Raw genomic sequence first — 57,671 nt, 5'->3', positions numbered from 1 at the left:
CTCATAAGGCGCAGCGAGCAGGGCGGGGATGAGGTCGGCCAGATCGGCCACCACCGGCATGTCGGGCACGATGGTCGGCTTGCGCAGTTCGACCGGATCGATGTCGACCCAGATCTTGTACGCCCCCCGCGCGAAGGTTTTCCAATTATAGCTCACCTGACGGATGTTGAGGCGACTGCCCAGCACCAGCAGCAGATCGGCGCTTTGCGTTACCATGTTGCCGCCGCGATCGCCCACGGTGCCGGGCCGCCCGGCATAAAGCGGGTGGGCATTCCACAGCACATCGTGCGCGTTCCAGCCGGTCACGACGGGTACGCCGAGCCTTTCGATCAGCGCGAGGAATGCAGCATAGGCACCGCTCAACCGCACGCCACCGCCCGCGAAGACCACCGGCCGCTCGGCCGCCTGGAGTTTTTCCAGGATCGTTGCGGCGGTGGCGGCGAGATCGGCGTGCTTCCACGGCTCGTCCAGCTCGGCCGGATCGAAGCCCGGCAGCGTGTCCGGGTCGATCGGTGCCGCTTGTACGTCGAGCGGAATGTCGAGCCAGACCGGGCCGGGCCGCCCGCTGGTGGCAAGGTAGAGCGCCTTTTCGAGATGGTAGCGGATCGTGCCCGGATCGGTGACCATCACGGCATATTTGGTGATCGGGCGGACGAGTTCCTCGATATCGAGTTCCTGGTCGCCGAACTGCCGGAGCGGCAGGCCCGTCGAGCGCACGGTCGTCTCGTTCTTCACTTGCCCCGACAGGACGAGCATGCCGATCGAATCGACCCACGCGCCGTAAACGCCGGTGATCGCGTTGGTGCCACCCGGGCCCGAGGTGACGTTGACCACGGCCAGCCGGTTGGTGAGGCGGTAATAGGCCTCCGCCGCCATTGCGAGCGCCTGTTCGTGATGGGTGAAGACCGTCTCGAGCGCTGGATGTGTACCGAGCGCATGGTTGAGGTGCATCGCGCCGCCGCCGGTCAGCATGAAGACGTGGCGCAGGCCCTGCATGGCGAGGCGCTCGGCCACCCAGGTGGAGAGTTTCATCGTAGTCATGGTTTCCATCCATTCCAGAGCGCGGTGCGCCGGATCGCCTCGTCGAGGCCAATTGTCGGCGCGACGCCGAGCTGTTCGCGTATTCGTTCGGTCGACGGGACGTAGCGGCCCGGGTTCCAGCCGGGGTCGGGGCGGCCGAGGATTTCGACCCCCGGCGAACCGAGGATCGCCGCGGTGCGCTGCGCCAACGCTGCGATCGAGACCGCTTCTTCGGACCCGACATTGCAGACCATGCCGGGCTTGCCCGCCAGCAGCAGTGTCCACAGCCATACCGTCAGGTCCGCGGCATAGAGGTAGGAGCGCACCGCCTCGCCCGAGCCTTCGACGCGGATCGTGCGCCCTGCCATTGCATCGCGGACGAAGTTGCCGGCGGCGAAATGGATGTCGAGCGAGAGGAGCGGGCCCAGCAATGCGAAGATCCGAGCGCCGACCACGTCGAGCCCGAATTGCTTGCCATAGATCGCGCAGAGCATTTCGGCGGCGCGCTTGCCCTCGCCATAGGCCGATCGCGGATCGAGCGGATCGGGCGCGCCATGCCAGGTTTCACTAACATGCGCGATATCCCCAGGCTGGGCACCATAGACCGCCCCCGAACTGAGGAAGAGCACGCGCTGCGCGCCGCAAGCGACCGCAAGATCGAGCGCGTTGCGCGTGCCCTGGACGATCGTGTCGAACATTCGCCTCGGGTCCTGAGCGTTCAGCGCGGCGCTGGCGTCGGTGGCGGCGTGGATGATGTGCGTGAAGGCACCTGTGGGTGGCGCGAAATCGAGCACGTCGCCGCTTATGCAGTGGAAGCGCGCGGCGAGGTGCGGCGCGCGCGCGGCAAATTCGGCGGGATTGCGGCTGAGCAAGGTCACGTTTACGTCGACCGGCGCGCGCGCGAGGGCCTCCAGCATCCAGCGGCCGATAAAGCCGGTGCCGCCGGTGATGAACAGATGCGCGCCTTCCAGCCGCGGCCAGAGCGGTGCGAGCGCGGTATCGACCGCAGCGAGATCGGCTTCGAGGATCATGCCGGCTGCAGGCCCAGGCTGGGTCGCTGCGTCAGGTGGGCGCGAACAACCAGCGCGATGCTGTCGATCGCGAGTGCCCAGACGATCAGGATGATCAGTCCGGGCCGGACGAAATGACCGAGCGCAATGCCGAAGCTTGCCGTAACGGATTGTCCGCTCAGCCAGCTTGTCCCCGGCACCTCGAGAATGGTGGTGAGGGTACGGTCGGCAACGATGCATAGCAGATAGGCGCAGATCAGCGCGACGATCGGACCGCCGCGCCGCCAGGGCTCGAGGAAGACGAGGAACAGCAGGAAAGTCTGGGTATAACCGCCCGGAGACTGGGCGATGAGATACGCCCCGAGCAATAGCGTGGCGATGCGGTGTGCGGACACGGCGCGCGGCTGAAGCCATACACCGGCGAGCGCAAGCAGGGCCACCAACTGGCTGGTGCGGATCGCGATCGGCACGATCGTCTCGATCGTCTCGATGGTGCGCGAAGGTATGTACGTGAGGATCGGCATCTGCGACGCGCGGATCAGCAGCAGCGGGGCGTAGCTCGTCGAATAATGGACTTCGTTCCACACTTGCCCGCTCTGGAACACGAGCCAATTCGCGGTGTTGGCGGCCAATTCCCCAGGCGTGCCGCTGCCGACAACGGCAAGCGTGGCAAGATACAGCAGCACCGTGGCGATACCTGCCAGCTCCAGCGCGCGCCATTTGCGCTTTACCGCCAGCGCGGCGACCGGCAGCAGCAGATAGGGTTTGAAGTTGATGGTCGCCGCGGTCGCCGCATAGCGCCAGCGCGCGCCGATCCTGAGTGGGCCATGCGCCAGCATGAAGCAGGCAAAGGCCACCAGGATCAGATTGCCGCGTTCCAGCGTGAACAGCAGCGGTAACCCAAGGCCGATGGCGATGGTCCGCATCGGTGCGGTCCGCGGATCGGCGCTGCGGAAGCTGAGCCAGGCAAGCGCCACGTCGAGCAAATAGAAACCGACGATGACCCCGCGCCCCAGCCAATCACAATCGCGCGCGTAGAAAGGCGAATTGAGATAGCAGCCGGGCAGGCTGAACGCGTCGAGAAACACGAAGGATAGCGGCGGATAGATGCTGCGCCACACATCATAAGTACCGGGGTTGTTCGCCCAATAGGCGGTGTTGAACCAATCCATGAAGGTGTCGTTGGTATCGAACACGAAGGGTTGCGGCAGGTAACCGAGGACGCCGAACTGCCATGCCGTGCAGGCGACGCTCGCCAGTACGGTGAGCGCGAGCAGCGCTTCCGGGATCAAGGCAAGGTGGCGACGCATCAACTCGCGTGGACGGTCGGAGCGGTTGCGCGGGTTGCCGGGAAGTTGATCCGTTCGCTTTCCAGCACCAGCGGAGCACCGCGCGTCCGTTCGGCGATGACGCGGACTTGCTCGCCGATCAGGCCGATGAACAGCATCAGCACGGCGAACATCGCCAGCGCCAGCGCGGCTGCCAGGACTGACCAGACGGGGCCGCCGACGAAGGCCGCAGCAATCGAGCCGAGCGTGAGCAGGATGGCAAGTGCACCGGTGCCGAGCGCAATGAGGATGGGAGCGCGCAACAGTGTCTTCGCGGATCCGGCCAGCCCGGACAGGGCAAAGGAGGCGAGCGCGGCGACATCGTTCTTCGACGTACCCGCAGCGCGTGCCGGGCGATCGACGGGCACCAGCGCCAGACGGTAGCCGCTTTCGACCACCATCCCCCGGAAAAAGGGTTCCGGCTCGTTCCAGGTGGCGAGCGTATCGACCACCACCCGGTCGAACAGGCCGAAACCCGTAACGCCGGGGATCAGCGGATAGTCGCTGATCCGACCCAGTACCGCATAACCAAGCTGCCGGACCGGCCCGAGCAGGCCCGCGCCTTCCTCCGAGCGGCGTTGGCCGAGCACGATCTGCGCCCCTGCGCGCCACAGCCGCAGAAATTCTCCGATCATTTCGGGCGGATCCTGAAAATCCGCGCACATGCCGATCACCGCCGCGCCGCTCGCCTGGTAAATGCCGTAGGTTGGCGAGCGCATTTGCCCATAGTTGCGGGTGTTGAAGATGGCGCGAACCCGCGGTTCCGCAGCGCACAGGTCGCGGATGATATCGCGCGTGCCGTCGGTCGAACCATTGTCGATCAGGATGATCTCGTATGAGTGCGCATGGCGGGCGGCCTCGGCACCCACCGCCCTGCAAATCGCAACGACATTCTCTGCTTCGTTGAAGCAGGGAATCACGATCGACAGTTCGGGGGTGCCTCGGCCGCTCATCGGTCTGCATTCCGGGGGGCAAGACGCAGACCGGTGGCGGGTGCATAAATTTCGGTGAATGCGGCGCAAAGCAACACGAGCAGCAGCACCGCCACCGCCGGGATGTTGTACTTGCGATCGGGGTCGAGCCGCGGCGCTTCGATCATCTGGACGTCCGATGCGGTCTCGGCGGCGAGTGCATCGACCGCGACCTCTTCGGAGGAACGCGCGTAGACTTCATACAATGCCTGCGCGAAGCGATAGTCGCGGTAGAGATCGAGATATTCGCCCGACATGGCGGAAAGACCGGCAACGTTGGGACCGGCGGCTCCGGCGGCGGGGGCGGTGGTGCCGGCAATCTGCGCGCGTAACGCGGAAACTTCCGACTGCACCGACTGGAGTTGCGGGTTTTCAGCACCCTGGAAGCGTTGCAGCGTTTCCAGTTCGACCTGTTTCGCCTGGAGTTGGGCCTGGAGCCCGGCGCGCAGCGTGAGTTCCGCACCCAATTGCGCTTCGGGCTCGGCCAGCTTGTTGCGGCGGCGGAAATCGCTGAGCGCCGCTTCGGCCTTGGCCGCGCGGACGACGGCTTCCTTGAACCGCCGCTCGACCACCGCGCGCTTGCGCCGCACCCGATCACGACCGAGCGCGTTGATGCGCTCGCCAATGGCCTGGACATAGGCGCGCGTCAGCCGCTCGGCCAATTGCGGGTCATGCGTGCGCGCGGTGATTTCGAGGATGCCGCCGGTGAGCGAATGCACGTCCATGTCGCGGTCGAGCGCCCTTTCGGCCTTGGCGTGGTTGGCGTAGCCGCCTGGACCAACCAGCCCGAGGCGGGCGATCACCGAGTCGCTGACTTCGCCGCCGCGACCGATCGCCAGATACAGGTCGATTGGGGTCTTCGCGCTGCCGAGCAATGCCGCAAAGCCTTGGAGCTGGCTGCCCGCTGCGCCCATCGACGAACTGAGCCCGATCGAGCTGCCATCCTGCGGCACGATCTTGGCGCGGGCTACGTAAGGCTGCGGAAAAACACAGAGAATGGCGAGCAACACAGCGAGCACGGCATACGCGATCCGCCGATTGCGGGCATCGTGCCGCAGCGACACGAGGCCGCTCCCGATCGTCATCGCGCGGCTCAATTCAGCAGCGCGGCGATGGTGGCCGCCCCGGTCAGTCCGCCGAACAGGCTGCTGGTGATGTCGCGCATCCGCGCCCAGAATTCGCCGCGATTGGAATCGATCGGCACGTAAATCAGGTCGCCGGGCAACGCTGCCTCGCGGAAGATCCGCTTGCGGTTGGAAAGCACGGTGCCATTGGCGCGGACCACGAACACCCCGGTCTTGTCGCCAAGCTTCTGCACACCGCCTGCCGAGTGAACGAAGTCGCCGATCGTCATGCCGCGGCGATAGGCGAAGGACGCCGGGCTCGGCACAGCGCCGAACACACCGACCGTCACCGGCTGCGGCGGGATGTAGATGCTGTCGTTATTCTCCAGAATAAGATCGGCGGGCAGGGTGGTCGCCGTTACCGGCAGGTCGAAGACCAGGCGACCATTCGGCTCGCGCTTGCGCAATTGCTCGACGATCGACTGGATGAGCGCGACATTGCCCACCTGGGCCGAGCGGGCGTGGTCGACCGAGACCAACGGCTGGGTCGAAAGCTGGAGCTCCATATCCTTGACCGCGCGGTCAAAACTCGCGCGTTGTTGCTGACGGACGCTGTCGCGGGTGATCACGCTCGCATAAGGGAATGCCCCCGCGGTGAGGCCACCCGCTTCGGCGAGCGCCGCGCCCAAATGCGCACCGGGTTGCAGATAATAGCGCCCGGGCTTCGCCACTTCGCCGGTTACGGTGACGAGCACCGATTGCCGTTCGAGCGGGCGGGCGAGCCCTAGGTTGGTAAGCACGCGGACGATGTCGCCGCGCTGTGCAGGGCGCGCGCGCGCTTCGGCGGGCGTCAATTGCTGCCAGCCGGCATCGCGCTGCCCCAGCGAATCGAGCACGAGTAAGCGGCTGTTGTCGGCAACGGTGCTGACGCCACCGGCATAGAGGATCGCGTCCTGCAAGCTTTCGCCCGCGCCGACTTCGAAGATCGCCTGGCGGTTGATCGCGCCGACCACCGCCACTTGCGGGCCTGCGGGGGCAATATAGATGACGTCGCCATTCTGGAGGGGCGCGTCGCCGCTTTTGTCGCCTTTCAGCAGCAAGTCGTACAAGTCGAAATCAGAGATGAGCTTGCCCGCGCGCCGCAACTGAATCGAGCGCAGGCTGCCACCGGCGGCGGGTCCGCCCGCTGCCAGCACGGCGTTGACCAGGGTCGCGAGACTGCTGACCGAATAGGAACCTGGCTGGTTGGCGAAGCCGGTAACATACACGGTGATGCCGCGCAGCCGCACCACGGTCGTTTGCAAATCGAAGCCGCGATACTGGCGTGCGATCTGGCGGGCGATGACGTCGTGCAACTCGGCGTAGCGCACACCTGCCACCGTGATCCCGCCCACCCGGGGTACGAAGATGCGGCCTTCGGTGTCGACGGTGAGCCGCAAATTGGATGCCTGAACCGATCCGCTCAAGCTGATCTGGATCTGATCGCCGGGATTGAGCCGGTAATCGTCTGGCACTGCAACCGTCGGTGGGGCCGAAAAATCGCGGGCACCGGGGGTCAGCAATTCTGCGCCGAAGCGCCGGACCGGCATACCCGCTGCTTCGGACACGTAACTCTCGAATGGACTGGGCGGCGCGGCATGGGCGCGTGGGCCCGTCTCGGGCTTGGTCGCGCCGGACGGCTCGTTCGCCTCGGGCGGCGGACTATCGATAACCGCTGGCTGAAATCCCGCCGTGTTGGTTTGCGGGGGGATCGCGGTCTGGGCCGCCGCAGCGCTTCGCGGTTGTGCGGTGGCATCCTGCGATTGCGCCGCCACGGGCGACAGCAACTGCGCCATGCCCGAACCGGGTGCCAGAATCAGCGCCAGGGCGATTGCGGTAGAAGAGGCGAACAGCGGGCGGGCGGTCGTCATGCGGCAATGCCTTCCGCGTCGGCCAAGGCGCTCCCGACGCCCAGCAAGAGCGCCGATGCGCTGTCCCACAAAGCCGGGGTGGCAGCGGCGAGAACGCCCGCACTGTTCGATCCGACGCGATAGGGGCGGTGATCCCAATGCCGGATTTCGCCGCCGGCTTCGGTCAGAAACACCGCACCTGCGGCGTGGTCCCAGGGGAGGATGCGCTGGAACAGCGTGATATCATTCTGTCCGAACGCGACGCGCGGATAGCTTTCGGCCGCACACCGCGGGATCGGTGTCAGGTCAAAGCGCCGACTGGCGCTTGCCTGCACGCGTGCGCGCTGCACCGGTGCCAGGAACTGCGTGCCGAGCGCCGCGATCGGACGCGCGCGTCCGGACGGGGTGGTGCGCACGCGGGCACCGTCGCACGTCGCGCCCCTGCCGCGCTCGGCATGGCAAAGCCGGTCGCGCAACGGATCGAGCATCCAGCCAGCCAGCGGTACGCCGTTTTCGACCAGCGCGATCATGAGGCCGAACGGTGCCTCGCCCCGCGCGAAATTGGCGGTGCCGTCGAGGGGATCGATCAGCCAGACAAGCCCGGTACCGATATTGTCGAGCAGTTCGGGTGCATCCTCGACCGCTTCCTCGCCAACAATTCGCGCACCCAGACCCAGCGCTTCCAGGCCATCGCGCAGGCGAAGCTCCGCCTCGCGATCAGCACGCGTAACGATTTCGCCCGGGCGCTTTTCCTCAATGTCGTGCGGTGCCAGCGCGCGGAAGCATGGCATCACCACCGCTTGTGCCACCTCGCGGAGCAGCGCGGAAACCTGTTCGCGAAGCGCCATTGCAGATCAGGCCGCCACGCTGGTCTTTTGATCGAACGACGCGCGGGCGCTGCGCTCCCGCATCATCCGCAAGCGGGCGAGGTCTTCGTCCGCAATCGTCGCATAATAGTCGCGCTTGTTCTCCAGCCAGGCGAGCTCGAACGCCACGGCATTGGCAATCGCGGCTTCGAAGCGCGGATGCTCGGCGGTGGCACCATCGAACACGACCTTGCGCGTTTCGAACCGGTCGAGCCGAACCTTGCGGATTTCGCGCAGCGCAGGCCCGGCCTCGACTGCTACCGACCCGCCGACGACCAGTTCCAGATCCGCTGCAGCGCAGGCGCGCGCGACCGACAGCACCGCATCGGTGATCTGACGATCGTTGATCGCGCCGCGCGGCAGGCCTCGCGACAAGGTGAAATCCACCCGGCCGAACACCACGCCATCCAGATCGGCACCCGCCAGCGGCAGCATCGCCTCCAGGTTGCGAAGCGTCGTATCGGTCTCGAGATTGAACAGGAACTTGGCGCTCGCGGGCTCAAGGCCATAGGTCTTGCGCTTGGCCTCGATATATTTGGTGAGCGCATAGGGGGTCTCGATCATCGGCGCGATGATGTGGTCGACGCCGTACAGGCGCGATGCCAGCAAATCGGAGATCGCCTCGCAGCCGCCGATTTTGAGCGCGACTTTCAAGCCCGCGGCGCGGGTGAGGTGCAGCAGGCGAAGAAACTCGTCGGGACGCGTGCCTTCGGCTTCGAATTCGGCCTTGACCGCGACCACGCCAAATTCGTCCCGGCCCCTTTTCAGCATGTCGAGCATGCCGCGTTCGGTGATGTTCAAGGTGGCTTCCCTCTCGATCCGCAGGTGGTTGTCGGGACAGAGACGGAGCCTCGCGGGGGAACCCGTAAAGCGTTTTTCGCCCGGTCGCGGATCGGCCAGCAATTACGGGTTCTGCACGGGCGCTCCGTCTTCGCGCTATGCCGCTCGCCTTGACGCTTTGCCCGTGCCTGTTGCTGATCGTCGCGCCGATGCCGACAGCGGAAGCCGGTGGCGGCCTTCCCGCCGGCAATGACGCGGCCTTTCGTGACCGCATGATGGATTGGTCGGCAGCACAGGCCCCGCCGATCCTGAATGCTCCATTGGCGACCCTCGGTTTGCCCCGCCTGTCGTCGCGTTTCGGCGTTCGCGAAGACCCGTTTCACGCGGGACACGCGCTGCATAAGGGGATCGACATACCGGGTGCCTTGGGGTCGGCGGTGCGCGCTGCCGATGCAGGCACCGTGCGGTTTGCCGGTGTCGCGGGCGGCTATGGCAATCTGGTGGAGATCGTCCATGCCGGCAATCTCGAAAGCCGTTATGGACATTTGTCGCGCCTGCTTGTCCACGACGGGGAGAGAGTCGAACGCGGGGAAGTGATCGCGCTGATGGGATCGAGCGGGCGATCGACCGGCAGTCATCTGCACTTCGAGGTGCGATTGAACGGGCAGGCCGTCGATCCGCTTGGCATGTTCGGGGCGGTTGCGCAGAGCGAAGGAACGGCCTCCCCCGCCGCTGCGCCGTCGCATATCTCCGCCTTTGCGCGGGCGCGCGATCGGGCGGCGGCGGTGCGGTAAGTTCATCGCTGGCCGATGCAGCACCGGACGTGCCCATTGCCGCCCGTTCCATGCAGGGACTTGGCAACGCATGGCCATGCACTCTAGAGCCGATGCCACTCGACGTCGTACGGTGCCGGTGCCGCCAACCCATCGCGGCGGCGGACGTATGCGCAGCATGGCGATGGAACTTGGCTCTCGAAATGGATGCAGAACGGCACAATAGCGGGCTGCAACTCCTGATCGTCAACGAGCGTGCGCGTCTGTTGCGCTTTCTGGCGGTGCGCGGCGCGGGCGACGAAGCCGAGGATGTGCTGCAGGATTTGTGGCAACGCGTCGCGCTGTCGACCAGCCAGCCTGTCGTCGATCCGATCTCCTATCTCTTTCGCGCGGCCGAGAACCTGATGCGCGACCGGCACCGCTCGAATGTCAGCCGCGAGCGGCGACAGCAGGATTGGCACAGCACCGGCGATACCCCGCAGGATGTGCCTGGCGGCGAACGCGTGCTGATCGCGCGGCAGCGGTTGCGCGAAGCCGACGCCGTCCTCGCCGCCTTGGGGCCGCGGGTCGATCGGGTGTTTCGGAGCTATCGCCTGGAAGGGGAAAGCCAGGCATCGATTGCAAAGACGTTGGGGGTGAGTTTGAGCTCGGTCGAGAAGGATTTGCAAAAGGCGTATCGGGCCTTGGCGGCGCTAAAGGTAAAGTTGGATGCGGAATGAGCGCTACCACTCCGTCATTAGGGGGATATGGTCATGAACGCGCCTGAATCTGCAACGGTCGAGGAAACCGCGCGCCGCTGGGTGATCCGGGTTCACGACGCGTCCTTTGCGGATTGGGACGGCCTCACCGAATGGCTCGAACAGGATCCCGCGCATCTTGCGGCCTATGATGCTGCGGTCGACGACGACCATTGGGCGGAGGAGGTGCTGCGCAGTGCGCCACCGCCGGTCGCTCTTGGAGGGCGTCCGCGCACGCATCGGCGCTGGGCGCTGGTCGGCGGCGGTGCCGCTGCCGCTGCCGCGTTGGCGGTCGTTGGTGCCTGGGTCACGCTCTTCCCTGCCGACCACAAGCAGGAGATTGCGACCGGGCCGGGCCAGCACCGCACCTTCGCGCTCGCCGATGGCTCAACCGTGATCCTGAACGCCAGTACACGTCTCACCTTTGATGCAAGCAAACCGCGCGCGGTGACGCTGGTTGCGGGCGAAGCGCTGTTCACCATCCGCCACAATGCGCGCGATCCGTTTGTGGTGACGGCGGGGGGGACGCGGCTGGTCGATGCGGGCACGGTGTTCGACGTCGTCCATGATCACGACGCGCTTGAGGTTGCAGTGGCGCAAGGGGCGGTGGTGTACGCGCCCGGCAAGGACAACATCCGCCTTGATGCCGGCGCGAACCTGACGCGCCCAACGGCTACCGCAAAACCTCGACTCGGCAAAGTCAGCCCCGACGGCATTGGGGGCTGGCGGACTGGCCATTTGCAGTATGACGATGTGTCGCTCGATCGGGTTGCGCGTGATCTGAGCCGCAATATCGGCGAGCCGATTCGTATCCCCGACATTGCCGGGCGCATGCGATTCAGCGGAACCTTGATGCTGGCAGATTCACCCGAGCGCACGCTCGACCGCGCCGGACCGCTGCTGGGTGTTCGCTTTACGCGCGGGAAGGACGGATGGGCGATGGCCGCGGCCGATGCGGATCGGTAACAGGGTCTGGCCGCTTGCGGCGATCGGCATGGCGACACCGGCCTTGGCGCAGGAGCGCGCCGCAGCGGTCGATGTCCGCTCTGCACCCCTGGCGCAGGCGGTGCGCGCGCTGAGCCTGCAGACCGGTGCCAGCATCGGTTTTCGGGAGCCTCGCCTCGGAACGATCGGCGTGCGCCGGGTGCAGGGGCGGTTGACGGCAGAACAAGCGCTCGCTCGCATGCTCAAAAAAACCGGCCTGCAGGCCCGGCGGGTCGCATCGGCGACCTATCTGGTCGAGGCGGCTCCCGCCGCAGTTCCTCGCGCGCCACGGGCCATGCCCGCAGCGGCCCGCCCGCCGGCAACCCGCCCTGCTACGGAGCCGGAGCCCGAACCCCAGGATATCGTGGTGACGGGGTCGAAGCGCGACATCCCGCTCAGCGCCTATCCCGGTGGCGTGCAGATCCTCGATGGCCGCAGCCTGAGCGCGGCGGCGGCGGCGCGCGGCAACGATCTGCTGGAAATGCGTGTCGCCAGCGTCGCATCGACGCACCTCGGCCCTGGGCGCAACAAACTGTTCATCCGCGGTATCGCCGATTCGAGCTTCGTCGGGCCGACCCAGGCGACGGTTGGCCAATATTGGGGCAATAGCCGCATCACCTACAGCGCGCCCGACCCGAGTTTGCGGCTGTACGACGTCGAGCGGGTCGAGGTGCTGGAGGGGCCACAGGGCACGCTGTACGGTGCCGGATCGCTCGGCGGCGTCGTGCGCGTCGTGCCGCGCGCGCCCGATCTCACCGCGTTCGGCGGGCAGGCGTGGGGCGGCGTGCAGGCGGTGCAGCATGGCGGCTTGGGAGGTGACGGCGGTGCCATCTTGAACCTGCCCGTGGCACCCGACCGCGCGGCGCTGCGCGCGCTGTTCTTTGCCTCCACCGATGCCGGATATATCGATGACGTGAAACGCGGGTTGAAGGACGTCAATCGCGTGCGGACGCTTGGGGGGCGGCTTGGCGTTCGGATCGAACCCGGCGATGGATGGACCGTCGATATCGACGGGGTCGGCCAGAGCATTCATGGAGACGATGCGCAATATGCCGATCGCGGGGGCAACGGCCTGACGCGCGCCAGTTCGATCGCGCAACCTTATGACAACACCTACGGCCTGGCCGAACTGGTTGCGCGCAAGCAATGGGGCACGCTCGATTTCACCGCGTCGCTTGGCTATACTCGGCAGAAGGTTGCCGAGATCTTCGAAGGGCAGGAACTGTCCGATCCCGCGCGACCGGCGCTCGCTCCGTCGATAAACAGCGCTATTGCCGCTTTCGGGCAGACCAATCAGATCGAGATGGTGTCAGCTGAGGGTCGGCTGGGACAACGCGGTCGCGACGGCACCGGGTGGGTTGTCGGGCTAAGCCTGCTCGGGAACACCGCGACCGTAAATCGCCGGATGTATGTCGACACCGGCCCGGCCGCCTCCGGCGTGCCGCTGACCGGCGTCCGGAACATGGTTCAGGAAGCGACGGTCTATGGCGAGGGTACCGTCAAACTGCTGCCCCGACTGACGGTCACGCTCGGCGGGCGCGCCACCACCTCGCGGCTCTCGGGCAAATCGCTGGACGTCGTGCAGCCGGTGGCGCTGCGGGTGGAGCCGGGGGCTGAGGCATCGCGCAGCGAATCGCGCTTTCTGCCGTCGGCGGCGCTGGCCTATCGCATTGGCGATGCCTGGACGCTGTTCACGCGGTATCAACAAGGCTTCCGCCCAGGCGGGATCGCGGTGCGGCAGGACTTCATCCAGCATTTTAACGCCGACCGCCTCGGTACGCTGGAAGGAGGATTGCGTTGGCGCGCCCACCGGCTGGACGCCAACATCGGAATCGCCTGGACACGGTGGACCAATATTCAGGCCGATTTGATCGACGGCTTTGGGTTTCCGACCACGTCGAACATCGGCGACGGACGGATCCTGTCGATCGGGATGGCCTCGAAATGGCGACCAGTCGACGGACTGGAACTGGAGGCTTCGCTCTATCTCAATAGCAGTCGGGTCATCCGTTCCTCGCCGTTCCTGATCAGTCTCGAAGGTGCCAATCTCGATTCGAGCCGTTTGCCCAACGTGGCCGATGCGAGCGGTCGCGTCGGTGCCACCTACGAGCGCCGCGTCGCTGGCACCCCCGTCCAAGCGACGGGCTTCGCTCGCTATATTGGCCATTCGACGCTCGGCGTCGGCACGGTGTTGGGAAAGATCCAGGGCGCGTATTGGGACACCGGGACCGAGCTTCGCATCGGTCCGCCGCGTTTCGGGATCAGCCTGGCGGTCACCAATCTGCTCGATATGCGCGGCAACCGCTTCGCTTACGGATCGCCGTTCCTGCTGCGCGACCACGACGAAATCACCCCACTGCAGCCGCGCAGCGTCCGCCTGGGATTCGATCTGGCTTTCTGAGCGCCGCTGCGGTGGCGAGGCGGGTTCTTGCCATGGACCGATTACGGGCTCGTCCCGGTGCCTCCGTCTTCAAGCCAAAGACCCAGTAGCGGAGTTGAGATGCGAACCGTGATTTTGGCCGGGGGGCTGGGCAGTCGGCTCGGTGAGGAAACTGCCGTGCGGCCCAAGCCGATGGTGGAGATCGGCGGTATGCCGATCCTGTGGCACATCATGAAGATCTATTCTGCTGCAGGGCTGAATGATTTCGTGATCTGTCTTGGTTACAAAGGATATTTGATCAAGGAATATTTCGCCAACTACTTTCTCCACACCTCCGACGTTACCATCGATTTGCGCAACGGAAACGGGATGGAAATCCATTATGCGCGCAGCGAGCCGTGGCGGGTGACCCTGGTTGAGACAGGGGCATCGACGATGACGGGCGGACGGTTGGCGGCAATCCGGCCGTATCTCGATCCCGACGAACCGTTCTGTTTCACTTATGGAGACGGTGTTGCCGATATCGACGTTGCGGCGCTGGTGCGCTTTCACAAGGCGCACGGCCTACGCGCCACGATCACCGCAGTCTCGCCACCGGGACGCTTTGGTGCGCTCGAGTTCGATAATGGGCGCGTGACCGATTTTCGGGAAAAACCGGCTGGCGATGGGGGGCAGATCAACGGCGGCTTCTTTGTCGCCGATCCGTCGGTGCTCGATTTGATCGATGGACCCGATACGGTGTGGGAAGCCGAGCCGCTCGAGCGCCTGGCCCGCGGTGGCGAGCTGATGGGCTATCGTCATGAGGGCTTTTGGCAGCCGATGGATACCTTGCGCGACAAGCTCTACCTCGAGGATCTGTGGAAAGCGGGCAACGCACCGTGGAAGCGCTGGTGAACGACATCTGGAAGGGCCGCCGCGTTCTCGTCACGGGCCATACCGGCTTCAAGGGGAGTTGGCTCAGCCTCTGGCTGGAGGCGCTCGGGGCGAACGTGACGGGGCTGGCCTTGGCTCCTCCCACCGATCCGAGCTTGTTCGCGGCGGCGCGCGTGGCGTCGCGTGTGACGCACGTCGAGGGCGATGTGCGGGACCCTGCCGTGGTGCGGGCGGTGGTTGAGGCAGCCCGTCCGGAGATCATTTTCCATCTCGCCGCGCAGCCGCTGGTCCGGCATTCCTATGATGACCCGGTCGGAACCTATGCGACGAACGTGATGGGTACGGTGCATGTGCTCGAAGCCGCCCGGCTGGTATCCGGGGTTGGCGCGATCGTGTGCGTGACCAGCGACAAATGCTACGAGAACCGCGAATGGATCTGGCCGTATCGCGAGACCGACGCGATGGGCGGTCACGACCCCTATAGCAGCAGCAAGGGGGCGGCAGAGTTGGTCATTGCGGCCTATCGTCGGTCCTTCTTCACCGGGCATGGCCCTGCGCTAGCATCGGTGCGGGCTGGCAATGTTATCGGCGGCGGGGACTGGGCGGCGGACCGGCTGGTACCCGATCTGGTCCGGGCGTTTGCAACCGGGACCCCGCCGCTGATCCGCTCTCCAGACGCGGTGCGACCGTGGCAGCATGTGCTGGAAGCGCTGGGGGGCTATCTGGCGATCGGCGAACGCTTACTGGAGGGCGACATGGGCTTTGCCGACGGCTGGAATTTCGGGCCCGCCGATGACGACGCCCGCCCGGTGTCATGGATCGTCGAGCGGATGCGTGCGGCTTGGGGCGAGGCGGCAGACCAGCCTGTGGTCGATCGGCGTCCACTCCCGCATGAGGCGGGATTGTTGCGGCTGGACTGTTCGAAAGTCCGCGCCGCGCTCGGCTGGAGACCGTCGCTGACGCTCCATCAGGCACTGGAATGGGTCGTCGCCTGGCACCGGGCGGTGGCGGCGGGGCAAGATGCGCAGGCCGTGACACGCGCACAGATTGCCCGCTATGTAGAGGTCTCTGCGGTCCGGGAGCTGGCTTGACGGGGAAGGTGTTGCGCTTGCGCCCCCGCCGGGCAATTCTTGCGCGGCGGTTTCGTTTGGGACATGCGGGCAACCGCGTCGTCGATGCGCGCCTGGCCGGCTTGACGGCGAGCGTGTCGCGCCAAGCGACTTCGGGAGAGGGTTCGAGTGTCACAATACCCCGGAGCGAGCGCAGGAGCCCATGAGGCAACCGCCCCAACGGTCATCGTCGTCGACGATGATTCGATGGTGCGCGCGGCGATGGACTCCCTGTTTCGTTCGATCGGGCTGCAAACCCTGCTTTTCGACTCCGCCCAGGCGCTCTTCGAACATCCACGTCCCGCCGGTCCCACCTGCCTCGTCGTGGATATTCGCCTGCCGCGCATGAACGGCATGGAAATTCAGGCGAAGCTGGCGGAGCGCGGCGATCACGCGCCGATCATCTTTATCACCGGCTATGGCGACATCGCGATGAGTGTTCGCGCGATGAAGGCTGGGGCGGTGGACTTCCTCGCCAAGCCATTTCGCGATCAGGACATTCTCGACGCGGTCGAAGCTGCGCTGGAGCGGGATCGTAAACGGCTGGCCGCCGAAAATGCGCTTCATGCGGCAGGCCAGCGTTACGCCACGCTAACCCACCGCGAAACGGAGGTAATGGGACTCGTGGTTGCCGGGTTGATGAACAAGCAGATTGCCGGCCAGCTGGGCCTCAGCGAAATCACGGTAAAGATGCACCGCGGTTCTATGATGAAGAAGATGGGGGTTCGCACGATCGCGGATCTGGTTCGCGCAGCCGCGCTTGCCGAGGGGCGTACCTCTTCTGCCTAGACCTTCGTATGGTTTCCGCTTTGAACAACGGCTTCTAAAGTTCGTGCGTCGGCATCGCTCCGACCGGGAAAGTTGATGCAGGACAGAGCGCGGACGGTTGCCATAGTTGAAGACGACGAGCTCGTGCGTTTGGCAACCGTCAGCTTGGTGCGGTCGCTCGGGCTGGAGGTGGCGGAGTTTCCTTCGGCGCTCGCGTTTCTGGATTCGCCACCTGCGGAGCTGGGCTGCATCGTTTCGGACCTGCACATGCCGGGTATGTCGGGTGTGGAACTGCATGAGACGCTTCACGCGAATGGCAGCACTGTTCCTTTCATCCTGATGACCGCCTATCCCACCGAGCAAATCAAGGATCGCGCGGCAAGGGGTGGTATCGCGTGTCTTTTGGAAAAGCCGGGTGCAGCCGAAGTCCTTGCCGGCTATCTCGCCGATGTGCTTGGTCCGCTTGATTGAGCGGCGCACACGCTGCAGTTCCGCCGAACTGCAGACCGACGTAAAGCCGAAACCCATATCTAGGTATGATCAAACGGGCAGTCGGGCCGACCTAAATAGGCGATGATCGCGACCGGATAGCCGATGCAGTACTTGTTGTCCGGATCGCGGTCTTTCGATGTTCACCTCGTGCGTTCGCTTGCGAACACGATCAGAAAGGTCCGCCCATGCTCAAGCCAACACTTCTTTTCACCAGCCTCCTTGCGGTTGCTCTTGCTGGTCCAGTCTCCGCGCAGAGCGCCAAGCCCGTTTCTGTCAAGAATGGCGTCGTCACCACCAACCAATTCGTCAACACGCGCAAGGGTGGCGAAGAAGTCTCATGCGAGGACTTTCTCAGTCTGGCTGACAAGTTCAAGCCGCAAGCGGTTTCCTACGCCATCGGTCTGAACAAGGGGCGTGATCCCAAGGTCAAGGTCATCGACGTTACGGGGGTTGAAAAAATCGTGCCGGTCGTGGTCAGCACGTGCAAGTCGCGCCGTCACGGTGCGCTGCGCGATACGGTCAGCACTGTATTGTATCAGCGGTAAGGCCAAGGGCGGATCAGCGTTGCTGGTCCGCCCCTTTCGTGTGCGCGGGATCGCGCTTTCTGGGCTCGGTGCCGTTGGCGCAAGAGCTAGACGAACAGCGAAAAGAGTGTGCCGGGCGCGGCGTCATGCCACGCGTAAGAGGCGTTAAGCCGGGTTGCCATCATCTCAATCAGCCGCGCACCAAAGCCGGTCCCTTGAGGTGCGGCCCCCGCGACGATGCCGCGCCCCCGATCGGACACATCGAGGCGATATCCCCCGAAAGGCATCGCGGATAACGTAATCCATACGTCGCCCGGCTGCCCCGGCTGATAGGCATATTTGCAGGCGTTGCCGACTAGCTCGGACACCAGAATGCCCAGCGCGGTCGCGTCGTCGGACGAGACCGTAACCGGTTCGACACTGACGACGATATTGCGCCCCGCCGCCGGATCGGCGCAGCACTGCTGAAGATCCTCGCCCAGTGACTGCAAATACGCGGCCAGATCGACTGCGAGCGGATCGCCGGCCTGATAGAGGTGCCGGTGCACCCCCGCGATGGCCGCAATGCGGCGCTGAGTCATGGTGAGCGCCGCGAGCGCCAGGGGATCCGCCACGCGGCGTGCCTCGATCGACACCATTGCCGCGAGCAGTTGCAGATTGTTGGCGATCCGGTGATGGGATTCGTCCGCAACGGTCCGCTTTGCGGCAGGCGGAAGCACGGTGAACGCCGAGGGGGTGTTCAGCGTGAGAGTCGGCACAGGGGTCATTGGCGGAGTGCTCTCTTCAAACGGTGATGAGACCTGATCCTCCGTTTGCCGAGCATGCGCCATCATACGGACGTTTAGGCCGCATCCAGACGCTTTTGTAAGGACCGACAGGACGTGCGCCAGGGCCCGGTCCATCATACGGAAGTCTGGGGTCGGCACCTGCAGAGATGGCTAGCGCATATCCGTCGGTGGAATAGGGTCTGGCTCCGGTCGGCGGGGCGATGGCTCGGTCGGGCGATCGTTGAGACGAAGGGGAGACGCATGGTGAGCGACTTGGCCAAAACGCCGTCCGGCCTGATCTGCGTTATCGATGACGACAGTGCTGTGCGCGCCGCTATCGACAGCTTGCTGCGCTCGGTTGGCTTTAGTGTGTGTGCCTTTGAGTCACCGGACCAATATCTCGGGTGCGGGCGAGCGGAGGAGGCGGCATGCCTGCTGCTGGACATCCGTCTGAACGGCTTGAACGGTCTCGATTTTCAGCAGGAGCTGCTGGGGCGTCAGTTGCATGTGCCGGTGATTTTGATGACCGGGCACGGCGACATCCAGATGACGGTTCGCGGGATGAAAGCGGGGGCCGTCAACTTTCTGACAAAGCCCTGCAACGATGACGACATTCTTGCGGCGATCGATGAGGCCGTCGTGATCGATCGCGCGCGCCGCGCGGCGCGTTGCGAGGCGGAGGACGTTCGTCGCCTGTACGATACGTTGACGCCGCGGGAACGCGAGGTGATGAGCCTCGTCACGGCGGGTCTGCTCAATAAGCAGGTTGCCGGTCGCCTGTCGGTCAGCGAAATCACGGTCAAGATCCATCGCGGCAATATGATGCGCAAGATGCGGGCGCAGTCGCTCGCCGACCTTGTCCGGATGGCAGAAGGGCTGGGTGCCCGCGAAGTCACCGCCGCCAGGTTCGCCGCTTACGCCTGACGGCCCGCCGGGGACCGCAACTATCGTATAATTTGCCCGCCCGGCGGTCGGGGCTAGCCCGTTTCTCGAGAAGCAATCCAGCTTCAGCCCGGAGGCGCGACGCATGCCATTCCCAACTGTCGAACCATCCCGCCGCACCGTCGTGATGGGGTTAGGCGGGGTTGCAGCGGCGACGCTGCTGCCCTCGGCAGGCTTCGCGCAATCTCATTTCCCCCAGCCTCACGGAGATACGATCATGAGCAGTGGTTTTGTGAAGACCAAAGACGGTACCGAGATTTTCTTCAAAGACTGGGGCCCGCGCGATGCCCAGCCGATCGTCTTCCATCATGGCTGGCCGTTGTCGGCGGACGATTGGGACACGCAGATGCTGTTCTTCCTGCTCAACGGCTATCGTGTCGTCGCGCATGATCGGCGTGGCCACGGCCGTTCCACCCAGGTGTCGACCGGCAATGACATGGATCATTACGCCGCAGACGCATCGGCAGTGGTCGAGCATCTCGATTTGCGCAATGCGGTGCACATCGGCCATTCGACGGGTGGCGGCGAAGTGGCACGCTATGTGGCGCGCTATGGTGAGCCGCAGGGGCGCGTCGCCAAGGCGGTGCTGGTCAGCTCGGTGCCCCCGCTGATGCTCAAGACGCCGGGCAATCCGGGCGGCACGCCGATTTCGGTGTTCGACGGTTACCGCGCGGCACTCGCGGCGGGACGTGCGCAATTCTATCTCGATGTCGCGTCGGGCCCGTTCTACGGCTTCAACCGTCCGGGCGCGAAGGTCTCGCAGGCAGTGATCGACAATTGGTGGCGGCAAGGCATGATGGGCGGCGCACTGGCCCAATATGAAGGCATCAAGGCGTTTTCGGAAACCGACCAGACCGACGATCTCAAGGCGATGTCGGTGCCCACGCTCATCCTGCAGGGCGATGACGATCAGGTCGTGCCCTATAAGGATGCCTCTTTGCTGCAGGCCAAGCTGGTGCAGCACGGGACGCTCAAAATTTATCCCGGCTATCCGCACGGCATGTTGACCACGCATGCCGATGTGATCAATCCGGATCTGCTTGCCTTCGTAAAGGGCTGACCTTCCCGGCCATCGCACGCGCCATCGGGAATGATCGACCGGGTATTGTCTCCAATTGCCGGTTTGGTGTTCCCGCTGGGGCCGCGATGCGCTAGCGGAAAGGAATGCCTGCCAAGCGAAAGATCCTGGTAGTGGGGGGCGGCACGGCCGGATGCCTTGCCGCCGCCTATCTCGCTCGCTTCTTCGATGGGCGGATCGAGATCACGCTGCTGGAATCGCCCGACATCGGGATCATCGGGGTCGGCGAAGGCGCGTTTCCCACAATCCGCGCGACGCTGCAGTTCCTTGGCATCGATGAAGCGCACTTTTTGCGCGAGACATCGGGCACCTTCAAACAGGGTATCCGTTTCGACGACTGGCTGCACGCGCCGACCGCCGACGGGCGGCGACATCGTTACCTGCATCCGTTCGAAGCGCCGTTCCATACCGAGCGCACCAGCCTGGTTCCCTATTGGCTGTTGCAGGACGCGGCGAAGCGCGCGCCCTTTGCCGAAGCCATGACGATCCAGAATCGCGTCGCCGAAAGCGGCCGTGCGCCCAAGCGGGCCGATGAAGGCGCGTTCTCCGGGCCGCTCAACTATGCCTATCATTTCGATGCGGGCAAATTCGTTGAGATCATCGAACACCGCGCGGTCGAACTTGGGGTGCGGCACCTCAAAGGGTTGCTGACCGACGTCGCGCTGGCCGAGGATGGCAGCATCGCCCATGTCGCGACGCGCGAGCATGGCGCGTTGGAAGCCGATCTTTATATCGACTGTTCGGGCTTCCGCGCCGAGTTGATCGGCAAGGCGCTGGGCGCGCCGTTCAAGTCGGTGCGGGACCAATTGTTCACCGATCGCGCGCTCGCCTGCAAGATCGGTTACGATCGTGCCGATGCGCCGATCGAGAGTTTCACGATCGCGACAGCGCATCCGGCGGGGTGGACATGGGATATCGCGCTGGAGGGTGCGCGCGGCATCGGGTGCGTCTATTCCTCGGCGCATATGACCGACGATCGCGCCGCGGAGATGTTGCAGCGCTATATCGGTCACGATCGCTTTACTGCGCGCACCATCCCGTTTGAATCGGGCTATCGCACGCAGCAATGGATTGGGAATTGCGTCGCGGTGGGCCTGTCGGGGGGCTTTCTGGAGCCGCTCGAATCGACCGGCGTGGTGCTGGTCGAGGCGGCGGTGGCGATGATCGCCGAACTGTTTCCCCATACCGGGCCGATCGATGCGCCCGCGCGGCGTTTCAATGCGCTGATGGCGGCGCGCTATGACCGGATTATCACCTTTTTGAAGCTGCATTATTGTCTCAGCCGACGCGAGGAGCCGTTCTGGCGCGACAATATCGCCCCGGACTCGATCCCCGAGGCGCTGCGCGATCTGCTGGACCAATGGCGGCACCGCCCGCCCAACCGCTTCGATTTCCTGATCGATGTCGAAAGCTTCGCCTATTTCAACTATCAGTACATCCTGTACGGCATGGACTTCCCGACCGATCTTGCGGCGGGCCGGGGGGATTTTCCGGACGGGGCGGTTGCGGAAAAGATGTTCGCGCGCATCCGCAGCTTTGGCGAGCGCGCGGTTGCCGATTTGCCGACCAACCGCGCGCTGCTGCACGATATCAATGCCGGTCTGATGCTTCGCTAAAGGTTCCAGTCGATCTGCAGCCACGCTTTGTCGGTATCGGTCGCGAAGCTCCTTGCGCGATAGCGCGCAAAGCGTGCCGACAGCGTGTAGTGTTTGCGCCGGGCCGAAGCGATCAGGTCGAGCTCGTCGCCATAATGCTGATCGAGCCGGTCGCTGGCAAAACGGTGCCAGGTCGCGCCCAGAGTGATGGCGTCGAGCGGGCCGATGTTTTTCCAGCCATAGCCGATCGTCCCATAACCGTCGCGCAGGCCGTTTGGCGGCGTGGTCGCGAACTTGCTGGCCCAACCGTTGAACTTGAAGAAGGAGGCGAGTGGCGTTTGTACGCTGGTCAGCGCGATACCCTTGTCCGCGCCCAGCACCTCATAGCCGATCGTTGCGGTGAACGCCTTTATGCCGAGCGTCGCTTCGCCCAGCCAATAGCTCGCGGCATAACGATTGGGGTTGCGATGCCAGTTGCTTTGCCGCGCCCAGCTCGCACTATAGCCAAGCGAGATGTCGCGGGTGAGCGCAGCCTTGCCGGCAAAGCGCACGCCATAGATCTGGCTCGACAGGCGAAAGCCCTGCACGGCGCTGGCATCCTGATCGACGAGATAGGCGAAGCCGCTGACTGTGCCGATGCCGGTCGCATAGCCAAGTACCGCGAAGAGGTTGTTGCCGCCGATGTAGCGCGGCCGCGCGCCCGTCCCGTTGCTACCGTTCACGGTCTGCACGTTCCAGCTATAGGCGAGGTCCGCGGTGAGTCCGGTCGCCTTGCCCCATTGGAAGCGTGCGGCATCGAAGGTCTGCTCGCTTTGCCGCCATCCGGCTGACCCGACGAAGCGTTCGTCGACAAAGGCGAGGCGTTGCCGTCCCGTCGTCAGCGCCAGGCCATCCTTGCCCGCATAGCGCAATTGCGCGCGGTTGAGCTCGATATTCTCCGGATCGGCCACCAGCGGGTAGAGCGTCTTGCCGTTCAATCCGTCATTGTAGCCGTCGGCCAGCGCCAGCACGCCCTCGCCCTCGACGAGGGCGGACCAGCCGTTCCAGCTGGCGGTGACACCGGGGCGTATGCGCAGCGTCACCGCATCGGCATCGCGGGGCAATCCATCCTGGTCGATATGCTCGTAGCGCAGGCGCACGTCGGCGCTGGGGGTAACCGTAACCTCCTGGGCATGGGCGACACCCACCAACGACAGGCCGGCCGCTATCGCAAGCGCGGTCTTCATGGCGTTCTCCGAAAAGAAAAGCTTTGGCCCCACCGCCTTGGCGGCGGGGCGCAGGATCAGATGGTTGCAAGCGGTGCGTCGAGCGCGCCCAGTTCGCCGCGTGCGCGTGCTTTGCGGCCATAGACCGCCTCGAACAACGGCGTGGCCATGACGGTCGTGACGATCGCCATCAGCACCAGCATCGAGAACAGCGTCGGCCCGATAATGCCCTTTTGAAGGCCGATATTGATGATGATCAGTTCCATCAGCCCGCGCGAATTCATCAAGGCCCCAATGCCGAGCGCCGTACGATTGTCCTCGCCCGACAAACGCGCGGCCGCGTAACATGCCCCGAATTTCGCCAGGATCGATACGATCAGGATGCCCAGCGCGATGACCAGCAGCGTGGCGGAGTTGACCATGTCCAGGCGCGTGTTGAGCCCGGAATAGGTAAAGAACATGGGCAACAGCAGCACCACCGCAAGCGGCTCCACCTTGCGCTTCAGCTCCTCGACGAACAGCCCGCGCGGCATGCACACGCCCATCAGGAAGCCGCCGAAAATGGCATGGATCCCGATCGCATCCATCACGAAGGCCGACAGGCAGAAGAGCAGCATGGCCATCGCCAGCATCTCGCTGCTCATCGCGCCCTCTCGCTCGACAATGCGGCCGAGCGGGGCGAGCAAGCGTCGCCCGAACCCCAGCATGAAGGCGGTGTAGAGCACCGCACCGCCGATCGCGAGCACCGCCACCCCGGCCCCCGCGCCGAAGGTGGCCAGCACGATCGCCAGCACGCACCACGATGCGGCATCGTCAAAGGCACCGGCCGTCAGCGACAAGGTTCCCAGGGACGAGTTGGCGAGCCCGCGCTCGTTGATGATCCGCGCCAGCATTGGAAACGCCGTCAGCGCGATGCACGCGCCCATGAACAGGGTCGCGCTCGCCCGGTCGATGCCCGGCGCGAACAGGCCGGGGACGGTCAACAGGAAGGGGGTGATCAGCACTGCAAACAGGAACGGTGCCGCGATTCCCGCCCCCGATACCATTGCCGCGCTGCGCGCCTTGGATTTGAAGTGATCAAGGTTCAGGGTCAGCCCGACGATGAACATATACAGGCCGACGCCCAGCTGTGCGCCCACGTACAACACGTTGCGCGTTTCCTTGGGGAAGACAGTGAGCTGCAGATCGGGAAGCAGCAGCCCGAACAGCGAAGGCCCAAGGATCACGCCGGCGATCATTTCGCCGACGACTTGCGGCTGGTGCAGCAGTTTCTTGCCCAGCCATCCGACCACGCGACAGGTGAAAATGATGACGGCGAGCTGCAGGAAAAAGTGGATGCTGAAGTCGCCAGGTACATAGCTCTTTGCGGCATTCACCGCCGGACCGTGCGGACCTAGGACCCCCGTCAGCGCGTGCCACGCGCTGGTCAACAGTTCAAACATGCACTCTCCCCATCGTCTCGCGCAGCTGCGTCCCCGCCGTCGCGACGTTTAGAAAAGCGCGCTTATTCCGATGTGTGCAACACCGTAGCGGGTCGACGCCGCGTTTTTTCCGCCACATCGTGCCTTGTGTTGCGCGGGGTCAACAATGTAGTAACATCGCTACATAATAGCATGCTCAAAATAGCGACATAGGCACATATGAAGGTCATCGGAAGCCGGGAGTTCAACCAGGATGTCAGCGCGGCAAAGCGCTTGGCCCGTACCGAACCGGTGTTCATAACCGACCGCGGACGCCCGACACATGTGTTGATGAGCTTCCAAACGTTTCGCCAGATGAGCGGGCAGTGCGACTCGATCGTCGATCTTCTCGCCATGCCGGGAGCCTCTGACGACGAGCTGCCACCGCCGGGGCGCTGGGCCGCGCGGGAGGTCTCCTAATGTTTCTCCTCGACACGCCGATCGTCTTCGATCTTCGCCGTGCGCGAAGCCCGGACACCGAGCAGGGCCTTGCGCTTTGGGCCGGGGAGGTCGCGCGCGAGCGCTTGTTCGTGTCGGCGCTGACCGTGATCGAGTTGGAGGCCGCGGCGACCCAGGCTGCGCGGCGCGACAAGGCTGCGGGTGCGGCGCTGCGCCGCTGGATTGACGATCGGGTGATCCCCGCCTTTGACGGCAATATCCTGCCCATCGACACTGCGGTGGCGCAACGGCGCGGTCAGGTAACATTGGCGGATATGCGCGACGCCTTGCTTGTGGCGACCGCGCTCGAACATGGACTGACGCTGGTGACCCGCAATACCGCCGCCTTCAAGACCGCGCGGGTCAAGCTGTTCGATCCGACCGGTTATCGAGCCGAGGAGGTGGCGGAGGACGCCGATTGGCGCACCGCCGGGCGTGACGGGGCGGTCTGGCTGCGGAATCTGTTCGTACGATCGTGATTGCCAGCGGATGCGGTCGGGTCAGCCGCCCAATTTTCCGAATGCCGCTTCATAGCCCGCGCGGTCGCCAGCGTTTAACAGCTTTGCCTGTTCAACCCAGCGGTCGCGCGTCATGCGGCCTTTGAAGGTGCCGAGCTTTGCGTCCAGGTCAGCGGCGGCGGACGGGCTTAGCGCGGCGATCTGTTCGACGCTGGTGATGCCGTGTTCGCCAAGTGCGGCGGCAAGTTTCGGACCCAGCCCCTTGATTTGGACGAGGTTGGTGGCGACCGGTGGAGTGGGCGCGCTTGGTGTCGGCGCGGGCACCGGAGGCTGAGCGGGCACCGGCGGGGCGACGGCTTCGGGCGACGAAGCGGGGTCGGGCAGCGGCGTTTCGTCCATACCTTGCACGGTGGCGGGCGTGGTTGCGCCATGTTCCTCGGCGATCGCGAAGTCTTCGTCGACTTGGGTTTCTGCCTCCGCCCGGCGGCGGCGCAACACCGTCCCCCACCAGATGGCGAGGACCGCCGCAATCGCCAGCGCCGCCATCAGGACGATATGAACGGTGGTGATCGGTCCCATCACGTCGATCGCCTGGTTCGGGTTTTGCGGGCCGCTAGCCATCATGGTCTCCTGTGTTTTCGGAAGGTTAGCGCAACCGGTCAGCGCGCGTCGCGTGCAATCTCACGCCAACCGATGTCGCGGCGGTGAAAGCCCGAGGGAAAGGCAATCGCATCGACCGCGCGGTAAGCGGCGGCCTGCGCCTCGGCAATGTCGGCCCCCAGCGCGGTGACCGCCAGTACGCGCCCGCCGCTGGCGACGATGTGCCCGTCCTGCAGCCGCGTTCCCGCCTGGAACACCGTCGCGCCGGTCGCTTCGGCCTCGGCGATACCGTCGATCCGCCCGCCACTCTCGGGCGTGCCGGGATAGCCATTGGCGGCGAGCACCACGGTCAGCGCGGTTTGTTCCACCCATCTTGCGGGCCCGCGTTGCCCGAGCGTCCCGTTGGCGACCGCCAGCAGCAGCTCCAGCAAATCCTCGTCGAGCCGTGCCATCAGCACCTGGCATTCGGGGTCGCCGAAGCGGGCATTATATTCGATCAGCTTGGGGCCATCGGCGGTCAGCATCAGCCCGGCATAGAGCACGCCCGAAAAGGGTGTGCCGGCCTCCGCCAGCGCGGCCACGGTCGGGCGGACGATCTCGTCGATCGCGCGCTGTTCCAGCTCAGGGGTCAGCACGCGTGCCGGGCTGTACGCGCCCATGCCGCCGGTATTGGGGCCGGTATCGCCTTCGCCGACGCGCTTGTGATCCTGCGCCGAGCCGAAGGGCAGGATGTCCTTGCCGTCGGTCAGCACGAACAGGCTGGCTTCCTCGCCCTCCAGAAACTCCTCGATCACCGCTTCGCCGCCGCGCGCGCCGAACAGATCGGCCAGCGCCGCCTCGGCCTCCTCGCGCGTGGTCGCCACGGTCACGCCCTTGCCGGCGGCGAGGCCATCGGCCTTGACCACCACCGGCACGCCGAAGCGATCGAGCGCAAAGCGCGCCTCGGCGCGGCTCGTCGCATGGACATAGCCCGCGGTCGGGATGCCAGCGCGGTCGCACAGCGCCTTGGTAAAGGCCTTCGATCCTTCCAGCTGGGCTGCGGCCTTGTTCGGCCCGAACACCAGGGTCCCGGCGGCGCGCAGGCTGTCGCCCAGGCCATCGACCAGCGGCGCTTCCGGGCCGATCACGACCAGTTCAATCGCTTTTCCCTGGGCGAAGGCGATGACGGCGGCATGATCGGTCACGTCCAGCCCTGCGATTTCGGCATGCGCCGCAATGCCCGGATTGCCGGGTGCGGCGAACAGTGTACCGAGGCGCGGTGATTGCGCGAGCTTCCATGCCAGCGCATGTTCGCGACCACCCGAGCCGATCAACAGGACATTCAATGGCGGACCCTTTTCTAGAGATTGCCCGGCGAGAGGGCGTCCATGCGCTCCTAGACGAGCCGGTCGCAGGGGACAACGCCGCGCCGATCAGCGTGGGCGAACTGGCCGGCAAGCTCAAGCGCGTGGTCGAAAGCGAGTTCGGCTTCGTCCGGCTGCGCGGCGAGATTTCGGGCTATAAGCGCGTCGCCTCGGGCCATGCCTATCTCAGCCTCAAGGACGACAGCGCCGTGATCGACGGCGTGATCTGGAAGGGCAATGTCGCGCAATTGGGCTTCACCCCGCAGGACGGGGCCGAGGTGATCGCGACCGGCAAGGTCACCACTTATCCCGGCCGCTCCAAATACCAGATCGTGATCGATCGCATGGAGCTGGCGGGCGAGGGCGCGCTGATGGCGCTGCTCGAGAAATTAAAGGCCAAATTGGCGGGCGAGGGGTTGTTCGCCGCGTCCGCCAAAAAGCGTCTGCCGTTCCTGCCGCGCCGGATCGGCGTGGTCACTTCGCCGACCGGCGCTGTCATCCGCGACATTCTTCACCGGCTCGAGGATCGCTGCCCGACGCATGTGCTGGTGTGGCCGGTCAAGGTGCAGGGCGCGGGATCGGCGGAAGAGGTTGCCGCCGCCGTGCGCGGCTTCGACGCGATGTCGCCCGAGACGCGCCCAGACCTCGTCATCGTCGCGCGCGGCGGCGGCTCGATCGAGGATCTGTGGTCGTTCAACGAAGAGGTCGTCGTGCGCGCGATCGCGGCGTGCAGCATTCCGATCATCTCGGCGGTCGGCCACGAGACCGACACCACGCTCGCCGATTTCGCCGCCGATCTGCGCGCGCCGACGCCCACGGCGGCGGCCGAGATGGCGGTGCCGGTACTCGCCGATCTGCGTTTGACGCTGGCGGGCTATGGCACCCGCACCGAGAAATGCGCGCGGCGCTATGCCGATCGCGGACGCGAGCAGTTGACCGCATTGGTGCGCGTGCTGCCGCGCCGCGACGCGCTGCTCGGCCCGCAGCGGCAGAAAGCGGATGATCTCGGCGCACGGCTCGATCGCGGGCTGGAACGCCGCGTGGTGGTGGCGCGCGGCCAGCTCGATCGGTCTGCGGGCGCGCTCCGTCTTTCGACGCTCGACCGCCAATTGGAGCGCGCGCGCGATCGGCTGGCGGCGACGTGGCGGCTGGTCGAATCGCTCGGCCCCAATGCCATTCTCGATCGCGGTTATGCCTTCGTCTCAGCGCGACCGTCTGGCGCGGTGGTGGGCTCGGCCGATGCGGCGCGGGCCGCCACCAATGTGACGCTCCATTTTCGGGACGGCCAGGTTGACGCCAAGGTTGAGCGCGCGGGCACCAAAGCCTATGGTGCGCCCAAGCCTGAGCAGCCGACGCTGCTCTGATCCACCCATGTTATCGAAAAGCGCGCGCTTATGCTGATGTCCAACACCGATCGCCCTGCGCGGCTGCATTTCATGGCCAATGGTTTTCGCGTGCTCGCCCCCGGCGATCATGTCCTGTGCGCGGTATCGGGGGCGCGGATCGCGCTCGACGATTTGCGCTATTGGAGCGTCGCGCGGCAGGAGGCCTATGCCAGCGCTGAAATCGCGACCGAGGCGATGGCATCGGAATGACGCGGCGCGGGGGGCTGGCGCGAACGGTTTGGGGGGCAATCGGGTCGGTGGCTCTGGTTGCCTTGGGCAGTTGTACCACCGCGCCCGAACGCCCGACGGTTCAGCCGGTCAGCGCGCCGCCGGTCGCGCGCCGGGCCACCCCGCAGCCGCAGCGCGAGCCGCAGCGGACCAGCTTCAGCTATTCGGGCAGCCTGATCCAGGGTGGGCTGGTGATCGGCATCGCGCCGTCCAATACCAGTTTGCTGTCCTTCAACGGCGAAACCATTCCGGTCGCGCCCGACGGGCGTTTCCTGATCGCCTTCGACCGCGACGCCAAGCCAAGCGCCAGCCTGGTCGCGACGCTCGATGACGGGCGCGTGGTGCGCGATACCCTCAGCATCGCACCGCGTGGCTGGGACATTTCGCGGCTGAATTCCTTGCCCAAGATTCCGTTGCCGCAACCCGAATTCGATCGGCTGCGCCCGGCCGAACTGGCGCAGATCAACGCCGCGCGGCGCGTTTCGTCGGACTCGCAAGGGTGGCGGCAGACCTTCCTGTGGCCAACCACCGGCCGCATCTCCACGCTGTTCGGATCGCAGCGCATCTACAAGAATGGCGAGGCGGGATCGTATCATTCAGGTGTCGATATCGCCAAGCCGCAAGGTTCGGTCATCCTTGCTCCCGCCGATGGCGTAGTAATCCTGGCGGCGGACCATCCCTTCACGCTGGAGGGAAATTTGCTGATGATCGATCATGGCATGGGCCTCAACACCGCCTTCCTGCATTTGTCGCGCATCGACGTGCGCGTGGGCGAGCGTGTTCGCCGCGGGCAGCCAGTGGCGCTCTCGGGCATGACCGGCCGCGCGACCGGACCGCATCTGCACTGGAGCCTGAAATGGCACGATGCGAAGATCGATCCACTGCTCGTCGCAGGGCCGATGCCGCGCAGCGAGTGAGGCGTTTGCGGCGGGCGTAAGGCGGGTAACGCAAGAGTGTTGCACCGCAGCGACACTTGGCGAAAGTTCCGTGTCGGCCTCTTTACAATGCTGTGGGATCGTTACAGTCTAGCATCATTGCGGTGATCCCGGGGGTTCGGGATCGCCGACGCAACGCTGCGCCATTGCGCACCATCTGGGGGTTTTTCATTGATGCAGACCACGCAAGCTCGCGCATTTGCGCGCCTTCGTTCAAGTGCCGCGCCCGTCGCGCTGCTGATCGCGCTTTCGGCCGGCCCGGCATTTGCGCAGACCGCGCCCGCACCGGCAAGCGAGCCGGCACCGGCCACTGCCGAGGCGAATCAGGACATCGTCGTCACCGGGTCGATCTTCCGGCGTACCAACACCGAGACTCCTTCGCCGGTCACCGTCCTGACCAGCGAGACGCTGGCGCGGGCCGGTATCACCAACATCAATGACGCCGTCCGTTCGATTTCGGCCGATGGCGCGGGGTCGATCTCGACCGGCTTCACCAACGGCTTCTCGGCCGGCGGTGCTGCTGTGTCGCTGCGCGGTCTCGGCGTTTCGTCGACCCTGGTGCTGATCGACGGTCTTCGCAGCACCAACTTCCCGCTCAACGATGACGGCCACAACGCCTATGTCGATCTCAACTCGATCCCGTTCAGCGCGGTCGAGCGGATCGAAGTGCTGAAGGACGGCGCATCGTCGAGCTACGGTGCCGACGCGATCGGCGGCGTGGTCAACATCATCATGAAGAAGCATTTCACCGGTATCGACGGCAACGTCGAAGGTGGGGTGACCGAAAAGGGTGACGGTGCCCGTTACCGTGCCAACCTGACCGCCGGCTATGGTGATTATCAGGAAAAAGGCTGGAACGTTTACATTAACGGTGAATATCAGAAGGATCAGCCGATCGCGGCACCATCGCGCGGCTTCCCGTACAACACCAACGATCTGAGCTCGATCGGCGGCCTCGACAACAATACCGGCGACAGCTCGTTGACCACCGCGTCGACCAACGCCGTCGTGCGCCGCGCTCCGCAGACTGACCTCAACAATCCCTTCGCCGGCGGTGTCGCGACGGGTACTTACACGCTGCTCGGTGGGACCGCGCAGTGCGCGAATGGCACCTTTACCGTTGCGGGGGCATCCGGCGGCACGGGCTGTAAGCATGATTACGGCCAGGAATATGGCACCCGCTATAACGACATCCAGCCGTCGCAGGAGCGCTACAGCGTCACCGGCCGACTGAGCGTGCGTCTCACCGACTCGATCGAGGGCTATGCCACCGGAAGCTACTCGCACAGCCAGGTCACGATCGGTCGCGCGCCCAACTCGATCCGCCAAACGCAGCCTTATGGTGCTTCGCCGACCCAGTCGTCGAGCAACCCGGGCATCGTTCTGCCAGTCTATATCTGCTCGTCGGGCGTCAACTGCGCGACCGCCGCGGACCGCACGCTCAATCCGAACAACCCCTATGCAGCTGCAGGGGCCGCCGATCCGGCCAACAACGCCGCGCGCATCTATTATGCGTTCGGCGATATCCCGGTCTATTCGGTCCGCAACAACGAAGTGTTCCGCGGCGCTGTCGGCTTCAATGGCGATATCGCAGGCGATTATCACTGGAAGATCGATGCGGTCGGTGCACGCGACAATTTCTCGATCGAAAACCACGGCGTGCTCGACATCGCCGGGTTGAAGAAGGCGATCAACACCGGCGCCTACAATTTCGTCAATCCGTCGCTCAACAGCCAGGCCGTTCGCGACATGGTCGCGCCGGTCTACACGACGCCGTCGCACACCTCGTTGATCTCGGTTGACGCGTCAGTCGCCAAAGATCTGTTCGCGCTGCCGGGCGGCAATCTGCAGGTCGCCGTCGGTGGCCAGTTCCGCCACGAGACCGAAGTCAACAACAGCAACAATCCGGGCCTGACCAAATACGCCAACACCTCGGCGGCCTTTGGTACGCATGACGTTTACGCGGGCTATTTCGAGGTCGGCGCACCGATTTTGAAGACGCTCGAAGTGACCGGTTCGGGCCGCTACGATCACTATTCAGAAGGCTTCAGCCACTTCTCGCCCAAGATCGGCGCCAAATGGACGCCGATCAAGCAACTCGCGATCCGCGGGACGTACTCGAACGGCTTCCGCGCTCCGACCTTCGCTGAAAACAACCCGGCGTCGAGCTATGCTGGCTTCGTGACGGTGACCCCGCCGGCCAGCTTCCAGCTGGCGCATGGCGGCCTCATCACCGCGGGCAACACCAACCCCTATGCCCAGGCCTACAGCCTCGGTTCGGGCGCGACCGGCAACCCCAATCTGAAGCCTGAAAAGTCGCGCAGCTTCACCGCTGGCATCGTGGCCGAGCCGGTGCACAACGTCAGCTTCACGGTCGATTACTACAACATCAAGAAGACCGACGTCATCGTGACGGGTCCCGATGCCGGCACTGCCCGCGCGAATTATTTCGCCGGAACCGCGCTGCCTGCAGGCTACACCGTTTCGGCTGTCGACGCGCCCGATCCGCTGTTTCCGAACGCGCTGCCGCGCGTGCTCATCATCAACGTGCCGTTCGTCAACGCCGGTTCGATCAAGAGCTCTGGCCTCGACTTCGGCGCCAACATTCGCGTGCCGATTTCCCCAAGCGTGACCTTCACCAGCCGCCTCGATGTCACCTATGTGATCCAGTATGACCTGGATCCGGGTAATGGCAGCAAAATCCAGAAATATGCCGGTACGCTCGGACCTTACGAATTGTCGTCGGGCGCGGGCACGCCGCGCGCGCGCGGAAACTGGCAGAACACGATCGAGTTCGGTCCGCTCTCGCTGTCGGCGACGACCTATTATGTGTCGCGCATCAAGGAAGTCGCCGCTGACGAAGGCGACGACATCTCGTGTGCAGGTGGCAACCTTTATGGCACCGGCGACAAGTTCTGCTACATCAAGCGCTTCATCTATGCTGACGTGAGTGCGGCCTTCAAGGTCAACGACAATTTCACGTTCAACCTGTTCGTCGGCAACATCACCGGCGAGAAGGCACCGCTTGCTCCAGCGTCGTATTCGGGTGCCAACTATCTGCCGACCTGGCACATGGCCGGCATCGTTGGTCGCACGTTCCGCGCGGGCGCACACTTTAAGTTCTAAGGTACGGCGTATTTGTTGGAAGGGGGCGGTCTCTGCGAAGGGGCTGCCCCTTTTCGTTTAACCTGTTGCAAACGCGTAACGAAGTTGTTGTTTTTATGTAACAGAGTGAAATGAAAGCGTAGTCGAGCGTGCGCGGCTCACTTTACAGCGTGCCTTGGGCGCTTCATCCCATGCGCATGTCTCGGGGGGCCGAGCACATGTTCGGTCACGAGACTTGCAAACAACGCCGCGGTGCGAATTTTCGTAGATGCGTGCGGTCAGCAAGGGAAAAGACGTGATCGGAACAGACTTCATCGCTCGCAAGGCACGGCTGCTGACGGGGGCCGCATCCACTGCGCTACTGCTTGCTGCAGTGCCCGCATTTGCGCAGGACCAGCAACCCGCCGCACCGTCGACCGCGCCAGTGCCCGAGCAGGCGCAGCCCGACACGGGCAGCCAGGGCCAGGACATCGTGGTCACGGGTTCGTTGATCCGTAACAGCGCCGCCGCGACGGCCGCCCCGATCAACACCTTGACCGCGCAAGACTTTGCCAATCGCGGTCAGAACACCATTGCCGAAGCGCTGCAGACCATTCCCGCCAACGGCGCAGGCACGATGACGCGTGCCTGGAACAGCTTCGGTTTCGCCACCGGCGCGACCGCCGTCTCGCTGCGCGGCCTCACCACCGGTAACACGCTGACCCTGTTCGACGGTCTGCGCTCGGCAATTTACCCGCTCGGCGATGACGGCCAGCGCAGCTTCGTCGATCTCAACACCATTCCGCAGTCGGTCGTCGAGAAGGTCGACGTCCTGCAGGACGGTGCCTCCGCGACTTATGGTGCGGATGCGGTCGCGGGCGTCGTCAACGTCGTCGTGAAGAAGGAGATCGTCGGTCTGCACGCCAACGCATCGGCCGGCATCTCGCAGCGCGGTGACGGCGGCGAAACGCGCGCCGATCTGACCTATGGCTATGGCAAGCTCAGCGAGCAGGGCTTCAACTTCTACGTCAATGCCGAATTCCAGCACGACAACCCGATCTACGCGCGCGACCGTGGTTATCCGTGGAACACCAACAATTACAGCGCGATCTGTAAGGCGGGCGGCACCTGTCTGCCCAACGAGACGATCAACGGCATTCAGGGCGATGGCAGCTTCGGCGGCCTTGGCTCGACGCGCGTGCCGGTTGCGCGGCCCTATCTGAACGGCAGCCCGGTTGCCGGCTCGCAGTTCCAGTTGCTCAATCCCGCCGCTGGCTGTCGGGACCTTACCGCGATCACCCTGACCCCGGCGCAGCAAGCGCAAGCGGCGGCGGCAGGTACGCCGACCGGCTCGCTGGTCTGCTCGCAGGATAACGTCAAAGATTATCTGCTGGAAATTCCAGAGGAGCAGCGCTTCGGGGCGACGGCGCATTTGACCGTCAATGTCGGCAGCAAGGCGCAGGCCTATCTGATGGGCAATTTCTACGAGACGCAGACCAACAGCAGCATTTCGCCGCTGAGCTTCGCCGGCCAGACCGCAGCGGGCGGGACGCAGTTCACCCTTAGCCCGGTTCTCTTGCCGGTTTACGTCTGTCCGCGCGGCACGACCGTGGCGTGCACCGCGGCCAATGGCACGCTCAACCCGAACAATCCGTTTGCGGCACTTGGTCAGCAGGCGCGGGTCAATTATCGCTACGATCAGCCGCGTATCTCGTTGACCGACACGAAAACCTATCGCTTCGCAGGCGGGATCCAGGGCACGTTCGGCGAAGGCTGGAAGTACAATGCCGATGCGACCTATTCCGAGGTCGATCTGAAGGTTACCAACAAGAACTACCTAAATCCGCAGCGCCTGATCAACGTGATCAACGACGGCTCGTTCAACTTCGTCGATCCGTCGCTCAACACGCAGGCAACGCGCGACTATATCGCGCCGACCAACAACAATCTGTCGACATCGAAGCTGTGGCAAGTCCAGGCGTCGGTTTCCAAGTCGTTCTTTACCTTGCCCGGTGGCGAGCTGACGGCGGCGGTCGGCGGCGCGTATCGCTACGAATCGGTCAACAATCCGAGTGCGAACGCGCCGAATGAGATCAATCCTGCCGACCGTTATTACAGCATCAACTCGGTGAGCACGGCGGGCAGCCGCAACGTGAAGTCGGCCTTCTTCCAAATTGATGCGCCACTGTTCAATATGCTGACGCTGAGCGGTGCCGGTCGTTATGACGATTATTCGTCGGGGCAGAGCAACTTCTCGCCGAAGGTCACCGCGATCTTCAAGCCAATCGAGCAGCTGCGGATCCGCGGAACCTGGTCGCGCGGCTTCCGCATCCCGAGCTTCCAGGAAGCCTATGGCCAGCCGACGACTGGTTATATCACGTCGACGGTTTCGCCGACCCAGGCCGGCGGTGCGGCATACATCGCCGCGCATGGCGGCGACTCCTACGCGACGCTGCCGTACAGCTATGGTTTGACCTCGGCGGGCAACCCCAATCTGAAGCCCGAGAAGTCGACCAGCATCACCGGGGGCATCGTCTTCGAGCCGACCCGCCGCTTGACCTTCACGCTTGATTACTACCACATCAAGATCAAGGGTCTGATCGGGGCACCGGATTATTCGGGCGTGGCTGCGGCCTATTATGCCAATAACGGCGTCGTGAATGTCCCAGGCATCACCGTAAAGCCGGGCGTGGCGGATCCGAACTTCCCGACCGCGCTGCCGCAGCTGGGCTTCATCCAGTACAGCTTCATCAACACGACTTCGGAAACGACGTCGGGGCTGGACATGTCGGGTACGGCGCGGATCCCGCTGGGCCATGGCATCAACCTCACCAGCCGTGTCGATGCGACGTATCTGATCAATCTCGAGCAGGTTCAGCCGAACGGCACGATCCAGCGCTTCGACGGATCGCTCAGCCCGTGCAACATCACCTCGTGCTCGGGTGCGCCGAAGTGGCGCGGCAGCTGGCAGAACACGCTCGACTTCAACGGCAAGGGTACGTTGAGCGCGACGGCGTATTACACCAGCGGCTATGACATGGCGTCGGTCGATTACGGCGGCGTTCCGGGCGATTGCGCCAACAATGGCGGTGTATCGGTCTACACCTATTCGGACGGCTCGCCGTACAAGTGCCGCGCGCGCCGCTTCATCGATGTGGATATGAGCGCGAGCATCAAGGTGGGCAGCCGCTTCACCTTCTATGCAAACGTCCTCAACGTGTTCGACGTGAAGCCCGACTTCAACCCGGGCCAGACCTATGATACGGGCTTCGGCTACAACGTGGCATGGGAAAGCCAGGGCTTCATCGGCCGCTTCGTCCGCTTCGGTGCGAAGGTCGACTGGTAAGCCAACCGCATCTACCAACGCGGAGGGGCGGTTCCTGCAAAGGAGCCGCCCCTTTTTTATCACTCGACGGCCAGCTCCAGTCTGCCGTCGCCTTCGTCGACCCGCACCGTCGCGCCATCCTTCACGCTGCCGCGCAGGATCAGGTCGGCGAGTGGGTCTTGCAGATAGCGCTGCACCGCGCGCTTCAGCGGCCGCGCGCCATAGACGGGATCGTACCCAACCCGCCCCAACCACGCCCGCGCAGCATCGGTCAGCTCCAGCGAGACCTTGCGCTCGGCCAGCAGCGTCGCGATCCGCTGCACCTGGATGTCGACGATCGGTGCCATCTCCGCTTGCCCGAGCCGGTGGAACAGCACGATCTCGTCGAGCCGGTTGAGAAATTCGGGCCGGAAATGCCCGCGCACGATCTCCATCACTTGCGGTTCGACGCTCGCGACGTCTTCGCCTTCGCCCAGCGTCGTGAGGATCTGGCTGCCGAGGTTGGAGGTCAGCACGATGATCGTGTTGGTGAAGTCGACGGTGCGGCCCTGGCCGTCGGTCAACCGCCCGTCGTCGAGCACTTGCAGCAGGATGTTGAACACATCGCCATGCGCCTTCTCGACCTCGTCGAACAACACCACCTGATAGGGCCGCCGCCGCACTGCCTCGGTCAGCACGCCGCCTTCCTCATAACCGACATAGCCCGGAGGCGCACCGATCAGCCGGGCAACCGCGTGCTTTTCCATGAACTCGCTCATGTCGATCCGCACCATTGCGGTCGGGTCATCGAACAGGAATTCGGCGAGCGCCTTGGTCAGCTCGGTCTTGCCGACGCCGGTTGGCCCGAGGAACAGGAACGAACCGAGCGGGCGGTTGGGGTCCTGCAACCCCGCGCGCGCGCGCCGCACGGCGGTGGAGACCGCACGGATCGCATTTTGCTGGCCGATCACGCGCTTGCCGATCGTCGCTTCCATCTGCAGCAATTTGTCGCGTTCGCCTTCCAGCATCCGCTCGACCGGGATGCCGGTCCAGCGTGCGACGACCCCGGCAATGTCTTCGCTGGTCACTTCCTCGCGCAGCATCGCGCCCTTGGTCGCGCCCGCTGCCGCGTCCAATTGCCGTTGCAGTTCGGGGATGCGCCCGTAGGACAGCTCGCCCGCCTTGGCGAGATCGCCGGCCCGTTGCGCCTGTTCCAGTTCGAGGCGCGCTGCGTCGATCTGCTCCTTGAGCTTGGCTTCGGCCGAGATCTTGTCTTTCTCCCCCTGCCAGCGCGTGGTCAGCTCGGAGGATTGCTGTTCGAGATTGGCGAGTTCCGCGTCGAGCTTCACCAGCCGGTCGCGCGACGCTTCGTCGCTCTCGCGCTTCAACGCTTCGCGCTCGATCTTCAACTGGATGATCCGCCGGTCGAGGATTTCGATTTCCTCGGGCTTGCTCTCCACTTCCATGCGGATGCGGCTGGCGGCCTCGTCCATCAGATCGATCGCCTTGTCGGGCAGGAAGCGGTCGGTGATGTAGCGGTTGGAGAGCGTCGCTGCTGCCACGATCGCCGCATCGGTGATGCGCACGCCGTGGTGCAGCTCATATTTCTCCTTGAGCCCGCGCAGGATCGAGATCGTATCGGGCACGGTCGGCTCGCCGACGAACACCGGCTGGAAACGGCGCTGGAGGGCTGCGTCCTTCTCGACATATTTGCGATATTCATCGAGCGTGGTCGCGCCGACGCAGTGCAGCTCGCCACGCGCGAGCGCCGGTTTCAGCAAATTGCCGGCATCCATCGCGCCTTCGGATTTGCCCGCGCCGATCAGCTGGTGCATCTCGTCGATGAACAGGACGATGTCGCCCTCGGCGGCCTTCACTTCGTCGAGCACGCCCTTGAGCCGCTCCTCAAACTCGCCGCGATATTTGGCACCCGCGATCAGCGAGCCCATGTCGAGCGACATCAGGCGGCGGTCCTTCAGCGTGTCGGGCACGTCGCCATTGGCGATGCGCAAGGCAAGGCCCTCGGCGATCGCGGTCTTGCCGACCCCCGGTTCGCCGATCAGCACCGGGTTGTTCTTGGTGCGGCGCGCCAGAATCTGGATCGTGCGGCGGATTTCCTCGTCGCGGCCGATCACGGGGTCGAGCTTGCCGTCGCGTGCCGCCTGCGTCAGGTCGCGCGCGAACTTCTTCAGCGCGTCGAATTTGTCTTCGGCGCTGGCACTGTCGGCGACGCGGCCATTGCGAACCTGCTCGATTGCGGTGTTGAGCGCCTCGGGCGTAACGCCTGCGGTCTTGAGCGCCTTGCCTGCTGCCGTATTGAGCGACAGCGCCAGCGCGACCAGCAGCCGCTCGACCGTGACAAAGGAGTCGCCAGATTTGGTCGCGATCTGCTCGGCCTGGTCGAGCACCCGCACCGCATCATTGTCGAGCCCCGGCGTCTGTTGCGCGCCGCTCCCCGACACTGCGGGAATCTTGGACAACGCGAGGTCGGTCTCGGTCGCCGCGCGTTTGGCGTCGCCGCCCGCCGCTGCGATCAGGCCCGAGGCCATGCCCTGCTCATCTTCCAGCAGTGCCTTGAGGATATGTTCGGGGGCGATGCGCTGATGGCTCATGCGGATCGCGACGGTTTGCGCCGATTGCAGGAAACCCTTGGCGCGATCGGTGAATTTTTCGATATTCATATGGAAGTATCCCTCCTTCTTCCGTCCCGATGTAGTGTTGCACTTTTGCAACACAAGAGTGACTCGCGCACGATTCTGAAGTGCCCGATGTACCAGCAGAAAACGTCATCCGCTTGACGCGGATTTTACGTATTTCCGCAACGCAGCATGGCTAGGCGCGGCACTGGGCGCGGGGAGTAGTGCCCTGCAAAAAAGACTCTTTTCAGGGGACCGACCATGCGTCGCTTTACGCTTTGCCTACTCGCGGGTGCTGCCTTGGCGTGGCCGCTCGCCGCCTCGGCCCGAGACCTCCCTGCCGCACCAGCTCCCGATGCCCCGACACCCGAGGCTCCGCCTGCCGTGGATGATGCGGGCGGCGACATCATTATCGTCGGCAAGGGCCAGACGCGGCAAGTGCAGCAGCTCAGCCAGGCCGATCTCGCGATCCTGGCTCCCGGCACCAGCCCGCTCAAAGCCATCGCCAAGCTGCCCAACGTCAACTTCCAGTCGGCCGACGCCTTTGGCGCGTATGAATGGTCCGAGCGCGTCTCGATCCGCAGCTTCAACCAGAACCAGATCGGCTTCACGCTCGACGGCATTCCGCTCGGCGACGGCTCTTATGGCAACACCAACGGCTTGCATATCAGCCGCGCGATCTCGCCCGAAAACGTTGGCCGTACCGAAGTGTCGCAGGGCGCGGGTTCGATCGGGACACAAGCGACCAACAACCTTGGCGGTACGATCGAGTTTTTCTCGAGCGACCCGAAACCGACCTTCGGGCTGACGCTGAACGGCACCTATGGCAGCGCCAATACCGTGCGCGCCTTCGGTCGCCTCGACACCGGTGTCCTCGGTGAGAACGGGCCGAGCGCCTATGTCTCTTACGGCTTTCTCGATACCGACAAGTGGAAGGGCTATGGCGTGCAGCGCCAGAACCAGGTCAACGCCAAGTTCATCGCGCCCGTCGGCCCGGTGCGGCTGGTCGGCACCTTCGATTTTTCGGATCGCCGGGAAAATGACTATCAGGATCTGTCGCTCGACATGATCAAGCGCCTCGGGCTGCGCAACGACAATATTTCCAACAATTTCCCGCTGGCGGTGCTGATCGCCGACACCGGGGCAAACAGTGGCTATACCGGCGCACCCAAGCTCAATCCGGCGGCGGGCACGGTAACCCCCGCGCCCTACGCCAATGCCGATGACGTTTATTACGACGCCGCCGGTCTGCGGCAGGATTATCTCGCGTCCCTGGGGATCGAGACCGCCAAGGGCGCAACGGTGCATGGCGAATTGAAGGGCTATTACCATTCCAACCACGGCCAGGGCATCTGGTTCACGCCTTATGTGCCTTCCCCGTCGGGCGTGCCGATCTCGGTGCGCACCACCGAATATGACATTCACCGCAAGGGCGTGTTCGGCTCGCTTGGCACCAAGCTCGCCTTTAACGACATCACCGTTGGCGGCTGGTACGAGGTGAACGACTTCCGCCAGGCACGGCGTTTCTATGGCCTCGACAGCCGCACCACGCCGACGCGCGATGCGCTGCACTTCCAATATCTGCCGTTCGCGACCCAGTGGTACAACACCTACGAAACCGACACGGTGCAATATTATGTGCAGGACAAGATCGCGCTCGGGGATTTGACGGTCGATCTCGGCTGGAAGGGCTTCTCGGTCACCAACAAGGCCACGCCGATCGTGTCGGGCGGGCTCGCCTCGGGCCGCATCCAGGTGAAGGATTTCTTCCAGCCGCACGCCGGGCTCAACTACAAGCTGGGCAATCAGGTCGAATTGTTCGGCGATTTCACCGAAGTGACCCGCGCATTTGTCGCGGCGGCGACGAGCGGACCGTTCGCTACCACGCAAGCCGGGTTCAACGCCCTGCTGACGACCAACAAGCTGAAGCCCGAATCCTCGGACACCTATGAAGTCGGCGCGCGCTATCATTATCGCGGGATCAACGCGCTGCTGGCCGGCTATTATGTCGATTTCCAGAACCGCACGCTCGCCCAGACGGTTGGCGCAGGCATCGTCGGCAACCCGCCGATTCTGTCGAATGTGGGCTCGGTCCGCGCTTATGGCCTCGAAACCGCGCTGGAGGCCAAGCTTGGCTATGGCTTCGGCGTATTCGCCTCGTACAGCTACAATGACTCGACCTATCGCGACAACGTGACGGTCGGCGGCTTGGTGCAGAACATCAAGGGCAAGCAAACCGTCGACACCCCCAAGCATCTCGCCAAGGGCGAATTGACCTATGACAAGGGCATGTTCTTCGGTCGCATCGGCGCGGATTATATGAGCCGCCGCTATTTCACCTACACCAACGATCAATCGGTGCCCGGACGCGTGCTGGTCGACGCGACGATCGGCGCACGGGTGACGATCGCCGATCGCAAGTTCGAGATCCAGGGCAATGCGACCAATCTGTTCGACAAGAAATATATCTCCACGATCGGGTCGAACGGCTTCGGCTATTCGGGCGACAACCAGACGCTGCTGGCGGGTGCGCCCGCCCAGTATTTCGTGACGATCAAGGCGGGGTTCTAACGCGCGTTCGCCCGCGCAAGCGGGAGCCCAGGGTTGCAGGCGCTTCGCTTGTAACCCTGGATCCGCGCTTTTGCGGGAAAACGGCACGAGCCTCGCGAAACAATCCCCTCGTCTCGGCCGGATCGCCCAGCTACATCTTGCCGCAAACGATAAGAGGGCAGGGTGGATGCGGGGATTGCGGCGGGTGCTGGCCGGGTTGGGCGTGCTGGTGTTGGTGGTGGGTGTCGGGCTCGCCGTGTGGGAGCCACTGGTCGCGATCCGCGTCACGCCACCATGGGTCCACCATTATGACAGCGTCATCGCCCGCGATCGTTTCGGTGTGCCGCATATCTTCGGCAAGACCGATCCCGATGTCGCTTATGGCGTGGCTTATGCCCATGCCGAGGATGATTTTGCGACGCTGCAGGAGGCGGTCGCGATGGCGCGGGGACGCCTCGGCGCGCTCCAAGGCGCGGACGGTGCCAAGGTCGATTACACGCTCCGTCTGCTCGGTGCCCGCGAAACTGCGGAGCGCGATTATCAGAAGCAGCCGGCCGATGTGCGTGCCTTGCTCGATGCCTATGCCAGCGGGCTCAACGCATATGCGCGGCGGCATCCGGGCGAGATCCGCCTTGCGCGGCTGTTCCCGGCCAATGGCGAGGACATTGCGACCGGCTTCGTGCTGCGCACGCCGTTCTTCTTCGGGCTCGACCAGACGCTCGGCGCATTGTCGGGCGACACCGCCTTGCCGCGTGAAAGCGCAGGGTCCGTGCCCGATAGCCCCGATCCGGCAGCACTGCCCGCTACGGGCGAAGCCATGCCCAACGGCTCGAACGCCTTTGTCGTCGGCCCGAGGCGTTCGGCCGATGGCTTCACCCGCGTCATCGCCAATTCGCACCAGCCGTGGAGCGGCCCGGTCGCCTGGTATGAACTGAGCGTGCAATCGGGCAGCGGCTGGCACTTTTCGGGCGCGACCTTTCCCGGCGTGCCCTTCCCGGTGCTGGGGCATAACGAACATCTCGGCTGGACCAACACCGTCAACCGCCCCGATCTGACCGATGTCTACAAATTGACGCTCGATGCCGATCGTACCCACTATCGCTTCGACGGGGCGTGGCGCCCGCTGCAGGCACAGCGCGTGTGGCTGAAGGTGCGCTTCGGTCCGTTCGTGCTGCCGATCCCCAAAATGGCCTATCGCGCGGTGCAGGGGCCGGTGATCGTCAACAAGAGCGGGGCCTATGCGATCCGTTATGCCGGGGCCGACCAGCTCCGCATGATCGAGGAATATTACCGCCTGACGCGCGCGCGCGACTTTGCCGAATGGCAGAAGGCGCTGGCGATCCAAGGCGTGCCTGCGACCAATTTCCTGTACGGCGACGCCAAGGGCAACATCGCCTATTTCTACAATGCGAGCTTCCCCAACCGGAAGCCGGGGTTCGACTATCTTCATGTCCTGCCCGGCGACACCTCGCGCGATCTCGCCTTGGGCACGGTGCCGTTCGCACAAGTGCCGCGCAACGTGAACCCGGCCTCGGGCTTCCTCGTCAACGCCAACAACACCCCGTTCCAGGCAGCCGGGGCTGGCTCCGAATTGAAACCTGCCGACTATTCGCCGCTGCTTGGGATCGAGACCGACACCACCAATCGCGGTACGCGCGCGGTCGAGCTGATGGGGGCGCATCCCTCGATCAGCGCCGACGATCTGCGGCGTATCAAATATGACACCGCCATCAGCCGCCTCAGCTGGGCGGCGCGCTGGTATGCGGACATCGCCCGCGTCGATCCGCACGGCGATGCGCAACTGGTGCAGGCGGAAGCGTTGCTCAAGCGCTGGAACTGGGATTTCGATGGCCATCACAGCGGGCAGGCTCTGGCGGCGATCCTGCTGCGCACGGGGCAGAAATGGCACTATCCGCGTCGCCCCGAGCTCGATCCGCGCGATGCGCTGGCCAAGGCGGCGGGGTATCTGCAACGGCATTTCGGTACGCTCGATCCCCCACTCGGCACGGTGTTGCGCCTGCGGCATGGCGCGGTCGATTTGCCGCTCGACGGTGGCCCCGACGTGCTCCGCGCCGCCTCGACCTGGGACGAAGCCGATGACGGGCGGCTGGTGGTGAAGCATGGCGACAGCTTCATCATGTTCATGACGTGGGACAAGGCAGGCCGCGTCAGCTCGGAATCGGTGCAGCCTTATGGTGCGGCGACGACTCGGCCGCGGTCACCGCATTATGCCGACCAGGCCCCGCTGTTCGTCGCGCATAAAACCAAGCCGGTATTGTTCTGGCGCGACGACTTACGGACCAGCGTCGAGCGTGTGTATCGACCGTGACGTATTGTAACGAAACCGGCCACTGCTATACCTAATCAGTACAGTCGTTTACCAACGACATCGCCAGGGGAACCATCAATGACCGTCAAGCTGTTCGCGCTGTGTGGCGTGGCCCTTTCAACGCTGGCGATGCCCGCCGTCGCGCAGACCGCGCCCAAGCCCGTTCCGGTCGCGGAATTGGTCAAGCAAGTCGATATTCCCTATAGCGAATTCCGCCTCGCCAACGGCCTGCGCGTGATCGTCAATACCGATCGCAAGGCCCCGGTCGTCGCGATCAGCGTGTGGTACAATGTCGGCTCGAAGTTCGAGCCCAAGGGCAAGACCGGCTTTGCGCATCTGTTCGAGCATCTGATGTTCAACGGCTCCGAGAATGCGCCGAAGGACTATTTCACCTATACCAAGGCGATCGGCGCGACCGATCTCAACGGCACGACCTATTTCGATCGCACCAATTATTTCGAGACGGTGCCCGTCGCAGCGCTCGATCGCGCGCTGTTCCTCGAAAGCGATCGCATGGGCTATCTGCTCGGGGCGATCACCCCCGGCGTGGTCGATGAGCAGCGCGGCGTCGTGCAGAATGAGAAGCGGCAGGGCGATAATCAGCCCTTTGGTCTGGTGCAGTACAAGCAGACCGAGACACTGTTCCCCACCACGCACCCTTATGGACACACCACCATCGGATCGATGACCGATCTCGATTCGGCGAGCGTCGAGGATGTGAAGGCGTGGTTCCGAGGTCATTACGGCCCCAACAATGCGGTGCTGGTGCTGTCGGGCGATATCGACGCCGCCAAGGCGAAGGTACTGGTCGAGAAGTATTTCGGCGCGATCCCGAAGGGGCCGGAGAGCGTCGTCCCCGCCGCCGATGTGCCGACTTTGGCCGCGCCCAAGGTTGAGACGATCAAGGACCGTGTTGCCACCACCCGCATCTATCGCATGTGGGCGGTGCCGGGCCTCAACAACCCCGAAGCGGTCTCGCTGGATGTGACCGCCGGGGTGCTTGGGGGCCTCGCCAGCAGCCGCCTCGACAATGCGCTGGTGCGCAAGGAAAAGCTCGCGGTGCGCGTGTCGGCGAACAATGAGAGCTTCGCGCAGGTCGGCATGTTCGTGGTCAGCGCCGATGTGCGGCCCGGCGTCGACCCCGCGCTCGTCGCCAAGCGGCTCGACGAGATCATCGCCGATGTCATCGCCAACGGCCCGACCGCGGATGAAGTGCAGCGCGTTGCGACGCGCGATGCGGCGGCACGCATTGCCGGGCTTGAATCGACCGGTGGTTTCGGCGGCAAGGCGGTCGCGCTTGCCGAAGGCGCGCTGTATGAGAACGACCCCGGCTTCTACAAAAAGCAGCTTGCCGAACTCGCCGCGCAGACGCCCGCGCAAGTCAAAGCGGCCAGCGCGAAATGGCTGACGCGCCCGGTCTATGCGCTGACCGTCGTGCCCGGCGCGCGCGATGCCTATGTCGAGGCGACCCCGCCGGCCAAGGTCGCGGCGGCACCCGAGCCTGAATTCAAGGGCACGCGCGGTGCGCTGCCGCCGGTCGGGACCTTGGCGAGCCTCGACTTCCCCAAGGTCGAGCACGCCAAGCTTAAGAACGGCATCGAACTTATCTATGCCTATCGCAACGCCGTGCCGATCACGCAGGCGTCGATCAGCTTCGATGCCGGTGTCGCCGCCGATGCGCCGGGCAAGCTCGGCACGCAGACACTGACGCTCGACATGCTCGACGAGGGCACGCTCACGCGCGATTCGATCGCGATTGCCGAAGCGAAAGAGCGGCTGGGCGCGAACATTACCAGCGGATCGGGGGCTGACCGCACCGTTGTCGGCCTGTTCACGCCGAGCGCGAACCTTGCGGCCTCGACCGAATTGCTTGCCGATATCGTGCGGCATCCGAAGTTCGATCCGGCGGAAGTCGCCCGCGTCAAGAACCAGCAGCTTTCGCGAATCTCGGCTGAGCTGACCAGCCCGCAGGGCCTGGCAACGCGCGTCTATCCCAAGCTGATCTACGGCGCGGCCTATCCCTATGCCAAGTCGTTCGGCAGCGGCGACGCCAAGGCGGTGGCGGCACTGACGCGCGACGATCTGATTGCCTTCCAGCAAGCCTGGATCCGGCCCGACAAGGCCAAGATCTTCGTCGTCAGCGATCGTCCGCTGGTCGAGGTGAAGGCGGCGTTCGATGCGCGCTTTGGCGACTGGACGCCGACCGGCCCGGCCGGCGTCAAGGATTTCTCCGTCAAGGCAGCACCTTCGGCACCCAAGATCGTGCTGATCGACCGGCCCGATTCCCCGCAATCCTTCCTTATCGCAGGGATTCCCACGAGCCTGGTCGGCACCGATGATCTGCTGCCGGTGATCACCGCCAACGACACGCTCGGCGGCGATTTCCTGTCGCGCGTCAACATGGACCTGCGCGAGGCGCGGCATTGGTCGTACGGCGTCAACGGCTCGTTCCGCCGCGCCCAGCATGACACGCCCTATCTGCTCGGCACCGGGGTGCAGGCCGACAAGACCGGCGAATCGATCAAATCGCTGCGGACCGATTTTGCCGAGTTCCTGACCACCAAGGGCATTACCCAGGAAGAGTTTGATCGCACCATCACCGATGCGATCAGCTCGCTGCCGGGCAATTTCGAAACGTCGGGCGCAGTGCTTGGCGCACTGCAACAAAACGACCTGTATCGTCGCCCCGACGATTATTACGCGACGCTGCCGCAAAAATATCGCGCGATGACGGCAGCCGAGCTTGACGCTGCGGCACGCACGGCAATCGACCCGGCCAAGACCGTCTGGATCGTCGTCGGCGATGCGGCCAAGGTCCGTGGCCAGCTTGACAGCATCGGGTTGCCGGTTGAGGTGGTGCCCGCCGCATCCGTCGCGGATGCGCGTTGAAGATTCTTGTCAGGAGAGAGACAATGGCTGCAATCGACGGAACCTGGGATACCATCGTCAAGTCGCCGCTGGGCGACCAGAAGGCCGTGCTGACGGTCAAGACCGACGGCAATAGCTGGACAGGAAGCCAAGTCGGCGCGCAGGGCAGCGCCGAAATCACCGACGGCATCGTCGAGGGTGAGACGATCAAGTGGACGATGTCGATCGTCGTGCCGATGCCGATGACGCTGACCTGCGAAGCAACCGCCGATGGCGACACGCTCACCGGCTCGGTCGGCGCGGGCGCGTTCGGCAGCTTCCCGATGACGGGCACGCGCGCGGCCTGAGCCGTTCGATCCCGACGAAAAGAGGCCCGCGCTCCACCAGGATCGCGGGCCTTTTTTAATCCTTCCCGGCCCCGGGAGGGGGACCATGCGCAAAGCGCATGGTGGAGGGGGCGCTCCACGCGCGCAGCCTCTGCCGCAGAAACCGCTCAGCACCACCACCCTCCCGTTCGTTTCGAGCGAAGTCGAGAAACCCGTCACACCGGGCGCTGGTTTCTCGACTTCGCTCGAAACGAACGGGGGCTGGGAATGCCGACCTTACCGCCCCAGCCGCGTCACATGCCCCATCTTGCGCCCCGGCCGCGTCTCCTTGCCGTACAGGTGCAGATGCGCGCCCGGCTCGGCGAGGATTTCGGCCCAGCGGTCGGCATCATGGCCGATCAGATTTTCCATCGCCACGGTGGGCGCGGTCAGGCCGGTGTCGCCGAGCGGCAGCCCGCAAATCGCGCGGATATGGTTCTCGAATTGCGAGCACACCGCGCCCTCGATCGTCCAATGCCCGGAATTGTGGACACGCGGGGCCATTTCGTTGAACACCGGCCCCTCGGCCCCGGCAAAGAATTCGCACGCCAGCACACCGACATAATTGAGCTGATCGGCGATCCGCCCGGCCAGTGCCGCCGCTTCGCCCCAGTGCGCGGCGACCTCGGCGGGGGCGGGCAGGGTCGATCGCGCCAGCACGCCGTCTTTATGCTCGTTCCACGGCGGCGGATAGCTGACCATCTGTCCATCGCCACGTCGGGCCAGGAGGATTGAGAATTCGTGGCTGAACGTCACGAAGCCTTCGAGAATGGCGGGGCGTCGACCGATCGCATCCCACGCCACCGCGATGTCGGCGGGCGAGGTGATGCGCATCTGGCCCTTGCCGTCATAGCCCATGCGCAGCGTCTTGAGGATCGCGGGCGTACCGATCTCGGCAACCGCCGCCTGCAGTTCGGCGAGCGTTTCGACCTTGGCCCAGGGCGCGGTGCGTCCGCCAATGTCGCGGACAAAGGCTTTTTCGACCGCTCGATCCTGCGCGATGCCAAGTGCGGCGGGGGCGGGGTGGACGGGCACCTTGCCCGCCAAATATTCGACCGGATCGAGCGCGATATTCTCGAACTCGTAGGTGATCACATCGGCGGCAGCTGCAAATTCATCGAGCACGATGCGGCTGTGATAATCGGCGCGAGTGAAGCTGGACGCGGTCTGCGCCGCCACTGCTTCCTCATCGGGCGCGAGGATGCGCGTGTGATAGCCAAGCTGCGCCGCTGCCACCGCGAGCATCCGTCCAAGCTGGCCGCCGCCGAGGATGCCGATGGTCGATCCGGGGGGAAGGGGGGTCATGCTGGTCCGTCCGCTTGGTGAAGAGAAAATCGACGACGTCTTCTTCCCTCCCTGGAAGGGAGGGGGCGGGGGTGGGTCGGCCCGTAGTCGGGCGTGCCGTTCGCCATCAGCCGACCCACCCCCAGCCCCTCCCTTCCAGGGAGGGGAGACAACCTTGAACTCACGCCGGATCGGTCGCCACGCCCTCGGTCTGCGCCGCGCGCCAAGCCTGCAAGCGCTCGCTCAAGCCCGGATCCGACAGCGCCAGGATCGCTGCCGCCAGCAGCGCTGCATTTTTGGCCCCGGCCTTGCCGATCGCCAGCGTCCCCACCGGAATCCCCGCCGGCATCTGGACGATCGAATAGAGGCTGTCGACGCCCTTCAGCGTCTTGCTTTCCACCGGCACGCCCAGCACCGGCACATGCGTCAGCGCCGCCGCCATGCCCGGCAGATGCGCAGCACCGCCCGCGCCCGCGATAATCACCTGGATGCCGCGCCCCGCAGCACTGCCCGCATAATCATAGAGCCGCTGCGGCGTGCGGTGCGCCGACACCACCTTGCTTTCATACGCGACCCCCAGTTCCGCGAGCAGCTCTGCGGCATGGTGCATCGTCTCCCAATCGGAGGTGCTTCCCATGATGATGCCGACGACAGGGCGCGCGGCGGGGGTTTCGGGCGTGGCCATGCCGTCGGGACTAGCGGCCCGCGCTGGGCAGGGCAACTCTTGCAGACGGTCCGTCGCGGAACTTGTTCGTCTCGGCAGGGGTTGGGGGTGCACGAGAACAGATCCCAAGGAGAAACCCAATGAACCGCAAGTCTACAGCGTCGATCGCCGCCCTTGCCGCGGTACTCGCTTTCTCCAGCCCGGCTTTTGCCGAAGGCAAACACGAGCGCGCCGAGGCCGCCATCGCCGAGGCGCGCGCGAAGATCGATGCGTCGGCCAAGGTCGGTGCAACCGCAGAAACCCCGCGCCTGCAGGCCGAGGCACAGGCCGCCTTGCGCACCGCGCAGGAAGATCTCGCCAGCGGCAAGAAGGAAGAGGCGATCGCCGCCGCGCATCATGCCAGCCAGCTCGCCGACACCGCGCTGGGCGAGGCGCAGCGTGCGCGCACCCAGACTGCCCGCGCCGTGACCGAGAATGCGCGCGATGCCGCCGCCGACGCACAGGCCCAAGCCGCTGCCGCCAACGCCCGTGCGGCCGCTGCCGAACAGGCCGCAGCCTCCGCAGCGGCCGATGCCGCCGCTGCGCGCGCCACTCCGGTGGTGATCGCTGCACCCGCCGCGCCGACGCCGCCACCGACGATGACGGTGACGACCGAAACCACCAAGACTGCGACCCCGGCCCCGGCTGCCGCCACCACGCACAAGGTGGTGCGCAAGACCGTGCGCCACACCGCGAAACGCCCGGTGCCGCGCGCGACCGAGAAGACCACCACCACCGTCACCACCGGCCAATAAGCCGGGGGTGGCCCGCCGCTACCGCTCGTTCAGATAGTAACGATCGGTGGCGGCAAGGCTGTCGTCCAGTTGATAGACGATCGGCTGCCCGGTCGGGATTTCCAGCGTGGTGATCTCGTCATCGGGAATGCCCGACAGATGCTTCACCAACGCGCGCAGCGAATTGCCATGCGCCGAAATCAGCACGCGCTGCCCGGCGCGCAAGGCCGGCGCGATCCGCCCCTCCCAATAGGGCAGCACGCGCGCGATCGTGTCCTTCAGGCTCTCGGTGGCGGGGATGTCGATCCCGGCATAGCGGCGGTCCTGCGACAGGTCATAGGCGCTGCCCGGCGCCATTGGCGGCGGTGGCACGTCGAAGCTGCGGCGCCAGATATGCACTTGCGCATCGCCATATTCGGCGGCGGTCTCGGCCTTGTTGAGGCCCGTCAGCCCGCCATAATGGCGCTCGTTCAGCCGCCAGTCCTTCTCCACCGGCAGCCACAGCCGCTGCATTTCCTCCAATGCCAGGTTGAGCGTCTTGATCGCGCGCGTCTGCAGCGAGGTGAAGCAGAGGTCGAAATCGAGCCCCTTCTCCGCCATCAACCGCCCCGCCGCGCGCGCTTCCTCGGCACCCTTGGCGGTCACATCGACATCCCACCAGCCGGTGAAGCGGTTCTCGAGGTTCCAGTCGGACTGGCCGTGGCGGATCAGGACAAGGCTAGGCATAAGGCGCGGTCTCCTTCCCCGGCATAAGGCCGGGCGCAATGCCCCGCCGGGTATCCCCTCGCGGCGGCGCGATCAACAGGCGGGTTTGCGGCCCCGCGCAAGAAGGGCGTTGAAGGTTGGCGCGCGACTTTATACGCGCACCGGATTGGTGCCTTCCACCGCCGCGCGCCCGGCCACCGCGCCCGGCACGTCGGATAAAAGGCAGATCGCCAGGATTTTGTGTCGCAATGAATTATCGCCATTCCTTCCATGCCGGCAACAGCGCCGATGTCGTAAAGCACAGCCTGCTGATCGCGCTGGTGCGGGCCTTGCAGCAAAAACCGGGCGCGCTGACGCTGATCGACACCCATGCCGGTTGCGGGCTGTACGACCTTGGCGGCGAGGATGCCGGGCGCACCGGCGAGTCGCTACAGGGCGTGCTGCCCGCCTTTGCCGACGCGAACCCCGTGCTGGACGACTATCGCGCCGCCGTGCAGGCGGTGAATGTCGGGGCCGAGCCGCATTTCTACCCCGGCTCGCCGCGGATTTTGGCGCAGCTTCTGCGCCCGCAGGATTTTCTGATCCTCAACGAAAAACATCCTGAAGACGCCTATACCTTGCGCGGCGTGATGCGTGGCACCTCCGCTGCCGTGCATGAGCGCGACGCCTATGAGCTATGGCTGGCGATGCTGCCGCCGCGCACCGCGCGCGGCGTGGTGCTGGTCGACCCGCCGTTCGAGCAGACCGATGAACGCGACCGCATCACCGCCACCCTTGGCGCTGCACACCGCAAATGGGCGCACGGCGTGACGGTGATCTGGTATCCGCTAAAAGACCGCGCGACGCATGGGCAGTGGCGGGAGCAGATGCGGGGGCTCGGCATCCCGAAACTGCTGCGGGTGGAGCATTGGTTGTACGATAGCGATCAGCCCGGCCTCTATAATGGTGCAGGCCTGTATATCGTCAATCCGCCTTACGCCTTCACGCAGGCGCTGCCGCCGCTGCTGGAAGCCCTGCGCGCCACGCTGGCACCCGAGGGGCATAAAGGCGAGATCATCACCGATTGGTTGGGCGGGTAAAAGAAACCCGCATCGCCCCCCTTCTTCCAAAGGAGGAATGGCTGCGCTGCAGGTGGCAAACAAAGCATATCGCGAGATGCGCCAAGGTCCGGGGGCGGGGGCGGGGGAGGGGCAGGGCTGACGCGGTGTTCGCTTCCCCGGCCCCCTGCGCTTCCCCGGCGAAGGCAGGGGCCCAGTCGCGCTGTCGATAATCGTCGCGCGGCGGCACGATCAACAGCGGGGCTTTGCGACGGGGCCAGGGCCGTGCAATTTCGCGTCGGGCTTGCGAAGGCCTTGGGGGCAGGCTGTAGCTTTACAAAGCGGACAGTCGGTTGGCGGCCATAATACGCGGTGCGAGACCTGCGAATGGATGGCAACTCTCGTTCGCAAACGTGACGTTCCCGCTTGAGCCAGAATTAGATAGGCTAGCGAGTAATGCTGCCTCTATCTCTGCGGAACCCACAATGGACACCAAAGCGCTATTTCAAGCCGTCAGCGGCAAGATGCACGCCGATTTCAAAGCGTCGGCCCAGGTGGCGCATCGCGGTTCCAAGGGAACGATCCGGGAAAATATCTTCAGGAAATTTCTGGAAGAAGGTCGGCTCCCGTCCAAATACGGCCTTGGCTCAGGAGAGATCGTCGGCCGTATCAAGGACACGTCGCGTCAGTCTGACCTCATCATCTACGACAAAATCGACGGCGTCACGCTCCTTTACGACGAGCATACTCAAGTCTACCCCATCGACTGCGTCTACGGGATCGTCGAAGTGAAGTCTGGTCTGTCGAAGAAAGAATTCATCGACGCCTTGGATAAGATCGCCGCCTTCAAGTCTATGGCACCCGGCGGGCGTGTTCGGGAGTCGAGAGGCGGAGCGACTGCATCGTTTCCTCGGCCTAGGCCATTCGGAACGGTATTCGCATACAATCTTGCGGGGAATTCGATGAATTCTTTGACGGAAAATCTGCGGGAGTGGGAGCAGCGGCATCCACCCGAGCTCTGGCCTAACTACGTCTGCGTTCTTGGAGTTGGGACCATTAGCCATCAAGGCAAGGATGCCTTCCAAAAGTGTCTCCATAGCGAAAGCATCACGACAGAGTCTTGGCCATTATTTCTGGAATATCGGGAGGACTCTCTCTGGAATTTTTACTCCGCGCTGCATGACCTGTGCGCGCGTATGAGATTAGGCCCCGTTGAGCTCTTGTCCTATTACGAACCGCTACAGCGCATCGGCCAGTTTGTTACAGATGGGCGCTTCCAATTCCGGCGGACAAACGACAATGTTCCCGTGCGACCGAACGAGGCGACGATCGCGAAGATCGTGAACTGGTGCGCTGGCCGGCAGCCAATCAGCTATGAAGATTATTTGCTCAAGCGGTTCGGGTCCCTCCCCGTTGGCCTGAACAGCCGACAGGTGCTGGATCGACACATCTATCTGTACGACCCCGACAACCTGCCCGGTTTCCATCAACTTGGGGATACACCTTTTCATATCGATGAAGACGGGGTCCGGCCGAGTCAACCCTCGCTTCTTTCGATAATTGAAGTGGTCATAGACGACCATCTCTACGGAGTCTGCATGGACTCACTGGGAGCAGAGGATTTCGAGGTAGTCCTTTAATAAGATGCGCTTAAAAAGATCACGGCTTCGGGAATCGGCCAGACAGCCGCCGAACGAACGACTTGGGACCCAGCGGTGCCCGACAGCTTTCTCGCTCGTAATAGACGGGTTTTAGCGCGAGCTGACGTTCGGCAGTTCATCCAGGAACTGCAGAAAAGTCCCACCCTCTACCCTTACGACGCAGTCGCCAGTGCAAGCCACGAAGGCAATAACAAGGTCCCACCAACGCAACTCCTCGCCACTGGCCTTCGCCGGGAAGCGCCAAGGCGAAGGCTAGGGCCGCGAGAGGGCGGCGTCGCAGAGCCCCCCTCAAATCCCGTCAATCATCTCCGCCAGCACGTCCAAACACGCATGCGCCAGCGTCTTCGACCGTGCGCCGGACCAGCCGAATTCGGCATCGGCATTGGCATCATGGTCCTTGAACGGCATTTCCAGCGTCATCGACACGGCGCCAAAGCGCTCGGCCAGTTGGTTGGTCGACATCGACAGGTTGGCGCGCCCCGGTGCCGCTTTGTCATAGCCCTGTTCGGTCTGGAAATCGGGCGTGTGCGCCGCCAGCCGCGTGCCGAAATCATAGAATTTCGCGCCCAGTGCATCGGTCCAGGAGGGGATGCCTTCAAACCCTGCCAGGAAATTGGCGGGGATCGCTTCGTCGCCATGTACGTCCATCGCAAAGGCGACGCCGGTTTCGTCCATCGCACCCCGCACACACAGCACTTCGGGGCTGCGCGCCGGCGTCGGCGTATCCCATTCGCGGTTGAGGTTCACGCCTGCCGCATTGGTGCGCAAATGCCCGCGGAAGCTGCCATCGGGGTTCATATTGGGCACGCAGTGGAAGGTCGCCTTTTCGCGCAGTGCTTGCGCGGTCGCGTTGGCCGGGTCGGTCAGCCATTCCAGCGCGCCTTCCATCCACCATTCGGCCATGCTCTCGCCGGGATGCTGGCGGGCATAGAGCCACACATGCTTGGGGCCGGTGCCAAGCTCGAGACAATCGATCGCGCGCCCGTCGAGCGACTGGCCGAGCTCGCGGTGGGTGACGCCCGGCTGAAGCGCGATCCGCGCGACCAGCGCGTCATGCTGCTCCAGCGTATAGGGCTGAAAGTAGGCGAACCACACCAGCTCGCTCGTCCCCGACCATTCGAATTCCAGCACGCCGTCGACATAGCGCGTCGGGATCATCCGCCAGGTCTGCCGGTCGGTGCTGGCGCGCACCTTATAGCCCGGCCAGCCGAACGGGTACGCCGATTCTCCCGCATTCAGGATGCGGAAGGTCAGCGTCCGCCCCTTGGCTCCTGCCACGCGGAAGTGGAACCATTGGAAGAAGTCGGACAGGTGATCCCGCGCGATGGTGAGGTTCACCTGGTCGCCGTCAATGCCGGCGACCAGGATGTTTCCGCTGTCAAAGGCGGCGTTGACGGTGATGCTCATTTGACCGTGATAGTGCGCCCGGATTCGCCGGGGAAGCCCAGGAACAGCGCGCGCGCCAATTTCGTCGCGGCCGGGCCGGTCTGCGCGTCGGGCGCTTGGCCATCGGCGGTGGTCTGGGCATGGCCTTCCCAAATCACCGTGCCATCGCTGCGGCGGCGGATCTGCACGGCGAGATCGGTCAGCACGATCGTGCGATAGCGCGGCTTGCCGATCGGGAAGGAGATCGCCCCGCCCAGCCCGACGCCACCGCCATAGCCGCCGCCACCACCGCCCAGGCCGACGCTCACCCCGCTACGGCTGCCATTGGGGGAGGGGGCCGGGCGGTTGGTGCGCGTGAAGCTGACGACGGCGGCATATTGCGGCGCGGCCCCGGTCGCGGGCACGGTGAAGCCGTGGGTCAGCGCCTCGGTTTCAACGGCTGCGGCATAGGTCTTATATTCCAGGCTGTCTTGATCGCGGCCCGGCATCGCCTCTACGGTAAGAGTGCCGGTTTCCAGCGGCGCGCCGAGGTGGAAGCGCGTCACTTCGACGGGGCCGGCCTTGCCGGTCGTCGTGCAGCCTGCCAGCGCGCCCGCGCCGAGCACCGTCGCCGCCAATGCCAAACCCATAGTCCGCTTCATGCCAGTTTTCCTCGTACGCGCTTGTTGCAGGGGTGTAACGCTTCGACCCGGCCCCCGTGTTCCGTTGGATCGATGTTCCATAGCGGTGTCCCGCCTATGTCCGGCGCGCTCTATACTTGACTTGGGGGCATCCCGACCATATGCGCAGCCGCTCTTTTCCACATTCCAGAATTTGCAAAGCGAATCGATCATGAAGATCCGCAATTCCCTGAAGTCGCTCAAGGGCCGTCACCGCGATAACCGCGTGATCCGTCGTCGTGGGCGTACGTACGTCATCAACAAGACCAACCGTCGCTTCAAGGCACGCCAGGGCTGATCGCCCGCCATGGGGAGCACGAAGGCCGTCATCTTCGATGTCGGCAATGTGCTGTTCCACTGGGATCGCCACGCGATCTATGAGCGCCTGATCGAGGATGATCAGGCGCTTCGTGCATTCGTGGACGATGTTGTCTCGCTCGACTGGCATGCCCAGCACGATCTCGGCGTTTCCTTCGCCGAGACGTCGGCGGAGCTGCGCGCGCGTTTCCCGCAGCATGCCGCGCTGATCGACCTCTACGGTCCGCGCTTCAATGATTCGCTGCAACGCGAAGTGCCCGGCGTCGTGGCGATTCTCGAATCGCTCGATGCGGCGGGCGTACCGCTGTTCGCGATCACCAATTTCCACGATGATTTCTTCGCCGCCTTCCGCGCGAGCCGGCCCGATGTGTTCGGCCGCTTCCGCGACATTGTCGTGTCGGGCGAAGAAAAGCTGATCAAGCCCGATCCGGCAATCTACACGCTCGCGCTCGATCGCTTCGGTGTGGCGGCGGCGGACGCGGTGTTCATTGATGATAGCGCCGCCAATATCGACGCGGCCAATGCGCTCGGCATCACCGGCCTGTTGTTCACCGACGCTGCGACGTTGCGCGCTGATCTCGCAAAGCTCGGCCTGCCGGTCTGATTGCACGGCAACACGCGGTTCGCGTGTAACCTTCGTCCCCCGCTTTCGCGGGGGACCGGGCCAACGTTAAATATAGTCCTTCAGCTCATCGCCGATGATCCGCACGACGTGCAGCACATTGGTCGATCCTGGCGTCTTGAACGGCACGCCCGCGATGATGATGACGCGGTCGCCCGCCACCGCCAGCCCGTGGCGCAGCGCCATGCGCTTCGCCTTGGCCACCATTTCCTCGAACGATTCGACGTCCTTGGTGTGGACGGCATAGGCCCCCCACAGCAATCCGGCGCGACGCGCGGTTTCGAGATTGGGGGTCAGCACCATCAGCGGCACGCCGGGCCGCTCGCGCGCGACGCGGCGTGCGGTCGAGCCCGAGGCGGTGAAGCAGATGATCGCGGCGGCATCGACGGTGTGCGCGATGTTCTTGGCGGCTTCCGACAAAGCGTCGGCGGTGGTTGGGTCGGACCGGATCACCGTGAAGTGGATGCGCTCGCCATGCGTCGGGTCGCGTTCGACCGCCTCGCCGATCGCGTTCATCATCGCGACCGATTCGGTCGGCCACGCGCCTGCGGCGCTTTCCGCCGACAGCATGATCGCGTCTGCCCCGTCATAGATGGCGGTGGCCACGTCGGACACTTCGGCGCGGGTGGGGGAGGGCGAGGTAATCATCGATTCGAGCATTTGCGTCGCGACGACTACCGGGCGGCCCAAGCGGCGCGAAACCTCGATGATGCGCTTCTGTAGCGGCGGCACGCTTTCGGGCGGCAGTTCGACGCCCAGGTCACCGCGCGCGACCATCACGCCGTCGCACGCTTCGACGATTTCCTCGAGCCGCTCGATTGCGGACGGTTTTTCGATTTTCGCGAGCAAGGCGGTCTTGCCGCCGATCAGCTTGCGCGCCTCGGCCAGATCCTCGGGCCGCTGGACGAAGCTCAAGGCGATCCAGTCGACCCCCTGGTCGACCGCAAAGGCGAGGTCGCTGCGGTCTTTCTCGGTCAGCGCCGCCATCGGCAGCACCACGTCGGGGACGTTCAGCCCCTTGCTGTTGGACAGCGCGCCCCCGACCACCACTTCGGTGACGATCGTGTCGGGGGTGTGGCTGGTGACGCGCAGCACCAATTTGCCGTCGTCGAGCAGCAGCCGCGCGCCGGGTTCGATCGCGGCGAAGATTTCCTTGTGCGGCAATTCGACGCGGCTCGCGTCGCCGGGCGTGGTGTCGCGGTCGAGCGTGAAGGTCTGGCCTTTTTCGAGGGTTACGCGCCCGCCCTCGAACTTGCCGACGCGCAGTTTCGGGCCTTGCAGATCGGCGAGGATGGTCGACGGGCGGCCGTATTTCTGTTCCAGCGCGCGGATTGCCTGGATCACCGCGACCTTGGATTGCTGGTCGCCATGGCTCATATTGACGCGAAACGCATCGGCACCGGCTTCGAACAATGCTGCGATGG

The 57,671-nt window shown here is 64.5% G+C and carries 48 protein-coding genes (1 of these 48 running past the window's edge); 28 read left to right on the top strand and 20 right to left on the bottom strand.

Translation table 11 applies throughout. The features are described 5' to 3' along the window. The 8 genes in view from EJC47_RS16760 to EJC47_RS16725 are tightly spaced (at most 8 nt apart) and all read right to left on the bottom strand, a layout consistent with a single transcriptional unit that may run on beyond the window. On the bottom strand, positions 1-1,041 hold the 5' portion of the coding sequence (locus EJC47_RS16760) for a thiamine pyrophosphate-binding protein (RefSeq protein ID WP_260591632.1). 780 nt of this gene lie to the left of the window's left edge; only the first 1,041 of its 1,821 coding nucleotides appear in the window; its start codon is at positions 1,039-1,041; its stop codon lies beyond the left edge, outside the window. Continuing rightward, positions 1,038-2,051 carry an NAD-dependent epimerase/dehydratase family protein gene (locus tag EJC47_RS16755; RefSeq protein ID WP_126849012.1) on the bottom strand — a complete coding sequence of 338 codons (1,014 nt, stop codon included), beginning with the start codon at positions 2,049-2,051 and terminating at the stop codon, positions 1,038-1,040. The genes EJC47_RS16760 and EJC47_RS16755 overlap by 4 nt, the downstream gene beginning before the upstream one ends. Then, complete coding sequence (locus EJC47_RS16750) at positions 2,048-3,340, bottom strand: hypothetical protein (RefSeq protein ID WP_126849011.1); 1,293 nt, start codon at positions 3,338-3,340, stop codon at positions 2,048-2,050. The genes EJC47_RS16755 and EJC47_RS16750 overlap by 4 nt, the downstream gene beginning before the upstream one ends. Next, positions 3,340-4,311, bottom strand: a complete 972-nt coding sequence (locus EJC47_RS16745; RefSeq protein WP_126849010.1) for a glycosyltransferase family 2 protein — start codon at positions 4,309-4,311, stop codon at positions 3,340-3,342. The genes EJC47_RS16750 and EJC47_RS16745 overlap by 1 nt, the downstream gene beginning before the upstream one ends. Continuing rightward, on the bottom strand, positions 4,308-5,414 hold the full coding sequence (locus EJC47_RS16740) for a capsule biosynthesis protein (protein ID WP_126849009.1): 1,107 nt from the start codon (positions 5,412-5,414) through the stop codon (positions 4,308-4,310). Before EJC47_RS16740 ends, EJC47_RS16745 begins: the two co-directional genes overlap by 4 nt. A gap of 8 nt (positions 5,415-5,422) precedes the next feature. After that, a complete protein-coding gene (locus EJC47_RS16735; RefSeq protein ID WP_126849008.1) occupies positions 5,423-7,303 on the bottom strand; it encodes a polysaccharide biosynthesis/export family protein in 1,881 nt (626 codons plus the stop codon). Further along, positions 7,300-8,130 (bottom strand): inositol monophosphatase family protein, encoded by an 831-nt coding sequence (locus tag EJC47_RS16730; RefSeq protein WP_126849007.1) that lies wholly within the window; start codon positions 8,128-8,130, stop codon positions 7,300-7,302. Before EJC47_RS16730 ends, EJC47_RS16735 begins: the two co-directional genes overlap by 4 nt. 6 nt (positions 8,131-8,136) lie before the next feature. After that, positions 8,137-8,949: an aldolase/citrate lyase family protein gene (locus tag EJC47_RS16725; protein WP_231565115.1), complete on the bottom strand. Its 813-nt coding sequence runs from the start codon at positions 8,947-8,949 to the stop codon at positions 8,137-8,139. Positions 8,950-9,098: 149 nt separating this feature from the next. Between EJC47_RS16725 and EJC47_RS16720 the strand changes: the two genes are divergently transcribed. The 9 genes from EJC47_RS16720 (at position 9,099) to EJC47_RS16680 (ending at position 17,589) form a co-directional block, all read left to right on the top strand. Next, positions 9,099-9,722 carry a M23 family metallopeptidase gene (locus EJC47_RS16720; RefSeq protein WP_260591631.1) on the top strand — a complete coding sequence of 208 codons (624 nt, stop codon included), beginning with the start codon at positions 9,099-9,101 and terminating at the stop codon, positions 9,720-9,722. Between the two features lie 182 nt (positions 9,723-9,904). Beyond that, on the top strand, positions 9,905-10,420 hold the full coding sequence (locus tag EJC47_RS16715; RefSeq protein WP_033965109.1) for an RNA polymerase sigma factor: 516 nt from the start codon (positions 9,905-9,907) through the stop codon (positions 10,418-10,420). Positions 10,421-10,453: 33 nt separating this feature from the next. Then, positions 10,454-11,404, top strand: a complete 951-nt coding sequence (locus EJC47_RS16710; protein WP_185867704.1) for a FecR family protein — start codon at positions 10,454-10,456, stop codon at positions 11,402-11,404. Further along, complete coding sequence (locus tag EJC47_RS16705) at positions 11,391-13,823, top strand: TonB-dependent receptor domain-containing protein (RefSeq protein ID WP_260591630.1); 2,433 nt, start codon at positions 11,391-11,393, stop codon at positions 13,821-13,823. The genes EJC47_RS16710 and EJC47_RS16705 overlap by 14 nt, the downstream gene beginning before the upstream one ends. 99 nt (positions 13,824-13,922) lie before the next feature. Further along, entirely contained in the window at positions 13,923-14,696 is a 774-nt protein-coding gene (rfbF, locus tag EJC47_RS16700; protein ID WP_126849003.1) for a glucose-1-phosphate cytidylyltransferase, read from the top strand. Further along, complete coding sequence (gene rfbG, locus EJC47_RS16695) at positions 14,693-15,766, top strand: CDP-glucose 4,6-dehydratase (RefSeq protein WP_260591629.1); 1,074 nt, start codon at positions 14,693-14,695, stop codon at positions 15,764-15,766. The genes rfbF and rfbG overlap by 4 nt, the downstream gene beginning before the upstream one ends. A gap of 147 nt (positions 15,767-15,913) precedes the next feature. Beyond that, the gene (locus tag EJC47_RS16690) at positions 15,914-16,573 is read left to right on the top strand and encodes a response regulator transcription factor (protein WP_033965115.1); all 660 of its coding nucleotides are present in this window, start codon (positions 15,914-15,916) and stop codon (positions 16,571-16,573) included. A 75-nt stretch (positions 16,574-16,648) separates the two neighbouring features. Next, on the top strand, positions 16,649-17,023 hold the full coding sequence (locus tag EJC47_RS16685; RefSeq protein WP_126849001.1) for a response regulator transcription factor: 375 nt from the start codon (positions 16,649-16,651) through the stop codon (positions 17,021-17,023). Positions 17,024-17,229: 206 nt separating this feature from the next. Further along, positions 17,230-17,589 carry an HdeA/HdeB family chaperone gene (locus tag EJC47_RS16680; protein ID WP_033965117.1) on the top strand — a complete coding sequence of 120 codons (360 nt, stop codon included), beginning with the start codon at positions 17,230-17,232 and terminating at the stop codon, positions 17,587-17,589. A gap of 86 nt (positions 17,590-17,675) precedes the next feature. Here the strand turns inward: EJC47_RS16680 and EJC47_RS16675 are convergent, their stop codons facing one another. Further along, positions 17,676-18,473 (bottom strand): sensor histidine kinase, encoded by a 798-nt coding sequence (locus EJC47_RS16675; RefSeq protein WP_081988725.1) that lies wholly within the window; start codon positions 18,471-18,473, stop codon positions 17,676-17,678. A 123-nt stretch (positions 18,474-18,596) separates the two neighbouring features. Between EJC47_RS16675 and EJC47_RS16670 the strand changes: the two genes are divergently transcribed. From EJC47_RS16670 to EJC47_RS16660, 3 genes are all read left to right on the top strand, one after another. Then, the gene (locus tag EJC47_RS16670; protein WP_126849000.1) at positions 18,597-19,259 is read left to right on the top strand and encodes a response regulator transcription factor; all 663 of its coding nucleotides are present in this window, start codon (positions 18,597-18,599) and stop codon (positions 19,257-19,259) included. 235 nt (positions 19,260-19,494) lie between these two features. After that, entirely contained in the window at positions 19,495-20,337 is an 843-nt protein-coding gene (locus EJC47_RS16665; RefSeq protein ID WP_126848999.1) for an alpha/beta fold hydrolase, read from the top strand. A 104-nt stretch (positions 20,338-20,441) separates the two neighbouring features. Beyond that, positions 20,442-21,971 (top strand): tryptophan halogenase family protein, encoded by a 1,530-nt coding sequence (locus EJC47_RS16660; RefSeq protein WP_033965119.1) that lies wholly within the window; start codon positions 20,442-20,444, stop codon positions 21,969-21,971. Here the strand turns inward: EJC47_RS16660 and EJC47_RS16655 are convergent. Both EJC47_RS16655 and EJC47_RS16650 read right to left on the bottom strand, forming a co-directional pair. Next, complete coding sequence (locus EJC47_RS16655; protein ID WP_126848998.1) at positions 21,968-23,176, bottom strand: alginate export family protein; 1,209 nt, start codon at positions 23,174-23,176, stop codon at positions 21,968-21,970. The two genes, EJC47_RS16660 and EJC47_RS16655, sit on opposite strands and share 4 nt — an antisense overlap. A gap of 56 nt (positions 23,177-23,232) precedes the next feature. Beyond that, positions 23,233-24,597: a cation:proton antiporter gene (locus EJC47_RS16650; protein ID WP_033965123.1), complete on the bottom strand. Its 1,365-nt coding sequence runs from the start codon at positions 24,595-24,597 to the stop codon at positions 23,233-23,235. A 198-nt stretch (positions 24,598-24,795) separates the two neighbouring features. Between EJC47_RS16650 and EJC47_RS16645 the strand changes: the two genes are divergently transcribed. Beyond that, entirely contained in the window at positions 24,796-25,035 is a 240-nt protein-coding gene (locus EJC47_RS16645; protein WP_033965125.1) for a type II toxin-antitoxin system Phd/YefM family antitoxin, read from the top strand. Then, entirely contained in the window at positions 25,035-25,532 is a 498-nt protein-coding gene (locus EJC47_RS16640; RefSeq protein WP_033965126.1) for a PIN domain-containing protein, read from the top strand. Before EJC47_RS16645 ends, EJC47_RS16640 begins: the two co-directional genes overlap by 1 nt. A 21-nt stretch (positions 25,533-25,553) precedes the next feature. Here the strand turns inward: EJC47_RS16640 and EJC47_RS16635 are convergent, their stop codons facing one another. Further along, positions 25,554-26,132: a helix-hairpin-helix domain-containing protein gene (locus EJC47_RS16635; protein WP_033965132.1), complete on the bottom strand. Its 579-nt coding sequence runs from the start codon at positions 26,130-26,132 to the stop codon at positions 25,554-25,556. Positions 26,133-26,170: 38 nt separating this feature from the next. Continuing rightward, a complete protein-coding gene (gene purD / locus EJC47_RS16630) occupies positions 26,171-27,436 on the bottom strand; it encodes a phosphoribosylamine--glycine ligase (protein ID WP_126848997.1) in 1,266 nt (421 codons plus the stop codon). Here purD and xseA point away from each other — a divergent pair. From xseA to EJC47_RS16605, 5 genes are all read left to right on the top strand, one after another. Further along, the gene (gene xseA / locus EJC47_RS16625) at positions 27,436-28,818 is read left to right on the top strand and encodes an exodeoxyribonuclease VII large subunit (protein ID WP_126848996.1); all 1,383 of its coding nucleotides are present in this window, start codon (positions 27,436-27,438) and stop codon (positions 28,816-28,818) included. The genes purD and xseA overlap by 1 nt on opposite strands. A 30-nt stretch (positions 28,819-28,848) precedes the next feature. Continuing rightward, complete coding sequence (locus EJC47_RS16620; RefSeq protein ID WP_033966632.1) at positions 28,849-29,049, top strand: DUF2093 domain-containing protein; 201 nt, start codon at positions 28,849-28,851, stop codon at positions 29,047-29,049. Then, entirely contained in the window at positions 29,046-29,984 is a 939-nt protein-coding gene (locus EJC47_RS16615; protein ID WP_126848995.1) for a M23 family metallopeptidase, read from the top strand. Before EJC47_RS16620 ends, EJC47_RS16615 begins: the two co-directional genes overlap by 4 nt. Positions 29,985-30,176: 192 nt before the next feature. Then, entirely contained in the window at positions 30,177-33,128 is a 2,952-nt protein-coding gene (locus EJC47_RS16610) for a TonB-dependent receptor plug domain-containing protein (RefSeq protein ID WP_126848994.1), read from the top strand. Between the two features lie 274 nt (positions 33,129-33,402). Continuing rightward, the gene (locus EJC47_RS16605; protein WP_185867703.1) at positions 33,403-36,432 is read left to right on the top strand and encodes a TonB-dependent receptor plug domain-containing protein; all 3,030 of its coding nucleotides are present in this window, start codon (positions 33,403-33,405) and stop codon (positions 36,430-36,432) included. A gap of 59 nt (positions 36,433-36,491) precedes the next feature. Here EJC47_RS16605 and clpB read toward each other — a convergent pair whose 3' ends face one another. Next, entirely contained in the window at positions 36,492-39,071 is a 2,580-nt protein-coding gene (clpB, locus tag EJC47_RS16600) for an ATP-dependent chaperone ClpB (RefSeq protein WP_126848992.1), read from the bottom strand. Between the two features lie 216 nt (positions 39,072-39,287). On the opposite strand from clpB, the gene EJC47_RS16595 reads away from it, so the two are divergent. The 4 genes from EJC47_RS16595 to EJC47_RS16580 all read left to right on the top strand — a co-directional run bounded on the left by EJC47_RS16595 (position 39,288) and on the right by EJC47_RS16580 (position 47,120). After that, positions 39,288-41,597: a TonB-dependent receptor gene (locus EJC47_RS16595; protein WP_126848991.1), complete on the top strand. Its 2,310-nt coding sequence runs from the start codon at positions 39,288-39,290 to the stop codon at positions 41,595-41,597. 166 nt (positions 41,598-41,763) lie between these two features. Then, a complete protein-coding gene (locus EJC47_RS16590; RefSeq protein WP_126848990.1) occupies positions 41,764-43,905 on the top strand; it encodes a penicillin acylase family protein in 2,142 nt (713 codons plus the stop codon). Between the two features lie 78 nt (positions 43,906-43,983). Next, positions 43,984-46,794, top strand: a complete 2,811-nt coding sequence (locus tag EJC47_RS16585; protein ID WP_126848989.1) for a M16 family metallopeptidase — start codon at positions 43,984-43,986, stop codon at positions 46,792-46,794. 23 nt (positions 46,795-46,817) lie between these two features. Beyond that, positions 46,818-47,120, top strand: coding sequence for a hypothetical protein (locus tag EJC47_RS16580; RefSeq protein ID WP_126848988.1), 303 nt, complete (start codon positions 46,818-46,820; stop codon positions 47,118-47,120). A gap of 255 nt (positions 47,121-47,375) precedes the next feature. Here EJC47_RS16580 and EJC47_RS16575 read toward each other — a convergent pair whose 3' ends face one another. Together EJC47_RS16575 and purE are read right to left on the bottom strand one after the other, a co-directional pair. Beyond that, positions 47,376-48,443 carry a 5-(carboxyamino)imidazole ribonucleotide synthase gene (locus EJC47_RS16575; protein WP_126848987.1) on the bottom strand — a complete coding sequence of 356 codons (1,068 nt, stop codon included), beginning with the start codon at positions 48,441-48,443 and terminating at the stop codon, positions 47,376-47,378. Between the two features lie 160 nt (positions 48,444-48,603). Next, positions 48,604-49,107, bottom strand: a complete 504-nt coding sequence (gene purE / locus EJC47_RS16570; RefSeq protein WP_126848986.1) for a 5-(carboxyamino)imidazole ribonucleotide mutase — start codon at positions 49,105-49,107, stop codon at positions 48,604-48,606. A gap of 119 nt (positions 49,108-49,226) precedes the next feature. Here purE and EJC47_RS16565 point away from each other — a divergent pair, with 119 nt between their 5' ends. After that, complete coding sequence (locus EJC47_RS16565) at positions 49,227-49,880, top strand: hypothetical protein (protein WP_126848985.1); 654 nt, start codon at positions 49,227-49,229, stop codon at positions 49,878-49,880. Between the two features lie 18 nt (positions 49,881-49,898). Here EJC47_RS16565 and gpmA read toward each other — a convergent pair whose 3' ends face one another. Next, a complete protein-coding gene (gene gpmA / locus EJC47_RS16560) occupies positions 49,899-50,585 on the bottom strand; it encodes a 2,3-diphosphoglycerate-dependent phosphoglycerate mutase (RefSeq protein WP_126848984.1) in 687 nt (228 codons plus the stop codon). Positions 50,586-50,812: 227 nt separating this feature from the next. Here gpmA and EJC47_RS16555 point away from each other — a divergent pair, with 227 nt between their 5' ends. Further along, complete coding sequence (locus EJC47_RS16555; RefSeq protein ID WP_126848983.1) at positions 50,813-51,643, top strand: 23S rRNA (adenine(2030)-N(6))-methyltransferase RlmJ; 831 nt, start codon at positions 50,813-50,815, stop codon at positions 51,641-51,643. A gap of 443 nt (positions 51,644-52,086) precedes the next feature. After that, positions 52,087-53,241 (top strand): DUF6602 domain-containing protein, encoded by a 1,155-nt coding sequence (locus tag EJC47_RS16550; RefSeq protein WP_126848982.1) that lies wholly within the window; start codon positions 52,087-52,089, stop codon positions 53,239-53,241. 309 nt (positions 53,242-53,550) lie between these two features. Here EJC47_RS16550 and EJC47_RS16545 read toward each other — a convergent pair whose 3' ends face one another. After that, on the bottom strand, positions 53,551-54,669 hold the full coding sequence (locus EJC47_RS16545; RefSeq protein WP_126848981.1) for a M14 family metallopeptidase: 1,119 nt from the start codon (positions 54,667-54,669) through the stop codon (positions 53,551-53,553). Further along, positions 54,666-55,289 carry a DUF4136 domain-containing protein gene (locus EJC47_RS16540; RefSeq protein WP_260591628.1) on the bottom strand — a complete coding sequence of 208 codons (624 nt, stop codon included), beginning with the start codon at positions 55,287-55,289 and terminating at the stop codon, positions 54,666-54,668. The genes EJC47_RS16545 and EJC47_RS16540 overlap by 4 nt, the downstream gene beginning before the upstream one ends. A 190-nt stretch (positions 55,290-55,479) precedes the next feature. Here EJC47_RS16540 and ykgO point away from each other — a divergent pair, with 190 nt between their 5' ends. Together ykgO and EJC47_RS16530 are read left to right on the top strand one after the other, a co-directional pair. Further along, entirely contained in the window at positions 55,480-55,605 is a 126-nt protein-coding gene (gene ykgO / locus EJC47_RS16535) for a type B 50S ribosomal protein L36 (protein ID WP_004210176.1), read from the top strand. 9 nt (positions 55,606-55,614) lie between these two features. After that, a complete protein-coding gene (locus EJC47_RS16530) occupies positions 55,615-56,229 on the top strand; it encodes an HAD family hydrolase (RefSeq protein WP_126848980.1) in 615 nt (204 codons plus the stop codon). A 66-nt stretch (positions 56,230-56,295) separates the two neighbouring features. On the opposite strand, the gene pyk is transcribed toward EJC47_RS16530, so the two are convergent. Beyond that, entirely contained in the window at positions 56,296-57,669 is a 1,374-nt protein-coding gene (pyk, locus tag EJC47_RS16525) for a pyruvate kinase (RefSeq protein ID WP_126848979.1), read from the bottom strand. Between the last annotated feature and the right edge of the window lie 2 nt (positions 57,670-57,671).

It is taken from the genome of Sphingomonas sp. TF3, assembly GCF_003985085.1.
GTDB lineage: Bacteria > Pseudomonadota > Alphaproteobacteria > Sphingomonadales > Sphingomonadaceae > Sphingomonas.
The sequence above is the reverse complement of the archived record's forward strand: the minus strand, read 5'-3'. Positions and strand labels throughout refer to the sequence as shown.

Coding starts and splice junctions, on each gene's coding strand:
- EJC47_RS16755 (WP_126849012.1), bottom strand. CDS start 2,051: ATGATCCTCGAAGCCGATCTCGCTGCGGTCGATACCGCGCTCGCACCG.
- EJC47_RS16750 (WP_126849011.1), bottom strand. CDS start 3,340: ATGCGTCGCCACCTTGCCTTGATCCCGGAAGCGCTGCTCGCGCTCACC.
- EJC47_RS16745 (WP_126849010.1), bottom strand. CDS start 4,311: ATGAGCGGCCGAGGCACCCCCGAACTGTCGATCGTGATTCCCTGCTTC.
- EJC47_RS16740 (WP_126849009.1), bottom strand. CDS start 5,414: ATGACGATCGGGAGCGGCCTCGTGTCGCTGCGGCACGATGCCCGCAAT.
- EJC47_RS16735 (WP_126849008.1), bottom strand. CDS start 7,303: ATGACGACCGCCCGCCCGCTGTTCGCCTCTTCTACCGCAATCGCCCTG.
- EJC47_RS16730 (WP_126849007.1), bottom strand. CDS start 8,130: ATGGCGCTTCGCGAACAGGTTTCCGCGCTGCTCCGCGAGGTGGCACAA.
- EJC47_RS16715 (WP_033965109.1), top strand. CDS start 9,905: ATGGATGCAGAACGGCACAATAGCGGGCTGCAACTCCTGATCGTCAAC.
- EJC47_RS16710 (WP_185867704.1), top strand. CDS start 10,454: ATGAACGCGCCTGAATCTGCAACGGTCGAGGAAACCGCGCGCCGCTGG.
- EJC47_RS16705 (WP_260591630.1), top strand. CDS start 11,391: ATGCGGATCGGTAACAGGGTCTGGCCGCTTGCGGCGATCGGCATGGCG.
- rfbF (WP_126849003.1), top strand. CDS start 13,923: ATGCGAACCGTGATTTTGGCCGGGGGGCTGGGCAGTCGGCTCGGTGAG.
- EJC47_RS16685 (WP_126849001.1), top strand. CDS start 16,649: ATGCAGGACAGAGCGCGGACGGTTGCCATAGTTGAAGACGACGAGCTC.
- EJC47_RS16680 (WP_033965117.1), top strand. CDS start 17,230: ATGCTCAAGCCAACACTTCTTTTCACCAGCCTCCTTGCGGTTGCTCTT.
- EJC47_RS16675 (WP_081988725.1), bottom strand. CDS start 18,473: ATGATGGACCGGGCCCTGGCGCACGTCCTGTCGGTCCTTACAAAAGCG.
- EJC47_RS16670 (WP_126849000.1), top strand. CDS start 18,597: ATGGTGAGCGACTTGGCCAAAACGCCGTCCGGCCTGATCTGCGTTATC.
- EJC47_RS16665 (WP_126848999.1), top strand. CDS start 19,495: ATGAGCAGTGGTTTTGTGAAGACCAAAGACGGTACCGAGATTTTCTTC.
- EJC47_RS16660 (WP_033965119.1), top strand. CDS start 20,442: ATGCCTGCCAAGCGAAAGATCCTGGTAGTGGGGGGCGGCACGGCCGGA.
- EJC47_RS16655 (WP_126848998.1), bottom strand. CDS start 23,176: ATGAAGACCGCGCTTGCGATAGCGGCCGGCCTGTCGTTGGTGGGTGTC.
- EJC47_RS16650 (WP_033965123.1), bottom strand. CDS start 24,597: ATGTTTGAACTGTTGACCAGCGCGTGGCACGCGCTGACGGGGGTCCTA.
- EJC47_RS16645 (WP_033965125.1), top strand. CDS start 24,796: ATGAAGGTCATCGGAAGCCGGGAGTTCAACCAGGATGTCAGCGCGGCA.
- EJC47_RS16640 (WP_033965126.1), top strand. CDS start 25,035: ATGTTTCTCCTCGACACGCCGATCGTCTTCGATCTTCGCCGTGCGCGA.
- EJC47_RS16635 (WP_033965132.1), bottom strand. CDS start 26,132: ATGGCTAGCGGCCCGCAAAACCCGAACCAGGCGATCGACGTGATGGGA.
- xseA (WP_126848996.1), top strand. CDS start 27,436: ATGGCGGACCCTTTTCTAGAGATTGCCCGGCGAGAGGGCGTCCATGCG.
- EJC47_RS16620 (WP_033966632.1), top strand. CDS start 28,849: ATGCTGATGTCCAACACCGATCGCCCTGCGCGGCTGCATTTCATGGCC.
- EJC47_RS16615 (WP_126848995.1), top strand. CDS start 29,046: ATGACGCGGCGCGGGGGGCTGGCGCGAACGGTTTGGGGGGCAATCGGG.
- EJC47_RS16610 (WP_126848994.1), top strand. CDS start 30,177: ATGCAGACCACGCAAGCTCGCGCATTTGCGCGCCTTCGTTCAAGTGCC.
- clpB (WP_126848992.1), bottom strand. CDS start 39,071: ATGAATATCGAAAAATTCACCGATCGCGCCAAGGGTTTCCTGCAATCG.
- EJC47_RS16595 (WP_126848991.1), top strand. CDS start 39,288: ATGCGTCGCTTTACGCTTTGCCTACTCGCGGGTGCTGCCTTGGCGTGG.
- EJC47_RS16590 (WP_126848990.1), top strand. CDS start 41,764: ATGCGGGGATTGCGGCGGGTGCTGGCCGGGTTGGGCGTGCTGGTGTTG.
- EJC47_RS16585 (WP_126848989.1), top strand. CDS start 43,984: ATGACCGTCAAGCTGTTCGCGCTGTGTGGCGTGGCCCTTTCAACGCTG.
- EJC47_RS16580 (WP_126848988.1), top strand. CDS start 46,818: ATGGCTGCAATCGACGGAACCTGGGATACCATCGTCAAGTCGCCGCTG.
- EJC47_RS16575 (WP_126848987.1), bottom strand. CDS start 48,443: ATGACCCCCCTTCCCCCCGGATCGACCATCGGCATCCTCGGCGGCGGC.
- purE (WP_126848986.1), bottom strand. CDS start 49,107: ATGGCCACGCCCGAAACCCCCGCCGCGCGCCCTGTCGTCGGCATCATC.
- EJC47_RS16565 (WP_126848985.1), top strand. CDS start 49,227: ATGAACCGCAAGTCTACAGCGTCGATCGCCGCCCTTGCCGCGGTACTC.
- gpmA (WP_126848984.1), bottom strand. CDS start 50,585: ATGCCTAGCCTTGTCCTGATCCGCCACGGCCAGTCCGACTGGAACCTC.
- EJC47_RS16555 (WP_126848983.1), top strand. CDS start 50,813: ATGAATTATCGCCATTCCTTCCATGCCGGCAACAGCGCCGATGTCGTA.
- EJC47_RS16550 (WP_126848982.1), top strand. CDS start 52,087: ATGGACACCAAAGCGCTATTTCAAGCCGTCAGCGGCAAGATGCACGCC.
- EJC47_RS16545 (WP_126848981.1), bottom strand. CDS start 54,669: ATGAGCATCACCGTCAACGCCGCCTTTGACAGCGGAAACATCCTGGTC.
- EJC47_RS16540 (WP_260591628.1), bottom strand. CDS start 55,289: ATGAAGCGGACTATGGGTTTGGCATTGGCGGCGACGGTGCTCGGCGCG.
- ykgO (WP_004210176.1), top strand. CDS start 55,480: ATGAAGATCCGCAATTCCCTGAAGTCGCTCAAGGGCCGTCACCGCGAT.
- EJC47_RS16530 (WP_126848980.1), top strand. CDS start 55,615: ATGGGGAGCACGAAGGCCGTCATCTTCGATGTCGGCAATGTGCTGTTC.